The organism is Candidatus Magnetaquiglobus sp. (genome assembly GCF_058402785.1).
Genome location: NZ_JBZVFG010000026.1, coordinates 1 through 53,379, shown reverse-complemented (window position 1 = coordinate 53,379; position 53,379 = coordinate 1). Strand labels below are relative to the sequence as shown.

The following is a 53,379-nucleotide window of genomic DNA, read 5'->3' as shown; positions in this document are numbered from 1 at the left end:
CGATTTTCTCCCCATGGGCCAAATTGCGACTTCTGGCCGAACCCCTCATCGGCTGGGTTCACCACGAAGAACATATCGCCGAATTCGTGACCCGACGCCTGGGACGGGAGTTCCTCGACTACGCCATCGATCCCTTCATCTCCGGAGTCTACGCCGGCGACCCAGGCAGCTTGTCGGTGGCGGCGGCGGCACCCAAGGTGCATCAACTGGAACAAAGCTGGGGATCCCTGATCGTCGGCGGCATCATGGTCGGCAGGAAAAACAAGGCAATGGGCATGCCTCGGGGACGACTGGTGACCTTCGATGGAGGTCTGGAACTGCTCCCGGCCACCATCACCGCTCGTCTTCCCGCCGGCACGGTGCGCACCGGAATCGAGGTGGTCACCGTGCGTCCGGTCGAGGGCGGCTGGCAGGTGGAATGGCGCAATGCCCAAGGTGAACGGGGTTTGGAACGGGCCGAACGGGTGGTATTGGCCATGCCGGCCCACGCGGCGGCCAAGGCGCTCTTCACCACCCTTCCCGCCGCCAGTCAATTGTTGGCGGGTATCGCTTATGCGCCGGTCGCCTCGACCGCGTTGGGTTATGCCCGCGACCAGGTGAGCCATCCGTTGGATGGATTCGGGTTCCTTTTGCCCCGTCGCGAACGGGTACGTCTGCTCGGTGCGCTCTTCTCCTCGTCGCTTTTTCCCGGACGCGCGCCGGACAACAAAGTGTTGTTGACCAGCTTCATCGGTGGGGCCATGGATCACCAGGCCCTGACCATGCCCGATCCGGTACTCGAAGCCTGGGTGCGCAAGGATCTGGCCGATACCCTGGGCATTCGCGGCGAACCGGAATGGCTGCGCATGACCCGTTATCAGCAGGCCATTCCGCAATACAACGTCGGCCATCTGAACCGGATCAAGGCGCTGGACAAGATTCTGAAAGCCTATCCGGGGATTCACACCCGCGCCAACTGGCGGGATGGCATCTCGGTATCGGATTGCGTGCTCAACGCCGAGAAGCTGGCCAAACGTATGACCGGTGAACTGCCGGAAGAGCCGGAAGAGGAGGAGGGACAACCCGCATGACCCGTCTGATTGCCCTGGATACCGAAACCACCGGACTTTCCCCCAACAGGGGGGATCGCATCGTCGAGATTGGCTGCGTGGAGCTGATTCATATGCGCAAAGGGGCGACACGGCAGTGGTTCATCAATCCGGAACGACCGATTCCCGCCGAGGCGACCCGCATTCACGGCATCACCGATGAAAAGGTGGCCAATGAACCGATTTTCAGGAAAATTGCCGAGGACTTTTTGGCTTTTATCGGTTCGGATCAGCTGGTGATTTACAATGCCGGATTTGATCTGGGTTTTCTGAATGCCGAACTGGCGCGGATCAAACGACCCCTGCTGGATGGTTCCCGGGTGATCGATGCCCTGATGTTGGCGCGAAAACGTTTTCCTGGGGCCAAGGCTGATTTGGATTCGGTCTGCAAGCGGTTGAAGATTGATAACGCGCATCGCAAGTTGCATGGCGCGTTGCTGGATGCCGAGCTGTTGGCCGAAGTGTATGTTGCCTTGAATGGCGGCGCGCAGTTCGCGATGGATTTGACCGGCGGGGTTGAGGAGGTTGTCGTTAAGGTCGCAACCACGGAGCAGGCGGTGACCGTGGGGGATGTGGTTCGTCCGGTGCGTGCCTGGCCGATCGCCAGGGAGGAAGAGCAGGCCCATGCGGCGTTTCTGGAGTTCATGCAGAAAGAGCATGGTGCTTGTTTGTGGACGAATTGAGAGGGTGATTCAACGGTCGCAAGGGTCCGGGGACCGAAGGTCCCCGACTTGAAAGGCTGTTTGGCAAATGCCAAACAGCCGACACGGGCCATTCGTGGCCCGCCTCCTCATACCTCATCGATGAAATTGGGCACCTGACTCTCCAGACCCACTGCCTTTTCCACATCAAGGACAAAGGCAATGCCGGAGCCGGGTTGATGAAAAGCCCCCACTTTTTTGATGGTCTTTAAAACCGGCTTGACCAGATGCTCTTCGACCAAAAACAAAATCATGTCACGCTGAATGTCGAGGGTCAGACCAAAAATGGTCTTGACACCATGAATGCCCACACCACGCGCGGGAATGATCGTGGCGCCGGTCGCGCCGGATTTGCGTGCTGCGGCCACGATTCCGTCGCTCAAGTCGGAACGGATGGTCACCACGATCAGCTTGAAACGCATGCGACCCTCCGTGCTCATTCCAGACTGCCGTAAGAGGAGGTTCTACGCCGCCGCCGCATGATGAGTCCGGCAATGAAACCAACGATCAACACACCAGCACCCGCCAGAAAAAAAAGCGTGTCGGACTGCTTTTCCAAGATGCGGTTCTCATCGTTGGCCTGTTTCAGCTCCTTTTCCAGTCGTGAGGTCTTGGAGACCAACTCCTGATTCTCCTGCTCGATGCGCAGGGCGTTGCGGGAGACCTCCTGGATGCGCTTGAGTTCGTTCTGGAGCTTCTCCTGGTTCACCAGCTTGGCGCGCAACTCGTCGATCTCGGCACGCAGCTGGTTGCGTTCGATCTCCGGCGGGATCTTGGCAGAGAGGGAACGATGCGCCACCCAGCCGTCACTGCCGTCGGAAAGACGGACATGATCCCATCCGGAACCGTTGCTTTCCAAGAACTCCAGCTTGTCCCCGGCCTTGAGGGTGCGGATCACCGGGGCGTTCAAACCCGCCGAACGGCGCAGATTGATCTGTTCATCCGCGACATAGCGATCCTCGGACAGGGCTGGCAGGGCTTGCATGGCCAGCAACAGACCGAGGCAAAGTGCCGTGATCCATTTGATTTCAAGGCCACCACGCCTTGAGGGCGGAAAAAATTCGTTCATGCGTAAACCCGATCCTGTTGAAAGTAATCCGTTTCGATTTATGATGCCTGTTTGGCGGGGTTCGTCAACCAGGAAAGCCCCAAGCCCCGACCCTTTTTCCATTGATTGCCTCAAGCGATTCCAAGGAGCCGATATGTCGTTGGACAACCATGTCAGCAAGGCACGCGTGCTGGTCGAGGCCTTGCCTTACATGCGCCGATTCGATGGCGCCACCTTTGTGATCAAGTATGGCGGTCACGCCATGGTCGATGAGAGTCTCAAGAAGAGTTTCGCCCAGGATGTGATTCTGCTGCGCCAGATCGGGATCAATCCGGTGGTGGTGCATGGCGGCGGACCGCAGATCAGCCAGACCATGACACGCATGGGGTTGAAACCCCGGATGATCGACGGACAGCGGGTGACCGATGAGGAGACCGTCAACGTGGTCGAAATGGTGTTGGCCGGCAAGGTCAACAAGGATATCGTCAACCTGATCAACCTCAACGGTGGTCGGGCCGCCGGATTGTCCGGCAAGGATGGTCACACGATCCTGGCGCGCAAGCGTCCGCCGAAACGCAAGGCGGCTCCGGATCCGGAACAGCCCGAAGAGCTGATCGACCTGGGTTGGGTCGGCGACGTGGAGGAGGTCGATACCACGCTTTTGGAGATGTTTCGGAATTCCGACGTGATTCCGGTGGTGGCGCCGGTGGGGGTGGGTCGTGCCGGCGAGACCTACAACATCAACGCCGATGCGGTGGCCGGCAAGGTGGCCGCGGCGTTGAAGGCGGAAAAGCTGATTCTTCTGACCGACGTTCCCGGCGTGCGCGATCAGGACGGGGGGTTGATCAGCCGTCTCGGGGCCACGGAGGCGACCCGGATGATTCGCGAGGGTGTGATCAGCGGCGGCATGATTCCGAAGGTGGAGACCTGTCTGGCGGCGCGGCGCGGCGGGGTGACCACCACCCACATCATCGATGGCCGGGTGGAGCATGCCCTGCTTCTGGAGATCTTCACGGATCAGGGAATCGGCACGCTGGTGGCATGACCCTCCCTTTCGGGATGGTTTGGACCGGACCTGCCAATGCGGTGAAAGATATGGCATCGCGACAAGGGTTCGAACGTGTTGGGTTGAAATCAAGGCCGCCATCGGCGGTCCATGGAAAGGGTCAAAAAATGATCGCACCCGTTGTCGTGCAAATCCGGTGCCGCCATGCCTGAACAGAACGAAATGCCTGGCCAACCGCTTGGCAAGGATGCGTTGATCGCCTGGATGGAACAGGGTTGCAAGCCGTCCCGGGAGTGGCGCATTGGCACGGAACACGAAAAGTTCGGCTTTGACAAGCATGATCTCCGGCCCATTCCCTACGAGGGTCCCAACGGCATCGAGACCCTGTTGACCGGAATGGCCAGTCGTTTCGGTTGGGAGATCGAGCTTGAACAGGGCCGACCGATCGCCTTGAAGAAGGATCGGGCGGCCATCACCCTCGAACCGGGCGGACAGGTGGAGCTTTCCGGCGCGCCCATGAAGGACATTCATGCCGCCTGGCAGGAGATCGACGACCATCTGCATCAACTCGGCCAGGTGTGTCGCGAGTTGGGGGTGGCTTTTCTGGGGATCGGCGCGCAGCCCTTGTGGCCCTTCGAGGCGATTCCGTGGATGCCCAAGGGGCGTTATCGGGCCATGCGTGCCTATCTGCCCACCCGTGGTCATCTGAGTCTTGACATGATGGCGCGTACCGCCACGGTTCAGGCCAATCTCGATTTCGGCGACGAGGCCGACATGGTGCGCAAGTTCCGGCTGGCGCTGGCCTTGCAGCCTTTGGTGACCGCGTTGTTCGCCAATTCTCCGTTCATGGATGGCAAGCCGACCGGCTTCTTGTCGCATCGGGCCTGGATCTGGCGCCACACCGATCCGGATCGGTGCGGCTGGCTGCCGTTCGTTTTCGAGGCGGGATTCGGTTTCGAACGTTATGTCGAATATGCGCTCGATACCCCGATGTTGTTCATCCATCGCGACAAAACCTATCGCGATGCGGGGGGCGTGCCGTTTCGGGCCTTTCTGGAGGGCAGGCATCCGGCCTTGCCGGGCGTTCACGCCACCCTTTCCGATTGGGAGACCCATTTGACCACGTTGTTTCCGGATGTGCGGTTGAAGCGCTATCTGGAGACACGAGGCGCAGACGCGGGCAATTCCGCGACGTTGTGTGCCCTGCCGGCCTTCTGGAAGGGGATTCTTTACCACGAGGATGCGATATCGGCCTGTTGGGAGTTGGTGAAGGATTGGGAACATGAGGAGCGGGCGGCGATTCATGCCGAGGTGCCGCGTTTGGCGTTGCGGACGCCGATTCCCGGCCATCGCACCTTGCGGGATTTGGCGTTGGAGGTCTTGCCGCACGCCAAGGCCGGGTTGGCCGCGCACAGTCGGTTGAACGCCAAGGGGTGTGACGAGACGATGTTTTTGAAGCCTCTTTTTGCCACGGCGGCCAGTGGGGTGACACCCGCGGAGCGGATGTTGGAGGCCTACCGGCAGCGTTGGGGTGGGCGGGTGGAGCCGGTGTTCGTGGAGCAGGAGTTCGAGACCTTTTTGGCCGAGTGTGGGTGAGGGGGTTCTCCCCCCATCATGCAAGTTTGGAAACGAAGCTCGTATTTTGCACTGTGGCCTTGCGGGAAACGACGCATCTCAAAATAGACGCGGTTTAAAAGACCGTCTTTGAAAGAAAACCGGGGGGACCATCCCCGGTGATCCGACTCCAGACAGCCAATCCAGTGTCACCCCCAACCCTCTGCTCCCCAACCCCCATGCCCGAACTCCCCGAAATCGAAACCATCCGCGCTGGTCTCACCCCCCACCTGGTGGGCCGAACCATCCAAAACCTATCCATCCATACCTCTAAACTCCGTTGGCCCATCCCCATCGATACCCTGCGACAAAACCTCGTCGGCCAAACCATCCATACCTTGCACCGCCGCGGAAAATACCTGCTCTGGTCCATGCATGCCGGCCACCAATTGATCCATCTGGGCATGTCGGGACAATTGCTCATCCAGAACCCTGCCACCCCTGCCACACGCCACGATCACGTCATTTGGGAGTTTGACGACGGAACCCACCTGCTCCTGCGCGATCCGCGTCGCTTCGGCGCCCTGCTCTGGATCGAGGGCGATTGGCACCATCACCCCCTGCTCGCCAAACTCGGACCCGAACCCCTGGAGCCAACCTTTCATGCCGATCACCTGGCCGCCTGGTGCCGAGGACGCCGCGTGGCGATTAAATCTCTGATCATGCAAGGTGCCGTGGTGGTCGGGGTGGGCAACATCTACGCCAACGAAGCCCTTTTTCTGGCCGGCGTGCATCCGGCTCGACCCGCCGGATCCCTCAAGCCCGACGAATGCATCCGTTTGACCCGTACCATCAAGCAGGTGCTGGAAGCCGCCATTCGTCAAGGCGGAACCACCTTGCGGGATTATCGGCAGAGCGATGGAAAGCCTGGATATTTTTCAATAGAACTGAACGTATATGGTCGAACCGGCCAAACCTGCCCCATCTGCGCTGCGCCGATTCGGTCACAACGCCTGGGGCAGCGATCCGCCTTTTTTTGCCCACACTGCCAACCCGAATCTTTCCAGGCGTGACGAGCCATCCGGTCATACAGCCTGGGCCAGTCTGCTTTCGACCCAAAACCCCGATCCCAACCCGACAAATACCCAGACAAACACCCAAACACAAAAAGGCGTGGGACTTTCATCCCACGCCTGACCAGAGACCCTGAAGTCCCGGACCGCTAAAGCTCAGTGCTTGACCGGCTTGGCCGTGTACTGCTGCTTGCCATACTTCTGCATGAACCGCTCGACGCGACCCGCGGTGTCCACCAGCTTGTGCTTGCCGGTGTAGAAGGGATGACACTCGGAGCAGACGCCCAAAGTCAAATCCGAACCCGTGGAACGGGTCTTGAAAACATGACCGCAACCAATGCAGGTGTAGGTGACGTCTTTGTACTGGGGATGGATATCGTTTTTCATGGCTGTCCCTTCCTTGACCATCAATTGTTCATGCTGGCGAAAAATTCCGCATTATTCTTGGTTGCCTTGATTTTGTCCAGGAGAAATGACATCGAATCCTGCGGACCCATGGGCAACAGGATGCGACGCAACACCCAGAGCTTGCTCAGATCGTCCTTGTCGATCAAAAGCTCCTCCTTGCGGGTGCCGGAACGGGCAATGTCGATGGCCGGGAAGATGCGCCGCTCCACGAGCTTGCGATCCAAACTCACCTCCATGTTGCCCGTGCCCTTGAACTCCTCGAAGATCACCTCGTCCATGCGCGAACCGGTCTCCACGAGCGCGGTGGCGATGATGGTGAGCGATCCGCCCTCCTCGATGTTGCGCGCCGCACCGAAGAACCGCTTGGGACGCTGCAAGGCGTTGGCGTCGATACCACCGGAAAGCACCTTGCCGGAAGAGGGGGCAACCGTGTTGTAGGCACGCGCCAGACGGGTGATGGAGTCGAGCAGAATCACCACGTCCCGTTTGTGCTCGACCAAACGCTTGGCCTTTTCGATCACCATTTCCGCCACCTGAACATGCCGGGTGGCCGGCTCGTCGAAGGTGGACGAAACCACCTCACCCTTGACCGACCGCTTCATGTCGGTCACCTCTTCGGGCCGCTCGTCGATGAGCAGAACCTGAAGGATCACCTCGGGATGGTTTTCGGCGATGGCGTGGGCGATGCTCTGCATGAGCATGGTCTTGCCGGTGCGCGGCTGGGCGACGATCAGACCACGCTGCCCCTTGCCGATCGGACACAACAGATCGATCACCCGCGTGCCGGCATCCTTGATGGACGAATGGTCGGGCAACTCCATCACCAGCCGCTGATCCGGATAGAGCGGGGTGAGGTTGTCGAAGTTGATCTTGTTGCGCGCCTTGATGGGATCCTCGTAGTTGATCTTTTCCACCCGCAACAGAGCGAAATAACGTTCGCTCTCCTTGGGGGAACGGATCTGCCCCTCCACGACATCCCCGGTGCGCAACCCGAAACGACGGATCTGCGACGGCGACACGTAGATGTCATCCGGACCGGGGAGATAGTTGGTGTCCGGAGCACGGAGGAATCCGAAGCCGTCCTGGAGGACTTCAAGCACCCCCTCGGCATAGATCTGTGCGTTGTTGTTGGCGCTCTCGGCCTTGAGGATCGCGTAGATCAACTCCTGCTTGCGCATCCCCATCAGACCTTCCACGTTGAGCGCGGAGGCCATTTCCGACAGGGTGGTGACCGGAAGGGCTTTCAAGTCGCTCAAATGGGTGATGGGATGGCGATCGGTTCTCGAGGGAGGCGTGTCCGGACGAGGAGCGGGTGGTGGTCCGAGGTCGTCATCGCCGGAGAACGGGGGTTGCGCCAGATCCGGAGAGTCGGCGGTGGGATCGGTTTGCGGGTGTATACGTTTTTTTGGCATGCGGTGACAGCGATCTTAAGCAAGGATTGGAAATTTGTAAGATGCGGGGAGATCCCCCTCACCCCCCTGGGCGTGGATTTTCATGAGCAATTTCCACGGTAAAAACAACCATCCGGCGCGTTTGACAAAACTTGCAAGATGGGGAATTCCCCTCTCTCCGACCGAGAATTCCCTGGCGGGAGTTGTTCGGTCAAGCAGAGACTTGACAAGACGGACCGCGCGCAAACGGCATGGATTGAGCTGTGGATCCTAAGATTCAGACACGATCCTTCGTGCGAGGTCAACTAAGTCGGGAAAAGGTTTGATCGGGCTTCGAGTGGTCTTTGGAAAGTTTCGGGGCGATCCACGATCTGGGCACGATTGGCGCACGATTTGGGCACGATTTGGGCACGATTGGCGCACGCTTGAGACGCGTCTGGGCGTCGGGACTATTGGTTTTTGGCGTGGCGCGCGGGATTTAGATATCTGTAGTCAGGATGAAATGCCAAAATTCTAGCCATGGAATTTGCAAAAGTCAAACACAAAATCACGAACCGTCGAATACCGTATGATTTTGTAACCGATAAGCGTTCCATTGACCCGGCCAGGCGGGATCTTGCGCAGGAAATTGACCGGTCAGTCGTTTCCAAAGGTCCCGAATTTGTGACAAAAGAGTCTCCGCATCGCATCGGTTGTCGAGGATCCAGTCGGCATGTTGCTGTTTGATCGTCTCGGGGAGCTGCTGGGCGATGATGTTTTGACGTGTGGTGGTGGTGAGATTGGTGCGTTCGGCAAGTCGTTCGGTCTGACGGTCGCCGCAGATCACCACGGCAATCGAATCGCACAGGGATTCGGATCCGGTTTCGAACAGCAGGGGGATCTCCAGGGCGACGATGCGGCGTTGACCTGGCGCGGTTTGGGCATCCCACCGGTCCAGGCTCGTGGCCATCGACGTGAAGACATGCGGATGGATGAGTCCTTCCAGCGCACGGCGTTGATCCGGGTCGGAAAAGACCCGTTCGGCGAGCAGGGGGCGATTCAGGATCCGATCCGGGGTGAGCAGGTCCGCGCCGAACCGTTCGGCCACCCGATCCAGGAGCGGGGAGCCGGGTGCGAGCGCCTGTCTGGCCAGTTGGTCGGCATCCAGGGTGAGGGCTCCCCGTTCGCCCAACAGGCGGGTGACGGTCGATTTGCCGCAGCCGATGGAGCCGGTGATGCCGAGCAGATAGAGCATGGTTCCTCGAGTCGCATCCCCATCGCGGATCTTGGGTTACATGGAGTCGGTTTGACCAAGGCCAAACAGGCTCTCACGCATCGGGCTTGCTTCCGCCCAGACTCACCGGCACCAGGGTGTGAATTTTCAACAGCCGGTCCGCGGTACGCACGCCCCAGTATCCGAGGATGAGCGCGCCCGCCAGACTTATCCAGAGGGTCAACCGCTCGGGCATGGCCAGGATTGGAAAGAATCCGCGCGTCCAGGCCACGCCGGCCCAGAGCAGCAGCAGCCAGGAGGCGACCCGATCCCCCATCACCGCACCCGCCGAGAAAAATCCCGCCACGCGCACGGTCACGCCGATGATCAGCGTGGTCAGGCAGCCCACCCCCAACAGATGGACCGCCACATCCGGCGATCCCTCCCCGGTCACCAGCCAGGCCGCCGCCAGCAGGGCATGCAGAAAGCCGAGCGTCAGGGTGACGTTGATCGATGCCCATCCCATGCGCCACGCGGCCACAAAGAATTGGGTACCGTGCAGGAGAAAAAACAGGGTGACCAGCCAGGCCGCGCCGGCCAAGGGCCAGATTTCCAGAGGTGTCAGACCCGCGAGCGCCGAGAAGAGCCAGGCCAGGGCCAGGGTGATGGCGAACAGGCGCGCGGGTTGGTTCTGGAGCAGACGACCGCCGAGCACGTTCTGGATCAACTGCTGTCCTGCCACCAAGGCCATGGTGACCGGTCCGCACCAGAGCAGGAACAGCGCCTCGCCCGGATCATCCAGGGAAAGCCAGGGTGCCGCGGCCATCAGGGTCATGCCGGCGGCCAGGGGATAGCCCCGTTGGACCCGGAGACCGGGGTTGCCTTGTCGGGTCACCTGAAACAGAAAATAGCCCGCCCCGCCATACGCTACGCTGATCAATACCGCTCCGGTCATCGCGAGCCACTCCAGGCTGAACAGCGAGAAGAACAGACCGGTCCAGAGCAGAAGGGTGAGTTTCAACAGGCTGGAGGAGGGAGGTGGCTTGCCGCCGGTGACATGCGGTCCGGATTGCAGGGCAAACCCCAGAAGAAATGAACCCAGGAACCCCTCGATCTGCACCCGGGCGTGCCAGAGTCGGATCAGGAAAAAGTCCCCCTGGACCGGGAGTTGATCGTGTTGCCACATCCACAGGAAAAACCCGAACAGGAATCCCACGCCGGCGAACAACAGACCACCCAACCAGAAACGATGCAGCACCGGTTGGCGGGTGAAGGTCATGGGTGCGAAGGATTGATCCGCGGGCGCGAGGATCTGAATCAGACGTTTCATGGGATCTTTTGACCATGTGGATGGTGATTGAATTGGATCGGGCGCCATGCCACTGGATTTTCGAGTGGGGCGCGGAAACGGTCAAGCCTTGATGGCGATTATTTGCAGGTGAAAAATTTTTTTACAAACGGTCAAATTTCTTTACAATCAGTCAATCATTTGTTTTTGTTATATTTATTCGTGATATTGCCCATTTTTTCAAAATTTGATGTAATAATTTCTGTCGCTTGTGTGGGGTATTCAAAAAATTATTTCTTAAATTTCAATCCAATGACCCCATAGCCGTCCTGGCATGCAATCTGCTAGAATGTTAACGAGTATTCATTCCATGTTTTCCATCGCATCTTCACAGGAGGGGGTCATGAAGAACTGCTGGGAAAAAAATCAGTGTGGACGAGAACCCGGAGGGAGCAAGGAGGCCAAGCTTGGCACCTGTCCGGTGGCCACCTTCGAAATGGCGGATGGATTCCTGGGCGGCAAGAACGGGGGTCGGGCCTGTATTTTCATTGTCGGTTCGCTGGCTCCGGCAGAGCGGCTCAACACCTGCGCCTCCCTGGTCAAGCAGTCCAAGCGCGACTGCCATCAATGCGCCTTTTTTGTCGATTTGAAGAAAAAATACAAGAAGGCCTTCAATCTTGAGGTGTTCAACCGTTACATCGAAAACTCCGCCACCATGACGTTGGCGTGATCGTTCAACCTCTTCCACGCTTTTGGCGTCGGTCGCGCCAGACGGCGACGCTCCACAGCGTCGCACCCAAAAGGATCAACAGCAGCGCGAACCCCTGATTCGACGTCAATCCCGCGGCCAATCTCTCTCCCTTCAAATCCCCGCGCCAGAACGAAACCATGAAGTAGACCCCGAACAGGGCCACGGTTCCCAGACCGGTGAGGGCTCCCGGCATTTCTTTGATGCGCGGCTGGATGGTCAGCAGCCAGCGGCTGGAGGCCAACGCCGCCAATCCCATGTAGAGCTGTGTCGGGTGGACCGGGATTCCGGCGGGCGGACCGATGCCGAAGGTTTCGCCGAAGGTCACGCCCCACGGCAGGGTGGTGGGGGTGCCATGGCAGCAGCCGGCGGAAAAGCAGCCAAAGGTGCGTTGCAGGCCGTAGCCGAGCACGAAATAGGGGATGAGAAAATCCATGACCCGCCAGAAGGGTAATGTTTTCCAATGGCAGTAGCCGGCCAGCAGGAGAAAAAAGGCCGTGGTGACTGCCACGGTGCTCAGGCTTTCGAGTCTGGCGGGATCCAGATGGGCGCGCAGGCTGGCCAGGGAGTACTCCCCGGAGAGGAGCAGGAGGATCAATCCGCCGCCGAACCAGATGGAAAAGACCACCAGAAAGCTGATGTCGCCGAGATGGGACTGTTCCAGAAGAGTTTCGTCCCGATGTTTGCGCGCCAGAAAATAGATGAAAAAGAGCGCGGCCATCATCACGAAGCCGTAGGTATGGACGGTGATCTCTCCGAAGTGGGCCAGGATGGGATGCATGCGGGTTTTCTGGGATCAGGTTGATGTATCGGGACGGGATTCGGCGATGCGGTGGATGATGACCGCGCTCAGACCCCAATCCATGGCCAGGGTGATGTCGATGCCGAGTGAGATGAAATAGGGGTTGTAGTAGTGCCAGTAGCCGAGCTGCACGCAGGTGTATTCCCCGAGGGTGCCGAGCAGGGCGCCGATCACGAAGATCGACAGATCCGTTTCCGCGCGCCAGTATCCGGCCATGGCGATCAGGAATCCGGCGTAGAGCAGATGGACCAGCGGCATTTTATCCATCAGGGTGAGGGTGAGAAAGGCATAAACCGATATCAGGATCGCGAGGATCCGGACATAGGGAACGCGGAAAGGGTTTCCGGCGGGCAGCATGGCCAGAAGCAGCCGGGTCAGGCGTCGATAGAGGGCGAACAGGTTGGCCCAGATGAGCGGGATCCAGATCGGCAGGCCGAGGATCAAGCCTGGCGCGTGGTAGGTCCACTCTCCCAGGTGGACGCTGACCGCCTCGGCGGGGGTGCCGAGCAGAGCCGCGGCCAGCATGGCGCGATGGTCGTTCGGATGGGGATGGTATTGGAGCTGGGCGATCAGAACCAGTGTCAGCACGATCGTGGTCAACGCGGGTTGATGCCAGCTCCAGACCACCGTCGCGAACAGCGTGGCTCCGGTGAGCGCGGCAAACAGGGCCTGGGGTGTCCAGTGGGTCATCCGGGGTTGCATGTCGATACCGTGCTATCCATGAAATCGGTCGCGATGGATTGGATTATCTGCTATGGTAATGGTTTTTGGTTGGAAAGGCCACCGAACGTTACCTGGGAGGAGCATCATGACGCATGTGATCGATGGCAAGCGCATCGCCGCCGATATTCGGGAGACCCTGCGCCAGGAGGTGACCTTGTTGCGAGAGCGGCACGGCATCGTTCCGGGGTTGGCCGTGGTGATCGTGGGGGATGATCCGGCCTCCAAGGTTTACGTACGCATGAAGCGTCAGGCCTGCGAGACTGCCGGCATCGCTTCGTTCCATCACGAACTGCCTGGCGACACCTCTCAGGAGGTTTTGCTTGCATTGATTGCGCGGCTCAATGCCGATCCGGCGGTGCATGGGATTCTCACCCAGCTTCCTCTTCCGGGTCACATCTCCGAGCGGGCCATTCTGGAGGCCATCTCTCCGTTCAAGGATGTGGACGGGTTCCATCCTCACAACGTTGGCATGTTGGCCATTGGCGAGCCGTTGTTTCCGCCCTGCACCCCATTCGGGGTGATGGAGTTGTTGCGGGTCGAGGGGATCGATCCCAAGTCCAGGCATGTGGTGGTGGTGGGGCGTTCCAACATTGTTGGCAAGCCGATGGCGTTGTTGATGCTTGCTGCCCATGCCACGGTCACCATCTGTCATTCGCGCAGTGCCGATCTGCCGGCGTTGGTGGGTTCGGCGGACATTCTGGTGGCCGCGGTGGGCAAGCCGCGCATGATTCCCGGTGATTGGATTCGCGAGGGGGCGGTGGTGATCGATGTAGGCACCAATCGTCTGCCGGATGGTTCGTTGTGTGGGGATGTGGATTTTGAGTCCGCGCGGCTCAAGGCGTCGCACATCACCCCGTCGCCGGGTGGCGTGGGGCCGATGACCATTGCGATGTTGTTGAAGAATACCGTCAAGAGTGCCAGGCGGACGCATGGATTGGATTGAGGTGGGGTAGGGGGGAGAAACCGTTACGGGGGACCGGGGGGTGTGTCCGAGATGTTCCCGTAATCTCAGCAAGGGAAATCTTGCTCGACCGGCCAGGTTAACGTAAAGCACCGCCCAAACGTTCAGCCCCTGCCCCCATCCATCCTGACCACCCGCCCGCCGAACAACCCGGCCCTTCCTTCCCGACTGGTGAACACCACCAACCCCACCCCATGCTCCAGACAAAACACGCGCAGATCCTCGGCCAACCCCACCTCTCCCGAATCGGACAGAGGATTTCCTGGCTCGTCGATCAACAACAGTCGCGGACGCAAGGCATACAGAATCGCCACGCCAACCCGATATTTTTCAGCCGCGGAAAACAGATGCCATCCCCGATCCCAACACGCCCCATCCAGCCCGGCACGCCGCAACGCGGCTTCGACACGCGCGTTTAGATCATCCCCACGCACCCCGCGCGCCGCCGGGGCCAATCCGACCTCCTCGCGCGGGGTGGCACACAAGAACCGCAACTCCGGCACCCGGAACAACACCCCAACTCCCCCGTCCTCAGGCCGGATCACCGCACCGGACGCGGGCTCGATCAGACCGGCCATGACCCGCAACAACCGACTCTTGCCAAACGACTCCGGCGCGAGAATCGCCAACCGCTCCCCGGCCCGCACCACCAGATCCATCGGCACGGATCCATGGGAGACGCACACCGCGCGCAAGGTCAACAGGGGATCCGTGCCGCTCACGCCTCCCCCATGCGCCCGGCGAGACGATAGACCGACTCCAGCAACGCGGAGGCCCGATAGGGCTTGGTGAGAAAGGCATCCATGCCCGCGGTCAATCCGCGCGCCATCTCTTCCTGCAACGCGCCGGCACTCACCCCGAGAATCGGTATCCTGGCGACCGCTTCACCCAACACCCCGTCACGGATCAACCGCGTGGCCACGATGCCATCCATGTCCGGCATCTGCACATCCATCAGAACGATGTCGTAAGGGTCGGAGCGGAGCTTTTCCAAAGCCACGCGACCATCCTCGGCATGTTCGACCCGGTGGCCGTCGCGGCTTAAGATATGGGCGGCCAGAATGCGGTTGTCCACGCCATCGTCCACCACCAGAATCCGCAACGGACGACTGGCGCCTCCCGCATCGGTCAGGGAGTCCATCGAGGTGATGTCGAAAAGCTGTTCAGTGGTCGCACAGGGTTGGAAGCGGGCCACGAAGTGAAAGGCACTCCCCTCGCCCTCGCCACGACTCTCCAGCCACAGACGACCATGCATCATGCCGACCAGCTGCCGGGAGATGGTCAATCCCAGCCCCACGCCACCGAAACGGCGGGTGGTGGAGAGATCGGCCTGGCTGAAACGGTCGAAGATCAGCTCTTGTTTGTCCAGGGGGACGCCGACGCCGGTGTCGATGACCGTGAAATGGAGCGCGATCGGCCAGGACGCCTCGAACGGTTCGTCCGCGAGGTGCAAGAGCACGCGAATCCCGCCGCGCTCGGTGAACTTGATGGCATTGCCGACCAGATTGACCAGAATCTGCCGCAGCCGCAACGCATCCCCGCGCATCCGGACCGGCACGCGCGGATCGATGTCGTGATGCAGGGCCAACCCCTTGCTCAACGCCGGCGCGCTTAAGATTTCACACACCATGAGCACCACCTCGCGGGGATTGAATGAGGTCACCTCCAGCCGCAACGCGCCGGCCTCGGCCTTGGAGAAGTCGAGGATGTCGTTCAGGAGCGCCAGAAGCGAATGGCTGGAGCGCTGGATGATCTCCACGTATTGACGCTGTTCCGGGGTGAGTTCGGTGGCGGCCAACAGATCGGTCATGCCGATCACGCCGTTCATCGGGCTGCGGATTTCGTGGCTTATCACGGCCAGGAAGGAGCTTTTGGCCTGATTGGCCGCTTCGGCGGCCTTGCGGGCGCGATCGAGATCCGCCTGACGGCTCAGGGCGGCATGGGATTCGCGGATGTCGCGACGCATGCCATCCATGGCCGCGGCCAGACGGCCCATCTCATCGGATCCTGGCAAGGCGATGACGGTTTCGAGATCACCCTGACCCAGGGCCTTGGCGTGGTGATCGAGACGCCGGATCGGATCCGTGACGATTTTTTTCAACAGCAGCGACAGAGAGAAGCCCAGCACGATGAAGATGGCCAGAAACCAACCGATCAAGGCGCGGATGCGCGAGGAGGCGGCCAGATCGGCGTTGCGGGTGAGAAGGCCGATCTCCACCTTGCCGATCGGTTCGGTATCTGCGGGCTCCACGAGCACATCGACCCGAAACAGCCGTACCGTGCCGCTGGCGGCCAAAGAGAGGGAATCGACGGTGTTGAGATCCGGGGCCTGGGCGATCACCCGACCATTGGCGTCGAGAATGCGCACGAAACCGATGTCGTACTGGGTGCGGGTGAGTCGTTTGACGTAACTGGCGAGCACGATGTCGTCCAGGGTGAGCAGCGGCTCGATGGAGAAGATGGCCGCCGCCTCGGCCAGGGCGGCCCCCTGACGCTGGATGCGCTCCGACAGGGCCCGTTGCTCGGCGACCACCGCGTTCCAGCTCATCAGGACCGTCGGAATGGCCAGCAACAACAGAGTCGAGCCGATCAGCTTGACATCCAGACGCATGCGTTGCCAGATCCGTAAGAAGAACATGCCTCGTTGTTTCAACCCGAATGAGTGGTCCCAACGCATCATCTCGTCGGATGCCCCGCGAGGAGGATCCGGGATTGGGGCGGTGAAGGGTTGTGCCGGTTTGCAACTATGACATGGCCAACCGCAACAAAACAAGCGCATCGATGGTCCGCCCCCTTGCAAATTGGAGATAAAGAGGTAATTATCATAATTTACCACTTTCCGGACGTGGGAACGATTCCGGATGCGCGAAATGGTAAGGACCCGATCGCAATAAAAGGGCGGGCCACGTCGCTCTTCGACGCTGGCATGGGGGGTCGCCCTGCCCGTGGAACCTGCTCGGTTCGACAAGGCCGAATCCGCGGCGTCATGGAACCAACCGCCCGCAAGATTGATCCTAGGGACAACCGGTAACGAACAAGGAGAATGGAATCATGAGCAAAAAAGTTGCATTGGTGACGGGTGGCGCGGGCGGTATCGGCACGGCGATCTGTCGTGCGTTGAGCAAGGATGGGTATCAGGTGGTCACCACCTGCGCGCCGGTCTTCGAGTGCCCCAACCTCGACGGGTGGAAACAAACCATGCGCGACGAAGGACTCGACATCCCGGTCTATGAGGCCGACGTGGCCGATTTCGAGTCGTGCAAACAGGCGGTCGAAAAGATCGAGGCCGAGGTCGGGCCGGTGGATGTGCTGGTCAACTGCGCCGGCATCACCCGCGACAGCGTGCTCAAAAAAATGACCCCGGATCAGTGGAATCAGGTGATCGGCGTCAATCTGGACAGTGCCTTCAACCTCACCCGTCAGGTCTTTCCGGGCATGCTCGATCGTGGTTTTGGCCGCATCGTCAACATCGCCTCGGTCAATGGCCGCAAGGGTCAGTTCGGTCAGGCCAACTACTCGGCGGCCAAGGCCGGCATGCATGGTTTCACCATGGCCGTGGCCCAGGAAGGGATCCGCAAGAACGTCACCTGCAACACCGTCAGCCCTGGCTACGTGGCCACGGAAATGGTGAAGAAAATCCGCGAGGATGTGCTGCAATCGATCATCGCCCAGATCCCCGCCGGTCGTCTGGCCGAGCCGTCGGAGATCGCCCGCGTCGTGTCTTTCCTGGCCGCGGAAGAGTCCGGCTTCATCACCGGCGCCAACATCGACATCAACGGCGGCCAGTTCATTCACTGATCGCCCACCACCCGCGGGCGTGACCACCAGATCGATGATCGCCCAGGCCGGGGAACCGCATGCAACCCGTGCGGTCTCCCCGGCCCCTCATCAACGGGTCGGAAGAGGAGAGGCTCTATTTTATGGATGAGACCCAGATTCGAATCATCAAAAAATACGCCAACCGACGCCTGTACGATACCGAGCAGTCGGCCTACATCACCCTGGATGGGGTACGCGATCTGGTGATGAACCGCATCCCGTTCCAGGTGGTCGATAACCGCACCGGGGCCGATCTCACCCGTCTGATCCTGTTGCAGATCATCAGCGAACAAGAGGACAAGGGCCATCCGGTTTTCGATTCCGATGCCCTGCAAATGATCATCCGATTCTATGGCGACACCTTGCAAGAGGCGCTGGGCGAATGGATGAAACAGAGCCTGGATGCCTTCATGGCTCAAAAAAATATCTTCCAAAACGCGCCCGATCCATTGAGCCTGATCAACGAAATGGGGCGGCGCAATCTGGAGATGTGGCACTCCCTGCATGGAAGCCTCTTCTCCTTGACTCTCGGCTCCACGCCCAAGAAAAAAGAGTAATGCCGTTGCCTGGCTGGTCAGGAGGGGAAACGAATTTTTTTCTCCTGGCCTGAAAAAAATCTATTGACAGGGTTGGTGGCATTCACTTATGCTGCACCGCAACATTGTTGCATTGCAGCAAACTGCGACGACATGTGCACTCACTCGATAAGGATCAAAAACAATGGACAATAACAAGGTTGCCGAACGCATGACGGAATTGACCAAGCGGATGATGGATTCGATTTCCGATCTGCAGAAGATCAACGATCGCACCGTGCAAGAACTGACCAAGCAACAGCTCGAGGCCGCCGAAGGTTTCATCACCGCCGGTGCCCGGCAGCTCAAGGATCTGAGTTCCGCCAAGACCATTCAGGAAGCGGTCTCCACCCAGGCGGACATCGCCACCAATCTGGGCAAAATGATGGTCGAGAATGCCAAGCGCACCATGGATGTGCTGACCCAGGGGCAGAGCGAACTCAAAGATTTGATCGAAAAGAACATCACCAAACTGGTGGAAGAGGCCAAAGCCGGATTGGAATGATCCGAGGCCCTTTTTTCCGGCATCGGGGCGACCTCCGCATCCGGCGCGAGGTGGGACCAACAGCCCCGCAGTAACGGCGCAGGGACGCGCCGTCCAATTTTTTCGACCAGGATACCTGGCCGCAATAACGATTCAAGTTATTGGTATTCAACAACAACTGTATTCATCAAGTCGATTCAAGCTGTTTTCGTAAAACTCGCAAGGTGGGGGCCTCCCCCCGCCCCGTGGTGATCTCCTTAGGGAGCGCCACGGCAAGGCCGCTGATGAATCCCCTTCAAGGAGTCGAGCATGGACAAAAATCCGTTTACCGGTGACTGGATGGCCGGATGGCAGAACCTGCAACGCAAAATGTGGGAAGATTGGTCGGACGTGACCCAAAGCTCCTGGACCAACGCCTGGCAGAATGAAACCCCGATGAATTTCTTCAAGGACGGGATGATGGGCTGGCAGAAGATGTTCGCCATGCCGCAGGCGACCCCCGAGGTGATGGCCATGCGTCACGCCATGGGCTCGATGGAAGAGTTCATGCGCATGGGTCGCGAAGTGTTCAAGATGTTCCAGAACATGTCCGAGGGAACCAATCTGAGTCAGGAGTGGACCTCCCAGCTCGACAAGACGATTCAGCAGGCCAAGGCGATGTTCAGCCAGGGTCAGGAGTCGTTCCAGGGTGTCATGGGCCAGTGGGGCAAGCTGGACGGCATGAACGCCATGATGAGCAATCCCATGAAAGCGTGGGTTGAATTTCTGAACACCAATCCGATCTTCGCCAACGATACCATGCGTGCCTTGCTGACGGGTGGTCAGGCCTCGGAAGAGGCGATGATGCGTTTTCTGTCGGCGCCGGGCGTGGGGTACAACCGCGAACGGCAGGAGAAGATGCAAGAAGGGATGCGGTTGGTCCTGGAGTTTCGCAAGGCGTTCGAAGAGTTCCAGACTCTCATGAACGAGACCTCCAAGAAGGCGCTGGACAAACTGCACAAGAAGTTGTTGGAGATGGGTGCCGAGGGCAAGCAGCTGCAGACCATGCGTGATCTGTATGTGCTGTGGGTGGATTGCAACGAGGAGGCGAATGCCGCCACGGTCACCACCAAGGAGTTCAACGAGCTTAATTCGCGCATGATGAATGCATTGATGCGGGTGCGTCGCAATGTGGCCGAGACCATGGACAACGCCATGGGGGCGGTGAATTTGCCCACCCGACGCGAACTCGACAGTGCCCATCGTCAGATCGCCTCCCTGCGTCGTCGTCTGTCGGCGCTGGAGGATGCCTTGCAGGAGCTCAAGGGAAAGGATTCGAGCGCGGAGATTCACGCTCTGCGCGATGACATGGAAAAGCTCGGCGTGCGTCGTCTGCGGGATGAGTTGGCGGATTTGAAGCGTCAACTGGAGGAGTCATCGTCCGCCCCGACCCTGTCGGTGGTGGAGAGTGCCGGCACGGAAGCGACCTCGGACAAATCGGCCATCAAGAAAACGGTGCGCATCGGCAACGCCAAGCCGGCCCTGGTCGCCGCGCCCGCCCAGAAAGGAGAGTAAGCCATGTTTCCGTTTGCCATCAATCCGGAAAAGGCGGTGGAAGAGCTGTCGCGTTTCAACAAGAAGCTCACCGCCGGACTCAAGACCTTCACCGAGGTGGGCCAGATCGAATCGGGCATCAGCGCCAAGGAGGCGGTCTATCGCGAGGACAAGGTGACCTTGTATCACTACACCCCGAAGGTGGAGAATCCCCATCGGGTGCCTGTTCTGGTGGTGTATGCGCTGGTCAACCGTCCCTACATGGCCGATCTTCAGGAAGATCGCTCCATGATCAAGGGGTTGTTGGATGAAGGCATGGATGTCTACCTGGTGGACTGGGGCTATCCGGACGCTTCGGATCGCTACCTGACCATGGATGATTACATCAATGTCTATCTCAAGCACTGCGTGGATTACATTCGCGAAAAGCATGACATCTATCGGGTGAACCTGCTCGGCATCTGCCAGGGCGGCACGTTCAGCCTTTGCTTCACGGCCCTGCATCCGGATCGGGTGCGCAATCTGGTGCCCATGGTCACGCCGGTCGATTTCCACACGCCGGACAACCTGTTGAGCCAGTGGGTGCGCAACGTGGATGTGGATCTGCTGGTTGATACCCTGGGCAACATTCCGGGCGATCTGTTGAACATCACCTTCCTGTCCATGAACCCATATCGGTTGACTGGCCAGAAGTATCTGGACATGGTGGATCTGCTCGACGACAAGGTGAAGTTGAAGAATTTCCTGCGCATGGAGAAGTGGATCTTCGATTCACCGGATCAGGCGGGCGAGACCTTCCGTCAGTTCGCCAAGGATTTCTTCCAGAAGAACGGCCTGATCAAGGGAAGCGTCAAGATCGGCGATCGTCGGGTGGATCTGGCCAACATCACCATGCCGGTATTGAACGTTTTCGCCACCAAGGATCATCTGGTGCCGCCGAACGCCTCCAAGGCGCTCAAGCAGTATGTGGGCAGCAGCGATTACAACGAATTCGCCTTCAACGGTGGTCACATTGGTATCTATGTGAGCGGACGCTCCCAGGCCGAGGTTCCGCCGACCATCGCCAATTGGCTCAAAGAGCGGGGTTGATCCCCATTCACCTGGTCTGACGGCGGGCTCCCCGGCAAGGGGATACGCCCGCCACTTATTCACCTGATCTGACGGCGGGCTCCCCGGCAGGGGATACGCCCGCCCCCCATCCGTGGCGCGTTCTCGGACGTTCCACGGTAACGCGAGGCCCCGGTTGTCATGCATGGATGCATGGACCGGGGCCGAGCACCCCTCTTCAAGCTCTCCGCTGTCACATTCGCAAATTGTCGTTGTCCGCTTTTCGCATCCGTAGGGTGTGTTGACATTCAACCGAAGCATGAATTTTTGTTGTCAGACCACCTTTGGATCGCCCAATTGCCTGGTGACCGTTTTTTTTTGAGCGCCAGCAGCATGCTGATGAACACGAACAATCGTACTATCTATCAGCAGCTCTTCCAAATCTGGATCATCGGACACCGCTTGCTCGACGCGATCCCATGTACCATTCTTTACCCAGCGAGAAAATCGTTTATAAACATTATTCCAATCCCCGCCAGTTTCCCCACCATCCACAAGAATTCCCACACCTTGTAATGGCCTCCCCTCATCCCTATCTCATCCCTTAGAAGAGATCATGCCCCCCGCATGACCCGCCCCTTTCGAGGAACGTTAGACCCATGCAACAGGAACGCTTGACCACCAAATCCCAGGAGGCCCTGCAACAGGCCATCGGCCTGACCGCCAGCCGACGTCAACAACGCCTGGAACCGGAACATCTGCTGCTCGCACTCCTGGAACAACGGGATGGCATGATCCGCCCGATCTTCGACAAGATGGGGGTGGCCACGCCACGCCTGGAAGAGGAGCTGTCCCGCCTGGTGGAACGAATTCCCAGGGTGGAAGGAACAGGCGCGGACCAGATCCACTTCTCCCGCCGCATGCAGGCCCTGTGGGCCGATGCCGATGGCCTGGCCCGAGAGATGCGCGATGCCTATGTCTCCACCGAACACTTCCTGATGGCCATGACCCGCGAGAAGGAGGGGGAGCTTGCCGGACTGCTCAAACGACTCGGAGTCACCCTGGAGACGGTGCGCCGCACTCTGGCCGAGATCAACGGCAACCGCCGGGTCACCTCCGCAGATCCGGAGAGCGGATTCCAGGCTCTGGAAAAATATGGCCGCGATCTGACCGAACTGGCGCGCGGTGGGGAGCTGGATCCGGTGATCGGACGGGATGACGAAATCCGCCGGGCGATTCAGGTGCTGTCGCGTCGCACCAAGAACAATCCGGTGTTGATCGGCGAGGCTGGAGTGGGCAAGACCGCGATCGTCGAGGGTCTGGCGTTGCGGGTGGTGCGCGGCGATGTGCCGGAATCCTTGAAGAATGTCCGCTTCGTGGCGCTCGACATGGGCGCGCTGATCGCCGGGGCCAAATATCGCGGCGAGTTCGAGGAACGGCTCAAGGCGGTGTTGAACGAGGTGCGCGATGCCAACGGACGGGTGGTGCTGTTCATCGACGAGATGCATACCCTGGTGGGCGCGGGGCGCACCGACGGGGCGATGGATGCCTCGAATCTGCTCAAGCCGGCCCTGGCACGCGGGGATCTGCACTGCGTGGGAGCCACCACCCTCGATGAGTACCGCAAACATGTGGAGAAGGATCCAGCCCTGGCACGCCGGTTTCAACCGGTGCTGATCGGCGAACCGGGGGTGGAGGATGCGATCTCGATTCTGCGCGGCATCAAGGAGCGCTACGAACTGCATCACGGTGTGCGCATCGCCGATGGGGCCATCGTGGCGGCGGTCACCCTGTCGGATCGCTACATCACGGATCGGTTTCTGCCGGACAAGGCCATTGACCTGATCGACGAGGCGGCAGCACGCATCCGTATGGAGATCACCTCCAAACCCCAGGCGATCGACGAGCTGGATCGGCGCATCCTGCAACTGGAGATCGAACGAACCGCGCTCTCCAAGGAGAGCGATCCGGTGTCGCGTGAACGCCTGGCGCACCTGGAGCGGGATTTGGCCGACGAAAAGGAGCGTTCGGCGGTCTTGACCCTGCGCTGGAGCCAGGAAAAGGCCCACATCGACGCAGGACGAAAATTAAAAGAGAGTTTGGAAAAGGCCCGTCAGGAGTTGACCGAGGCCGAACAGCGCGGGGATCTGAGCCGCGCCGGGGAGCTTAAATACGGCATCATCCCGGATCTGATGCGACGCCTGGACCAGGCCGCCACCGAACCGAGCGCGGATCGTCTGTTGCGCGAGGAGGTGGGCGAAGAGGAGGTGGCCGGGGTGGTGGCGCGTTGGACCGGCATTCCGGTGGCGCGCATGCTCGAGGGAGAACGGGACAAGCTGTTGTCGATGGAAAACCGTCTGGCTGAACGGGTGGTGGGTCAGGAGGAGGCGCTGTCCGCCGTGGCGCGGGCAGTGCGACGCGGACGGGCCGGGTTGGGCGATCCCAATCGTCCCATGGGATCGTTCCTGTTCCTGGGTCCGACCGGCGTGGGCAAGACCGAGTTGACCAAGACCCTGGCCGATTTCCTCTTTGACGACGACCGCGCCATGACCCGGTTGGACATGTCCGAGTACATGGAAAAACATTCGGTGGCCCGTCTGATCGGCGCGCCGCCCGGCTATGTGGGGTTTGACGAAGGGGGACAGTTGACCGAGGCGGTACGGCGGCGTCCTTACGGGGTGGTGCTGTTCGACGAGATCGAAAAGGCCCATCCGGATGTGTTCAACGTGCTGTTGCAGATCCTCGACGATGGCCGTTTGACCGATTCCCAGGGACGGGTGGTCAATTTCAAGAACTCGGTGATTATCCTGACCTCCAACATCGGTTCGCACCACCTGATCGCAGCGGGGGATACGCTCTCGGACGCCACCCGCGTCCAGGTGATGGGCGAATTGCAACGGGCCTTCAAGCCGGAGTTCCTGAACCGGCTCGACGAGATCATTTTCTTTCAACGATTGCGCGCTGAACAAATGGAGAGCATTGTCGAAATTCAGTTCAAACGGATCCAGAGTGCCCTGGCGCGGCAGCGGATCACCCTGGAGATCACCCCGGCGCTGCGTCGGCAATTGGCCGAGGAGGGGTATGATCCTCACTACGGTGCCCGTCCGTTGAAACGACTCATGCAGCGGCGCTTGCAGGATCCCCTGGCCGAGGCCTTGCTGGCGGGTCGCTGTCGGCCTGGCGGACGGGTGGTGGCGGATTGGGATGGCGGGGAGGTGCGCTGGTTGGAATAGATGACGATGCGGTAATTGCCATGATGGGGGGAGAACCCCCCTTATCCCCCGTACCATGGACCTCTCCCTTCGGGAGTTCCATGGTAAATGGTAACATTCACGGAGAATGCAGCAATCCCGATTGTCTCCTGGAGTCGCGCCGGGCACTCTGATATGATGTCCGGTGCCTTTGGGGGAATGGCAAGGATTGACTTCAATCGGGAGAATTTTCAATGGTCGTGCAGGGTAGAGGTGGATTGGCGTTGCTGTTGGGAGTCCTGTTGCTCTCCGCGGCGACGGTTTGGGCTTCGGATACCCCGGCGGAGAGCGAACGGCCTCCCTTGAAGCACATCCCCTCGGTCAACTGCGGCGAGTGCCACCAGGAGATTTTTCAACAGTGGCAGGGCTCCATGCATGCCAAAAGCACCGCCTTGACCGATCCCATCCATGGCGCGGTCTATCGCAACGAAGCCGGCGATCCCTCCCAGGAGGGGGTCACCCACAAGGTCACAAAATCCTTTCCCGCCTGCTTGCAGTGCCACGCTCCCATCGCCGCCCGTGACAAGACCACCAAGCTCGACGCCAAACCCATGTATGCCGAGGGTGTCAACTGCGTCGCCTGCCACACCATGACCTCGTTCAAGGGGGTCGAGGCCGAGGATGGCAAATTGAACTTCGGCGCTTCGGCCTATGAGTACTCCAAGGACAGCCTCCAGGGGCCGGAAGGGGCCTGGCGGGGCAAGGAACCGGTCGTGGTTCCCGGCGGCGACAAGGAGCCCAAGGTCAACAGTTTCCCGCATCGCGCCAATCCGCAGCTTTTCAAGAGTTCCGACATCTGCCTGGGCTGCCATCAGACCATGGTCAATCCCCAGAAGGTGGCGGTTTGCACCATCGGCGATTTGCTGCTCGGCAAGGATGTGCGCGAAACCAAGGTCAAGGGCAAGGTGGTCAAGGAGAGTCGTGATGTCGTGGTGCCCACCTGTCAATCGTGTCACATGCCGGTGATCAATGGTGTCGCCAGCCACGAGATCCTTGGCGGTCACGATCCGGACAAGGTGCGGAAGTCCCTGGCGCTCTCCATGTACACCTCGGACGAGGAGAGCAGGCTCAAGGCGACCATCATCCTCAAGAACACCTTGTTGCACACCATGCCCAACAGTGCGCCGTTCCGCAATCTGGTGCTCAAGGTTCAGGCGTTGAACGACAAGGGTGAGGTGATCTGGAGCAACTTCAAGGAGGATCCGGGCAAGGAGGATCCTCAGGCGATGTTCATGTTGAAACTGCTCAACAACGAAAACCAACCGGTCATGCCGCCCCAGGCCACCAGGCTGGGTCCGGATTCCCGTTTGAAGCCGGGCGAAAAGCGGGTGTTGAATTATCCAATTCCGGTTTCCGGGGTCAAGGTGGTGCGTGCCGAGTTGTATTTCAATCTGATCTCCAAGCCGATGATGGAGAAGATTGGCGATCAGTTGCCCGAGGAGTTGAAAAAGCCGGCCCTGGTTGGCAGAGCGGAAGTGACCTTGTAACCCCTTCACCCTCCGACCCTGGACCTCCCTGGCGGGAGTTCCAGGGTAAGGATTTGATTGTACTGATGGGGGCCAGGGGCCCCTGGCCCCTGCAAAACCAAAACCTCGGAGGCTCTGCCTCCGCACTTAAGCCGGGGACCTTGCGGTCCCCGGACCCCTGCAATGATTACCAACCCGTACTCACCCTCTCATGCCCTCAGCGACGCCATGCCCATCCGCTCCTTCAATCCTCCACGCACTGCCGCTACCGGCATCACCCGTCCGGTCCAGATCTCGAAGGCCCTGGCGCCCTGATGGATCAACATCCCCAAACCATTCTCAACCTTCAAACCCCGCCCGCGCGCCGCATCCAGCAACGGCGTGACCGCCGGGGCATAGACGATATCGTACACCACGGCCTCCTCAGCCAGATCACTCAAATCCGGAACCGACGCGCCATCATCCCCCATCCCCAGACTGGTGGTGTTGATCACCAGACGACAGGCCGGCAGACGGTTCGACCAGGCCAACGGCGTGACCAACTGGTCGGAAAAATGCTCGGAGAACCGTTTCGCGAGCGTTTCGGCCCGGTTCAGGGTGCGATTCATCAAGACGATCCGGTTCGCCCCTTCCTGTAACAATCCGGCCAACACCCCGCGCGCCGCACCCCCGGCCCCGAGCACCAGAATGTCGAGATCATGCAAAGGTTCAGAAAAGATCTCGCGCAGATCGGTGACAAAACCGTAAGCATCGGTGTTGTACCCGGTCATCCGGCCCGAGGGATCGATCCGCACGGTATTCACCGCGCCGATCATGCGGGCAAAAGGATCGAGTTCATCCATCAGGGGAATCAGATTCTCCTTGTGGGGGATGGTGGCGTTGAACCCTTCGATTCCCAACGCCGCCATGCCACGCACCGCTTCGGCGAGTCGCTCCGCGCGTACGTGAAACGGCAGATAACGACAGGTCGGCATGTTCAGCTCGGCATAGGCGAGCTGATGCATGAAGGGGGAGAGGGAGTGGTGGATCGGATCTCCGATCACGCCGTAAATGTGGGTTTTTTCCATGGCGTTCCTGGCAACGATTCGTATTAAACCGCGTCTGTTTTGAGATGCGTAGTTTCCTGCAAGGCCACAGTGCAAAATACGAGCTTCGTTTTCAAAAAATGGAAACGAAGCTCGCGAAGGCTGCGCGCCGCGCATTTTCGCAAAAGAGGCGAAAAATGCTTCTTTGAGAAAAGCGCGCTCAAGTCAAAAGCAAAGTCCCAAGGGCTGTGCCCTTGGATCCCACCAGGGGGATAATCCCTCTGGACCCTTGATCATGGAACAACGCATCCCGTAATCGGTGCGGTTTAGGCGATTCCAAACAGAGGGGCCAGCATCTCCCGATGGGTTCGGATCCACCCATGAATCTCTCGTAAGGTCTGCTCCACCCCGCGTTTCGGCATCCAGCCCGTGGCATGGGTGATTCGGGTGTGATCGGTGATGTAATAGGGGATGTCGTAATCCCGGGTCACCGGATCCGCGCGCAGGGGCACCGCGTTTCCGGTGATGCGTTGGCACCAGTCGGTCAATTCGCTCAAGCTCACCGAGACCTCCCGACCACCACCCACGTTGAGCACCATTCCGGAGTACCGATCCAGATCCGCCATCTGCACCCGCAACAGATCATACAGATCATCGACGTGCAACAGATCCCGCACCTGTTTGCCCGTGCCGCCGAAGCCGATGTATCCCAGGGGCAGATTGAAAAAATGGTGTGCCATCCACAGCACGATCACCCCCTGATCCACCTTGCCCATCTGCCACGGACCGGTCAGGATGCCGCAGCGGTTGATCACGGTTTTCAAGCCGTACATGGCGCGGTACTCCTCGATCAGAAGTTCCGAGGCCAGTTTCGTGGTGCCGTAGATCGAGCGGCTGCCGGTCAGGGGGAAGGTTTCGTCAATGCCGGCTTGTGACCAGCCGATGCCGCTGGCGTTTTTGGTCACCTCCAGGCGTGTGTTTTCCTCCATCATGGGGATCTGGCGCAGGGATGCGATCGGATAGACCCGGCTGGTGGAGAGGAAGATCAAGGCGCTGTCGTGTTTGCGGGCGTATTCCAGGCAGTTGATGGTTCCGGAGAGGTTGGTATGGATCACGTAGGCTGGGGAGCTGTTGTAACCGGCCTGAACGCTTGGTTCCGCCGAGCATTCGAGGATCAGGTCCGCAGGTTCGAGGCTGTCGAGATCTTCCGGGCAGCGGATATCGCCGTGATGGAATTTCACCCCGCCGCGTCGCAGTCGTTCCAGGGAGAGTTCCGAGCCGCGTCGTTTGAGGTTGTCGAGGGCGATCACCTCGGTATCGGGCAGGTCGCGTTTGCAGGCCAAGGCCAGGTTGGAGCCGACGAAGCCGGCGCCGCCGGTCACCAGGATGCGGTGGAAGGTCATGGTGGGGTGAGTTCCTTGTGATGCCTCGCTGATGGGGTCCAGGGGCCAATGGCCCCTGGTGGGATCCAAGGGCAAAGCCCTTGGGACGTGGCTTTTGACTTTGATCTCTTGAACCTCGATCTTTACGACTTTGATCTCTTGAACCTTGATCTTTTGGTTTTGGCAAAACGCCCCCTCTTCGCCTTGCCTCAAACAGGCCGCCGGAGGCGACTCAGCTGCCGCGAGCAATCGCGCCCGCCGCGAGCAATTCGCCCTGAATCGTTGCCCAAGAACGGCAACGATTCAGGGCACATGAGACCGCGCGCTTGCGCCTTTTTTCGCAAAAGAGCGAAAAAAGGCTTATCGTGAAAAGCGCGCGAAAGACAAAGGACGAAAAAACAAAGTCAAAGTCAAAAACAAAACCTCGGAGGCTTTGCCTCCGAACCTCCACCGGGGACCTTCGGCCCCCGGTCCCCCGTGACAATTTTTCGGGGGCCTTTGGCCCCTGGCCCCCTGGCCCCCGGCCCCTTACCTCACCAGATGCTCGAACTTCAATTGCCCATCCGTGGCACGCACATAATGCGCATCCAACCGGGCCGACGGATAAGCATGCAAAAACTTCTGCCGACTCAACGTATGCAACGGCGCCCCCTCGATCTCCGCACACCCCGACTTCTGAATCGAATCCAAAGGCAAGGTGAGAATGTACGCCTCGGTACGCCGTACCTGCTCCGGAGTCTCGCCCGGTAACCCGAAGGTGAAGGTGCCATGCAACGTCATGCCCACCCGCCGGATCTCATGGGCCACCCGCCGCGCATCCTCCAGATTCAATCGCTTGTTGACGATCTTGTCCACCACCTCCTGGTCGCCACTCTCGAACCCAACCTTGACACCGAAACAACCGCTATCCTTCATCTCCTGCCATAAATGGAAACCAGAAGTGTCGGAACGACACATCGCCGACCAGGGAACCTTGAGCTTGCGCATGATGGCACACACCTTCTCGACATGTCGGTCGCCAAGATTGAAGGTGTCATCGTCAAAATAAATAGACTTGAAATGGTATTTTTCCACCAATTCGGTCAGGAAGGCTTCCAGATAGTCACCGCCGTAATGACGCACGAAACGCTTGCCCGCACCGTCCGGATCGTTGCCGGTCATGGTGGCCGGCCAGACACAGAAGATGCACTTGAACGGACATCCGCGACTGCTCAACACCTGGGCGTGCGGAGCGCGCTGCCCCACCGGATTGCTGTCCCAGTACCGGTAGGCGTACAGATGATCGAAATAAGGGAACGGCGCGCTGTTCATCTCCTCTGAGGTGAGCAGATCGAAATCGATCAGCCCCGTCTCACCCTGAACAGCCCGCACCACCCCCTTTTCATACTCGCCCCGAACCGCGGCCTGAATGTTGGGCGAGGCGTTGAGCAACGCCTCGCCCAGGGAGGTGATCGGTCCGGTGACGATGAAACGAGTGTGCGGCAGACGCGCGGCGATCCGGTGGATGAGATCCCGATCGTGCTCCCAACTGGGCGAGGCCGACTCGATGACGATGACCTCGAAACGCTCCCGCTCCAGATAGTCGAAATAACGATCATAGGACTCGCGCAGGGCGATGCTGTCGCGAAACACCACCGGTACCCCCAGGGCCCTGGCGGCATAGGTGGTGGCGTAGCCCATGAAAAAGGGGTAGGGGAGATAAGAGCCGAATTCAAACCGATCCGGCGGAATCGGGAGTTGATAGGTGAACGGCCAACGGGATCCGGCACGTACCCCGGCCCGCCAACCCTGAAGCATGGTCTCCTGATTCGAGGCCGTGGTGGTGATCTCCTGCCACCAGGGGGGGTTGCTGAACAGGATCTTCATCGCAAAACTCACCCCGCGCGCCCGGCATGCCAGGAAAGGATGGTGTCGAACAGACGCGGCGGACCGTTCAGAGCGTCCCACTGCTGCGAGGCGAGCCTGGCGCGCGCGGCCAGGGGATCGAAATGCTGCAAGGCGGTGAGAATGGCCTGCAACACCACATCGGCATCGGCGCGATCGGATGGGTCGTCGTAAACGATTCCAGGGCCACCGAACTGCTGCACCAGATTGGCCAGGGTGGTGCGCGACGGGACCACCAGCGGAATGGCGTTGGCGATCGCCTCGCTGGCCACCGCGGAGTAGGTGGAGACGAAATGATCCCGATAGTAGGGACAGACGATCAGATCGGACTGCTCGAGCATCTGCCCCCACAACTCCGGTCCGGCAGTGCGCTCCTCGAGGATGAGACGATGATCGCCCAGAGCGATGGCACGCAACTGGTTCTGGAGATCCACGCAAAGATCCGGCGCGCCGTTGTGGACCAGGACACGCACATCCGGAACCAGACTCAACAGCCGTCCGATCACCTCGGGGACCAGCCCGAACCCCTTTTCCAGACGTTGATGGCCGAGCAGGGAGACGGTGATGGGACGGGTGCCAACCCGATCGCGACAGGTGGTGAGGGTGCCGTTGGAGAGCGGCAACACATGCATGGGATGGTCGAAAAGCTTTTCATAAATGGCCGAGGCCTGGGAATCGAAGGTAGCCAGCCGCAGCCAGCCGTGATCCGCCGGGGTGAGGAGCTTTTTGGCCACAAAACGAAGCAGCAAGGGACGGGGATCGTTTTGATAGCGCACCGCCAGCTCGATGCTGCCGTTTTCACCCTCTTGCGGAACCAGTCCGGCGAAATGGCCGAATTCGATGATCATCGTGGGACGCTGATCCATGGGAAAGGATTGGATCCAGCTCACCGCGGCATGAAACTGGGCCGGTCCGGCAGAGTTCACGAACACGATGTCATCACGACCCACCCCTTGCAGGCCGGTGAAATCCTCCTGGGTGGCACGGGCCACGAAATCGAAATTGCTCAACCAGCCGCACAACGGATCGGTGTCGTAGACACCGTAAGGGTTGCATCGGAACCAGGGTGTGGCCAGAAGCTCGTCGCGCAGCTCGGGTTCGATGTGGTTGTAGGCCAGAATGGCCGAGGGGATGCCACGTCGTTTGGCTTCGTGGACGATATGGCGGCACGAATTGGCGTGGTGTCCGAGATTGTTGGTCAGTCCGGCGTCGGCATAGAGAAAGTTCATGGAACGATCGTATCCTGGCTGATTGGGTTTTGGATGCTCCATTTTTTGCGTGGAAAAGGAGGTTTGGCGATTTTCGCATGCTTTCTTTAAATGTAAAAGGGGTAACGCTGAAATGCGTTAATCAGATAATTTTTGACCCAAATCATCTCCCACCATGCAGGAAAATTCTTGACATAAGAAAAGGGGGAAGTTAGAAAGAATGATTTATGCCCCTCCGTCAGCTTATAAAGCGCTTCTTGGGGATTTTGCATGTCAGATCGGACCGCAAATTGCAAGGGGCCGGTTGACACGGAAAGCAGACGGAAGTGATAGATCAACTGCTTGAATAAAGTGGAAAAAATTATGCAATTATCCTCCACGAAATGGTTGCGCGGCACGTTGTCGGCCTTGTTGATCCTGATGGCGACCCAGGTTGCCCAGGCGAGCACGGGTGGAAATCAGTCCCCGGACTATTTCCGCAAAATGCTCAAAAGCGAGGATCGTAACTCCCAGGCCTCGCGCATCGACGATCCGATCGCCGAGGGACGTGGCGAGGTTTCGCGCATCCCCTCGACCCCGGTTCGTCTGGCGTCGCTGGTGCCGATCCAAACCGTGGTCGAACCGCAACGTTCCGCCTCCAAGACCCGGGTGGTCATCGAGCGGATCCGGCGTGACGATACCTACGTCGAATTGATGCAGCGTCAAAACATTCCCAGAAAAACCGTCAAGCTTTTCGCGCTCAAGGCCAAACCGCTCTTCGATCTCCAGCAGCGCTTACGCACCGATACCCCGGTCAAGCTGACCTTCAATCAAAACAACCAACTGATCGGCTTTAGCTATCCGATCGAACAGGACCAGACCCTGCGCATCGCCATGGATGAGCAGGAGCGCATCACCGCCACTCTGGAAAAGAGCCGTCAACCGCCGCCGCAACCGGTCGCTTCCGACAACAAGCCCGAGTCCCAGACCGAGGCCAAGACCGACAAAAAGAGCGACAACCGCAACGCGGATGAGGATGCGTCCAACAACGAGATCATCGTCGAGGACGAGACCGCCATGTCCGACGACGACGATGACGACTCCTCCCCGCCGATCGCCGAGGCGCTCTCCCGTGAGTTTTCGGGTCTGACCGTCACCACCAAGGAGATCACCATCCGTCCGGGCGACTCCCTTGGTTCGCTTTTGGCTCGGCGTCATGTTCCCAATCTGACCGCCCTGCAGCTCTCCAAGTCGGCCCGTCCGGTTTTCGATCTGGCCAAGCAGCTCGCGCCGGGCAAGACCATCACCCTCTCCTTCGCGCCGAACGGCAACCTGATCGGCATGATGTATCCGGTCGATCGCGAGCGCACCTTCTGGATCACCAGTCGCGACGGCAAGCACTTCACCGCCAAGTTCGAGAAGAAGATGCTCGATGTGCGGCTCGAGTCCATTGACGGCACGATTCGCAACGAACGCTCCCTGTTCGTTGCCGCCAAGCGTGCCGGACTGTCGCGCAATCTGGCCATCAAGCTGGCCGGTTTGTTCGAGTGGGACATCGACTTCGCCCGTGATCTGCATCCTGGCGATCACTTCACCATCGTTCAGGAAGGTCTCTTCTACAAGGGCAAGCGGGTGCGGGACGGGGATATCGTCGCCGCCGAGTTCACCAATCAGGGTCAATTGTTCCGTGCCGTGCGTTACATCGATCCGAACGGCCATGTCGGTTATTACGACAAGGACGGCAACAACGTGCGCAAGATGTTCATCCGCGCACCCATGGACTACACCCGCGTCTCCTCGGTCTTTTCGAGCAACCGTCTGCATCCGGTCTATGGGTTCAACCGTGCCCACAAGGGTGTGGATTATGCCGCGCCGGTGGGAACTCCGGTGCGTGCCGCCGGTGATGGCACCATCGAATCCGTTGGCTATCAGGGTGGCTATGGCAACATGATCGTGGTGCGTCACAGCCCCAAGTTCAGCACTGCCTATGCCCATCTGAGTTCCTTTGCCAGTGGCATGCGTCAGGGGCAGAGGATTCGTCAGGGCGAGGTGATCGGGCGCGTGGGTGCCACGGGCACGGCCACGGGTCCGCATCTGCATTATGAAGTTCGCATCAACGATCAGCAGGTCAACCCCTTCACCGTGCAACTGCCTTCCAGCGGGCCGGTGGAGAAGCGTTTTCTCTCCGACTTCCGCAATCAGAGCAATCAGTTGATGGCCCTGCTCAAGAAGCGCAAGACCGGTGATGTGACCCATCTGGCTTCGGCGGTCCTGACGCAGCGTTCCCAATCCCGTTAAGGGGTTGCCAACAGAGTGGATGAAAAAAGAGGGGATCGCCCCTCTTTTTTTATGGGGAAGTTCAATTGTTGCGGGGGACGGGGGGCCGAAGGTCTCCGGCGGCGGTTTGGAGGCAGAGCCTCCAGGGTTTTGTTTTTGACTTTAGCGTGCTCTGCAAAAAAACGTTTTTTCGCGTTTTTTGCGAAAAAATGCTGCACGCAGCCAAGACCCCAATTTGCAGGATCGAGGGAGAACCCCTTGCCCCCCCAGGCTTGAACCTCTCCCTACGGAGGTCCAGGCGTGGACAGTCCGCCCCAGGCGGCTTACTTCGTATGAGCGATCGCCTTGAACCAACCTGCCATTCCCGCCACCTGGACGATTCGCACCCTGCTCGGCTGGAGCACCCCCTGGCTCGGTCAGCGTGGCATCGACTCACCGCGTCTGGATGGTGAGTTGTTGCTGGCCAGGGCGCTCGGGTTACGGCGCATCGATCTGTTCATGGACCCGGACCGACCGTTGAACGCTTCCGAGTTGGCGGCCTTCAAGGCGTTGATCGTGCGACGCGCGGCGCGGGAGCCGGTGGCCCATATTCTGGGTCTGCGGGAGTTCTGGGGCATGGAGTTTTTCTCCAGCGCGGCAGCGTTGATTCCGCGTCCGGAGACCGAGTTGCTGGTGGAGACGGTGCTGGCCCATGTTTCGGACCGTTCCACCCCTCTGGAGATTCTGGAGCCCTGCGTGGGGAGTGGTGCGTTGTTGTGCGCGTTGCTCAAGGAGTATCCGAGTGCTGCGGGGGTGGGGAGCGATCTTTCCGCCGAGGCGTTGGTGGTGGCGCGGCGCAATGTGGAGCGGTGTGGTCACGGGGCGCGGGTGACACTTCTGGAGGGGGATCTGGACGGGTCCGTGGCCGAGGGCAGGGTGTTCGATGTGGTGGTGGTCAATCCGCCGTACATTGCCTCTGGTGCGTTGCAGGGGTTGCAACCCGAGGTGAGGGATTGGGAGCCGCGACTGGCGTTGGATGGCGGTGTGGATGGTTTGGAATTGTTGAAACGGCTGCCGGCGTTGTTCAAGCGGCGCATGCGTCCGGGCGGGGTGGCGGTGACCGAGATCGGGTATGATCAGGGGGAGGCGGTGGAGGCGCTGTTTCGGGGTGCCGGGTTTGCGGGGGTTGAGCTGTTGAAGGACTATCAACGGTTGCCCAGGGCGGTGGTGGTGCGGGGCCAGGGGGTAGGGGGGCGGTAACTTGGCATGATGGGGGGAGAACCCCCTCACCCCCCTTTACCATGGCCCTCCCTTCGGGAGTTCCACGGTAAACCATTGCGGGGACCGGGGGCCGAAGGTCCCCGGCAGAGGTTCGGAGGCAGAGCCTCCGAGGTTTTGTCTTGATTTTTTTGCTTTTGGCGCGCTTTTCAAACAAGCGATTTTCACGCTTCTTGTGAACATCGCTGCGCGCAGCCTTGGAAGGTGAGTCGTTTTGCGCTGTTGGCAAAAGACTCACCTTCGCCTTGCCTCAGCTGGACAAATGGCTGCGCAATTTGGCGGCCATCCATGGCCGGCATTGGCAATTTGGCACGATCCAAACAGCCTTTCAGATCGTCCCACCACCCTCTTCCCCTGCCACCAATCGCAACCGCTTGAGTTTACGCCACAACGATACCCGATCAATCCCCAGAATTGACGCTGCCAAGGTCTGATTTCCTCCCGCCTCACCCAATACCCAACGAATGTAATCCCCCTCCAACTCCTCCAACGTCGGGGATCCGCCCGGACGGCGGTGAAAGGCACGAATCACCCCAACCCGTAACATGTCCGGCCAGTGGGAGACATCGATCTCTTCCCCTTCGCACAACGCGACCGCACGTTCGATGAGATTTTCCAACTCACGGATGTTGCCTGGAAAATCATACTCGCGCAGCAACGCCATCGCCTCCGGGGAGATGCGTCGCGCCGGACGCTCCATCCGCTCGGCGCCACGTTTCAGAAAGTGGTTGGCCAACAACTCGATATCACCACGCCGCTCCTTCAACGGGGGGATCGCCAAGGTGATCACATTCAAGCGGAAATAGAGATCCTTGCGAAACCGCTCGCGCACCACCGCTTCCGCCAGATCCCGGTTGGTGGCGGCGATGAATCGGGCATCGATGGAAATCGCCCGCGTACCACCCACCCGCCATACCTCACGCTCCTGAATCGCTCGCAACAGCTTGACCTGCATGGCCGGACTCATTTCGGTCACCTCGTCGAGAAACAGCGTGCCGCCTCCGGCGCTCTCCATCAATCCGGCCTTGGCCTGGATCGCACCGGTAAAAGCCCCCTTTTCGTGACCGAACAGCTCGCTGGCCAGCAGTTCTTCGGTGAATACCCCACAGTTGACCGCCACGAACGGACCTTCCGGACGCCCTCCATGCCGATGCAGCTCACGGGCGATCAACTCCTTGCCCACCCCGCTTTCCCCGGTGATCAACACGTTGCAACCGGTCGGTGCCACTTGCCGTGCGGTTTCGAGCAGCTTGATCATCCCCGGATCACGGGTGATGATCGGTCCTGGCGCGCGCAGCCCATGAATCTGCTCGCGCAACTGACGGTTTTCACGTTTGAGACGGACCTTGGCCAGCGCCTCGCCGACCAGACTGCGCGCCTCTTCCAACCGATAGGGCTTGGCGATGTAGTAGAAGGCTCCGGCGCGCATCGCCTCGATCGCCGACTCCAAGGTGGCGAATCCCGTGACCAGAATCACTTCGATTTCCGGATGGCGGGCCTTGCAGTGGTGCAGCAGCCCCATGCCATCCATCCCCTCCATGCGCAGGTCGGTCAACACCACCTCGAAGGTCTGACGGGCCAACAGCTCCACGGCACGCGCGGCGCTTTCCGCCGTACTCACCCGATACCCCTCCTTGCGCATCACATGCGCCAGATTGCGCGCCGCGATCGTCTCGTCATCCACGATCAGAATGGCCCCGGTTCCGCTCATGCCCCGCCCTCCTGTTTGACTGGCAGCCTCACCACGAAGCGACTGCCCCGCCCTGGTTCACTTTCCACCGCGATGCACCCTTCGTGCTCCTCGACCACTTCGTAGACCACCGCCAGTCCCAATCCTGATCCCTGTCCAACCGGCTTGGTGGTGAAGAAGGGATCGAAAATCCGTCCCAGATCCGCTGCCGCGATACCGGATCCGCTATCCAACACCTCGACATCGCACCACGGGGCACGACAACGACAGGCGGCAAACCAGCTCTCCGGATCGACCCGCGATTCGGACAGGGGATGGACGAGACGAATCCGCACCTCGCCCTGGTCCGGGATTGCGTCCACCGCGTTCTTGATGAGGTTGATGAACGCCTGCTGCAAACGGCGTCGATCCCCCACGACCACGGTTTCGAACGGGATTTCGCTCAACACCCGGATGCGTGTCGGGATGTTTCCCTTGCTGAATCGGATCGCCTCTTCGATGGTATCGGCCAGCGGCACTTCGGCGCGTTGAAAGCCCCGATCGCGGGCCAGATCGAGTAGCGAGCGCACGATATCCCGTGCCCGGCGGGTCTGCTGATCGATCTGCTCCACCAGTTCACGCCGGAATTCGGCATCCGCGGAGTCCAGCTCCTCGGCGAGGATTTGGCTGGAGGTGGAGATATTGGAGAGCGGATTGTTGAGTTCATGCGCGACACCGGAGAGCAGGGTGCCCAGGGAGGCGAGTTTTTCCGAGCGCAGCAGATGTTTCTGACGCACACCCAGTTCGTTGAGCACCCGGTTGAAGGCGCGGGTCAACGAAACGATCTCCTGGTCGTTGGCCGGGATGTGGATGCGGGTGAACCGTCCCTCCGCGACTCCGGCCATGGCCTCCTCGATCTGACGCAAAGGCTGGACGATCCGCCGGGAGAGGACTGCGCCCACCAACAGAATCACGGCGATGGCCACCAGCATGGCCACGAGCAGCAACAAGCGATGTCGTTCCAAAGCGCGATGCACCACCTGACGTTCCGCATCGGCCAGCTCTTCGGCGGTGGTGACCAGCGCCTTGCCCAGTCCGCGCAAACGGGATTCGTTCCATTTCGAATGCTCCGGATCCGACTTCAGGGAGGCATGGGCCAGTCGTTGATAATCCTCCAGCCAGCCGCGCGCCTCGATGAGTTCGGCCCGTGGTCTGGCGACGAGGGTTTCGGCCTCGTTGAGATCCTGACGTGCCCGTTCCACGTAGTGGAGCAGTTGTTCGAGATCTCCATATTGTTGATACAGAAAAAAATTCTTCTCGTAACGTCGCATTTCCAGCACATCGTTCAAGAACTGATAGAACCGTTCGCCGGTGAACAGACGGGTGGACAACAGGCGCAGCTCCACCAGGGTGAAGAGGCTCAGTCCCAGGGCGAGGGCGCTGATCAGGGTGTAACCGAGCAGAACCTTGCGGCGCAGAGAGCTTTGTAGCATCGCGGGTGCTCCAGAGGCGGTGAGACCGGTGACCATGGTGTCAAGTCATCCATGCAACGGACGGCTGTTGCATTTTGCAAGAGGGTATTGCATTTGGTCGCCCTTCCGCCAGCCTTTTTATAAGCATTTGATTATTTACAAATTAATAACAAATCCCATCAAGCTTTTCATCCACGGCGAGCATCCTGTGTTGCATCATGCAACACAAGGATCTCGATCTGTTACGGGGAGGTTGAGTCAACCATTTGAAATACAAGCATTCAATGCTATGGCATGGCATCTGCCATTCTCTTATTCAAGCAACCTTGATTCCACTGTTTCGTTCGTTTGAACCGAGAGGTACGACCATGATCCCCCATCTTTCATTTTTGTTGGAGCGCCATTGGCTGGCTGTGACCTTTGCCGAGGCGGGTGAGCCGGAACAGGCGTGCTGGCTGCTCGAGGCGCCGATCACGCCGCGCGAGAACACGGATCGTCACGATCCGACGATCGTGTTGCGGGATGGGCAGCCCGTGGCGTTGCCGACATGATCACTTCGGCGCCACTGGAGCGACTGTTGACCGCGTCGGCCTTTGCCGAGGCCGGGGAGTTCGAGACAGCCCGCCAGATGAGTCGTGCCACGCGGGAGATCCTGCTGGTGGTGCGCGGAGACGAGCCGCAAGCCGAGCTGTTGGCCACGACCCGGGCGATGATGGAGCGTCTGGATGCCGGGGTGGAGATCTTGTTGGCGCGATCCGGAACCGAGCAGCATGCGGATTGGGATGGGTTTGTCCGCGAGGTGATGGTTTCGGGTCGTTCCGCGCGCATGGTGCATCGTCCCGGCATCTCCTGGCAGACGGTTCTGGCCCATGCTCGCGCGGTCTCCGGGATTGTTTGCATTCTGGTCGAGTCGTTGGAGAAATGGGGCTTGCCCGGCAATGCAGAGCGGCGGCGTTCACCGTTCTGGAGTCGGCGGCTGCCGTGTCCGCTGGTGGTGGCCCGACCGGCGGTGCATTGATTAAACCGAGGATCACGCTTCACATCCGTGTTGCGGCTCTTTGGAGGGTATCCCTGTTCTTGGCGTGTCGCAACGATTGAATAAGGATTGAAATTCATGTTTTCATTGTCAAAAATCTTTCCATTCCTGGGATGGTTTCCCATGCGGCTCGGCGCCTTGCGTGCCGATGTCGTGGCCGGCATCACCGTGGCCCTGGTGTTGATTCCGCAATCGATGGCCTATGCCAACCTGGCTGGCCTGCCCGCCTATTACGGGCTCTATGCCGCCTTTCTGCCTGGCGCCGTGGCTGCGATGTTCGGCTCCTCGCGTCAGCTGGCCACCGGGCCGGTGGCCGTGGTGTCGCTTCTGACCGCTTCGGCCCTTTTGCCTTTCGCGCAACCTGGCAGCAACGAATTCGTCTCTTTAGCCATCCTCATGTCTCTGTTGATTGGCGTGGTGCAACTGGCGCTCGGTCTGTTGCGTCTGGGGGTGGTGGTCAACTTCCTCTCCCATCCGGTGATTCTCGGTTTCACCAATGCCGCCGCGTTGATCATCGGTTTGTCGCAGTTTTCCAAGATTTTTGGTGTCAAGATGGGGCGCAGCGAACATTTCCTGGTCGATATCTGGGGGGTGTTGCAGCAGCTTCATCTGGTCCACTGGCCATCCCTGGCCTTTGGAGTGGTGTCGTTTGCCATCATGTTCATCTTGAAAAAAAAGCGGCCCGGCCTGCCGAGCGTGCTCATCGCCGTGGCTCTTTCGACGCTGGTGAGCTGGGGGATCGGCTTCGAGGCCATGGGCGGCAAGGTGGTTGGCGCGATTCCGCGGGGATTGCCCACTCTGGCCATGCCCGGGCTTGATCTGGAGCGGATCGTGTCTCTGGCCGGCACCGCCCTGGTGATCTCCCTGGTCGGTTTCATGGAGGCCATTTCCATCGCCAAGGCCATGGCCGCCCGTACTCGTGACAGCATCGATCCCAATCAGGAACTCATCGGTCAGGGACTTGGCAATCTGGTTGGCGCGCTCACTCAATCCTATCCTACTTCCGGCTCTTTTTCGCGTTCCGCGGTCAACCTCGATGCCGGGGCCCAAAGCGGTCTTTCGTCTGTTTTCACTTCGTTGATGGTTCTGATCACCCTGTTGTTTCTCACTCCGCTTCTTTATCACCTCCCGGAGGCGGTGCTTGCTGCGGTGATCATGATGGCCGTGGTGGGTTTGATCAACTTTCACGCCATTGGTCATGCCTGGCATGCCAACCGTCACGACGGGATCGCAGCCATTGCCACCTTCATCGCCTCTCTTGGTTTTGCCCCGCATTTGGACAAGGGGATTTTCTTTGGGGGTGGCCTGGCGATCATTCTGTTTCTCTATCGCACCATGAGTCCGCGTGTTGCGCTGCTTGGTCTTTATGAGGATGGGACCTTCCGTGATTTGGCATTTTACCCCCATCTTCCGACTGATCCGGAGATCATCGTGATTCGGTTCGATGGTCAACTTTATTTTGCCAATGTTTCCTATTTCGAGGAGATGGTTTTGAGTGCCGTATCCACCAAGCCCGATGCCCGTTATTTGTTGCTGGTTGGCGATGGGATCAATCAGCTCGATGCTTCCGGCGAGGAGGTGATCCATCATCTGGTGGAGCGGTTGCGGAAGAATGGCATTGTCATGGTATTTTCGGGTCTCAAGCGGCAGATTCTCCAGGTGATGCACGCCACCGGGCTTTTTGAAATGATTGGTGGCGATGCGAATATTTTTGCCACCGAGCAGAGTGCGTTGGGAAGCATTTACGATCGGTTGGGGCGGATGCGTGATCGGCCTCTTTTACCGGTGGAGAGTCCTGCGTGAACCGTTGACGAAGCGGGCGGGAGATTACATGATGATTGTGTGATTGTGGAAACGTGTTGCGGAGGACCGGGGGCCGAAGGTCCCCGGCGGAGGTGCGGAACAGGCTGCCGGAGGCGACTTGCTGCCGCGTGCAATTCGCCCCGGGTCGTTGTCAGAAGGCGGTAACGACCCAAGGTGCATAAGACTGTGCGCTTTTCAAGACAAGCATTTTTACGCAGAAGACACGAAAGAATTTTTGTCTTTTAATTCGTACTAATAGACTAAACAAAAAGCAAAGATAAAAAAGATTCAAGAAGAAAGGCAAAAAAAAGTCCCAGGGGCTTTGCCCTTGGATCCCACCAGTGGCCATGGGCCCCTGGACCCCGCTCACTGGAAGAACCGTTCGTTCCGTCATCGATGAAACCCCTGCTGACCCTGTTGCTGCTCCCCGTGCTCGGCGCCGGATTGATCCTCCTGCTGCCCTCCGCACGCACCCGCTTCGTGGCGATCCTCTCGGCCACCGCCACCCTTGCCATGACCCTCTGGCTGGCAACCGGCTTCATCACCACCCAGGGCCAATGGCAACTGCTGGAAAAAACCCTCTGGCGTCCCCAATCCGGCAGTCAGTTCGCCCTCGGCGTGGATGGCATCGCCATGCCCATGCTGATCTTGGCGGCTCTGCTCTCCCTGGTCGCGATTCTGGCATCGGGCGGAATCAAGGAGCGGATCAAACCCTACCACATCCTGATCCTGCTTTTGGAGGCGGCCATGCTCGGGGTCTTCATGGCCCAGGACTGGTCGATCTTCTACATTTTCTGGGAACTGACCCTCCTGCCGCTCTTCTTTCTCATCAACGCCTTTGGCGGCAAACAACGCAACCGCGCGGCCCTCAACTTCGTGCTCTATACCATGGGCGGCTCGGTCTTCATGCTGATCGCCCTGCTGTTGGCCTTCGACGCCTCCCAGGTCCATACCTTCTTGATGAAGGAGATGGCCGATGGATTGCGCGGGATCTCGAAAGAGCTGCAAATCCTGATATTCGCCGGATTCCTGATCGGCTTCGGGGTGAAGATGCCGATTTTCCCCCTGCATGGCTGGCTCCCACTCGCCCATGTCGAGGCCCCGAGTCCGGTGAGCATCCTGCTGTCCGGCGCACTGCTCAAAATGGGCTCCTATGGCCTGATTCGCGCTGCCATGATGGTGCCGGACGCGGTGGTGACCCTGCGGGAACTGCTGGCCACCCTCGCCTTCATCAACCTCATCCACGGCGGGGTTCTGGCCTGGAAACAGACCGATCTGAAAGGCATGGTCGCCTATTCGTCGGTGAGCCACATGGGGGTGGTGCTGCTCGGCATCGCCGCCCTGAACCACGACGGCATCACCGGCGCCATGTTGCAAATGGTCTCCCACGGCCTGACCGCCGGCGCGATGTTTCTGATCATCGGCCTGCTCTACGAACGCACCCACACCCGCGACATCCGCGAATACGGCTCGTTGACCAGAGTCGCGCCCCGCCTCTCCTTTTTCGTGGCCCTGGCCTTCATGGCTTCGGTGGGGGTGCCGGGCACCTCGGGTTTCATCGCCGAACTGCATGTCATGCTCGCCGGCCTGGAACGGTGGGGTTGGCCGGCGGCTCTGCTGTCGGTGGGCATGCTGGTGAGCGCCGCCTACGCGGTGCGTACCGTCGGATGTCTTTGCACCGGGCCGGAACAGCCCAAACTCCCGGCCATCCACCCCCTGGGACGCATGGAGCTGGCCGCCGCCGGAATCCTGGCCATCGGCATCGTGACGTTGGGTTTTCTGCCCGCGCCGTTGATCGATCTGATGGCCGGCTCCCTTACCCGATTCGGCGACCTGTTCGCCGCGCGCCTGTAGGGAGGGGTCATGGCTCACGCATCCTCGCACGCCGATACCCCCCTGACCGGTCACGACCGGATCCAGGCTGCCATCCACCATCTGGAACACCTGGTTCCGGGTCAGGCTTCGATTCGCGATTTCGTCCATCACAACACCCTGCACGGTTTTCAACACCTGGATTTCGCCAGTGCGTTGTCCGAAGCTCGGAAATATACCGGAATTTATGGTTATCTTTCGGCGGAACGGTTCCGGGAGCTGTTTGCCGAGGGGCGCATCGACCATGAGGATCTGCGCGCAGTGCTGGAGGCCGATCCGGCCTTGTGCGCTGCCGAGCCGGTCGGGCCGACCCGACGGGGTGAGATTCTGCTTTTGAAGCTGCAATTCGGCATCGGGGCCATCACGTCGCGGCAGCTGACCTGGGAGATCGCGGAGAAGGGGGCGCTGGAGCGGTTGCAACCCGACCTCTCCCAGGAGAGTCGGGATCGGATCGGGCTGGAAGAGGGGCGCGAAGGGGTGGGGGCGTTGTGGCGCGCCTGTCTGGAGAGTTTTGGTTTGAGCCATCGGGCCGGGTATGGGGAACAGCGCCTGGATCTGGCCAGCGAGGAGGACGCGCCGTTTCCGGACGAGACCACCCGTTTGGCCGAACTGGAGGAGCAGAGGGAGATCATCGCCGCGATTCGCGCCGAATCGGCGCGCCAGTGGGAGGGGCTGGTCGGACGGGTGGGACGGGATTTGACGCTGCGCGGTCTGTTGCGACAGGTGACCGGCGAGGATCTGCTGGAATCGATTCGCCCCTATCTGTTGCGCTATCTGAGCGGTTTTCTCGATCTGGGGGTGGCGAGCTGGACCCTGCCGGAGCGGGAGGAGGGGTTTTATCGGGTCTGGAAACGGCATGCCGTGCAAGAGAAGGGGCAGGGATTGGAAGAGCTGCCGGACTGGGAGGAGCAGCTGGCGGAGCTTCCGGATGACGCGCTGGAGACGATCGGGTTTTGTTTGAAACGGTTGGAGCTGCCCGAGGCCCGTTGGGGAGGGTATCTGGAGCGGTTGGCTCTGGAGTTGCCCGGCTGGTCCGGGATGGTGATGTGGCGCTCCCTGCGTCCGGGATATGGCGGCAGTACGGCCCTTGTGCGCATGGCCGACTATCTGGCCGTGCGGCTGGTGACCGAGCGGCTGTTTGCCTTGCGGCTGTGTCGTGCGATTTGGCTGCTCGAACCGACCCTGGGGATGCTGGGGTGGCATTTTCAGCGCTATCGTGGTGAGTTTTTCGCGCGGCACGCTCTCTTTTCCGGAAGTTTGCCGGAGTTTCTGGCCTCGCGCGCCAGTCGGCTGATCCATCGACCGGCCAGCGATCCGGCTCTTCCCGCCGAATGGCGCAAGCTTGCCTGGCAGATCTGGACCGAAACCGACGGACTCAACAACACGCGCAGCCACTCCGCGGCCAGCGCGCACGCCTGGCCGCTGTTCGTGCTTTGCCAGCATCTTGGCCTGACCGCCGAGGAGGTGCGCGACTTGGGCGTGGAGGGGGCACAAGCCCTGGTGGCGGTGCTTGAGTCGTTGGACGAGGAGCAGGAGGGATTTCTGTGGCTCAAGGCTTACGAGCGGCACTATCGGGAGCGGATTTTCGCCGCTTTGCATGCCAATCGGGGGCGGGGCCGCTGGGCGGTTCGGGAGCAGCGTCCCGAGGCCCAGGTGATCTTCTGCATGGACGATCGCGAGGAGGGGATCCGGCGCCACCTGGAGGAGATCGCTCCCGGCATCGAGACCTTGGGCGCGGCGGGTTTTTTTGGGGTGCCGGTCAACTGGCGCGGCCTCGACGACACCGCCTTGACCCCGCTCTGTCCGGTGGTGGTGGTCCCGTCTCACATCGTGGACGAACAGGCGCGTCCTGGCCATGATCCGGCCTTGCGACGCCATCGGCGCTGGCTGGGCCTGCGCGGCTGGTGGCAGCGGTTGACCATGCGCGCCAGCCACCGGGGGATCCTCGTCCCCACGCTGATTCCGCCCCTGCTGGCACCGCTGGCGTGGGTGGCGCTGTTCGCACGGAGCTGGTTTCCCGTGCCGTTCGCCCGTCTGACCGGGTCCGTGGCCGAAAAACTGGATGCGTCCGTTCCGACCGAAATGACCCTCACCGCGCCCGACAGCGAAACCCCCGCGTCTCCGGAGAGTCCGCGCGTCGGCTTCACCCTGGACGAGCAGGCCGGGCGGGTGGCGGGATTTCTGCGCACCATCGGTTTGACCGACGGTTTCGCGCCGATCGTGGCGATTCTGGGTCACGGCGGCAGCAGTCAGAACAACCCCCATCTGGCCGCCTACGATTGTGGCGCGTGCAGCGGGCGACATGGCGGGCCGAATGCCCGGCTGTTCGCGGCCATGGCCAATCATCCCGATGTGCGTTTTCGTCTGCGCGGCATGGGGATCGACATCCCGGAGGATTGCTGGTTTGTCGGCGGTGAACACAACACCGGCGACGAGGCGCTTTTCTGGTTCGATCGCGACCGTCTGCCAGCGGGCGGGCAGGGGGCTTTGGTTCGTCTGGAGGCCCCGTTGCAGGCCGCCCGGTTCGCCTCGGCTCATGAGCGGGCCCGGCGGCTCGCCTCGGCTCCGCACGATGGATCGCGGGAGCGGGCCCATGCCCACATGCAACGGCGCGGGGTGGATTTCAGCCAGGCCAGACCGGAGCTGGGTCATGCCACCAACGCCGTGGCCCTGATCGGACGGCGATCGGTGGCGCGCGGCGTTTTTTTCGACCGGCGCATGTATCTGATCTCCTACGATCCCACCCGCGATGGGGATGGTCGCATCGTCGAATCGATCCTGCTGGCCGCCGGACCGGTCGGCGCGGGCATCAGTCTGGAGTATTATTTTTCCACGGTGGACAACGACCGGTTCGGGTGTGGCACCAAGGTGGTCCACAACATCACCGGTCTGTTCGGGGTGATGGAAGGGTGTGCCTCGGACCTGCGCACCGGTCTGCCGCGTCAGATGATCGAGATCCACGAGGCGATGCGGTTGTTGGTGATCGTGGAGCAGCGTCCCGAGATTCTCACCGAAATCTATCTGCGTCAGGAGCCGATTCGCGAGCTGGTCGGCAACGGTTGGATCGAGCTGGCCTGCATCGACCCGGAGAGCGGGGAGATCCAGCATTTCACGCCGGGGAGCGGCTGGCGGGTCTGGGAGAACACCTTGCCACCCCCACCGTTCGCGGCCAATTCGACCGATTGGTATCAGGGTCACTCCGAACCTCTGCCGCCCGCGCTCATCGCCCTGCCCGAGGAGTCGGCCCATGTCTGATGGTTGGATCCTGATTCCGTTGCTCCCCCTGTTGGCCGCGCTCTGGATCGGCATCGGCATGCTGACCGGTTCCCGGGTCGGCGAGGCGGGTGAACGGGGTACGGCCCGCATCGCGTTGTTGGCGGCGGGTGGTTCGTTCCTGTTATTGTTGGCGCTTGACCTCCTTGCCCTGCTGCATGCTCCGCCGGGGCATCGGATCTACTTCCCGTGGCTGGTGAGCGGGGAGTTTAGGGTGACCGTCAGTCTGCTTCTGGACCGTCCGGCCCTCTTCATGGCCACCCTTTCGGCTGCCGGATGTCTGGTGACGCTCCGTTTTTCGGTGGATTATCTGCATCGCGAGGCCGGGTTTCACCGTTTTTTCGCCATTCTGAGCCTTTTTACCGGCGGCATGCTCACCATCGCCCTGGGGGGCAATCTGGTATTGACCTTTGTTGGTTGGGAGCTGGCGGGTCTGGCATCCTATCTGTTGATCTCCTACATGCGCGACCGTGCCGTGGCCGCCGAGAACGCCACCCGTGCCTTTGTCACCAACCGGTTCGGGGATGCGGGTCTGCTGCTGGCCATTGCCCTGGCCTCGAGTTGGGGGGCGGGGCTTGAGTGGCCGGTGTTGTTCATGGCCTCCCATGAACGTCTGCAACCGCCGGTACCGATCGTTGCCTTTGGATTGGTGATCGCGGCCCTGGCCAAATCCGCGCAGCTTCCTTTTTCCGCCTGGATCGCCCGTGCTCTCGAGGGCCCCACACCGTCGAGCGCGGTTTTTTATGGTGCCCTGATGGCCCATGCCGGCATTTTTCTGGTGATCCGAGCCGAGCCGTTGTTCTGGCATGCGCCGGTGTTGATGGTGCTCATGTTGATGCTGGGGTTGCTTACCGCCTTTTTCGCCATGGCCATCGGACGGGTGCAGAGTGATGTAAAAAGTGCTTTGATCTATTCCACCCTGGCGCAGTTGGGTTTGATGTTCGCCGAGTGTGGTGCCGGTTTTTTCGATCTCGCCTTGTGGCATCTGGTTGCCCATGCCTCCTGGCGTCTTTATCAATTCCTCTTGTCTCCCTCCTATCTTCATTTGGGCGAAGGTGCGGTGCCACAGGTGCATGAGGCGTTGCGCAACAGTCATGACCTTTACAACTTTGCCTTGCATCGTGGTTGGCTCGATGCCCTCACCGATGCGTTGATCACCCGTCCGACCTTGGCGTTGGCCCGTGATGCGCGGTTGTTCGACGAGTTGGTCATCAACCGCATTGCCGGGCGTCCGTTGCGGGATACGTTGTTGGCCGCGCGTGCGGAGTGGAACGATTTTTCCAGTGTGGTGGATGGATCGGGCATTGGTGTGGCGGGTGGGCGTGGCATGTTCGGGCGGGTGTTGGAGCGTGTGGCGCGGGTTTTGTCGTGGGTTGAGGAGCAGTTCGTTCTCAAAAGCAGTGGTGATGGTTTGGTGAAGACGTTGGCCTTCCTGGGGAACTATCTGACCCGTGCCGAGCAGTCGTTGGGGGAGCCGAGGTATTTGATCTTGATGATTGTGTTGACGTTTCTGATTATTTTGTAGGGGGCGGGGTGAGGCGGGGTGAATCACCAACTGTTACGGAGGACGGGGGGCCGAAGGCCCCCGGCAGAGGTTCGGAGGCAGGGACTCCGAGGTCTTTCTTTTGAAAATGCAGAAGAAAATTAAAGATAAAAGATTAAATATAAAAATTAGAAAAGCTTAAAGTCGCGGGGCGCTGCCCCGCCCCCGCCGGGGACGATAATCGCCCCCGGACCCCCCGTAACGATGGAACGGCTCTCACCACGTAAACCATGACCATCCACGCCATCGATACCCACCTGCTCGGCTGGCTGCAACTTCTGCCCGCACTCGGCGCACTCTGGCTGCTCTTCGTTCACCGCACCTGGCTGGCCTGGCCCATCGCCCTGACCACCGGCATCGGCGAACTTCTGCTGAGCCTGCGCCTCTATCAAAACTTCGACCCCACCACCAACTGGCAGTGGCATGCCCGTCTGCCACTCTCCGATTGGCTGGTCCAAGCATCGGCGGCAGACGGGATCACCGTGCTGTTCGTGCTGCTCACCACCTTTTTGTGCCTGCTGGTGCTGCTTTACGGCGGCCTGGTGCGTCGCTTCCACCACCTGCCACGCTTCTTTGCCGTCGTGCTCGCCTGCGAGGCCACCCTGGTCGGCCAGTTCGCCGCCCTCGACCTGCTCTGGTATACCCTCATGGCCGCACTTCAAACCGGCCTTGTCGGTTATCTGCTCACCAACTGGTCACTCACGGCGGATGAACGACTCGCCAACCAACGCTATTACCAGTTCATGGGCACCAGCCTGCTGCTCATCCTGGCCGCTACCCTCATGCTCGGCTGGCACCACGCGGAACTCACCCATGGCCACTGGTCGTTTGAATTGACCACGCTGGCTCAGGATCCACGCTCCCCTTACCTGCAAAGCGTCATCTTCTACCTGCTGTTTTATGGACTGGCCATCCGCGTGCCCCTTTTCCCTCTGCACGGCTGGCTGCCCCAGGTCATGGAGCACGGCACCGTGGCCGCGGCCATGGTGCTGTTGCTGGGACTCAAAACCGGCATCCATGGGATGCTGCGTTTTGTTTTCCCACTTTTTCCGGATGCCGTCTGGCGCTGGCACGAATTCGTGATCGCCATCGCCGCGTTCGGAATCCTCTATAGCGCACTCCTGGCCCTGGTGCAGAGAAACTTAAGGAAATTGCTCGCCTATGCCGTGGTCAGCCATACCGGCATCCTGGTGATCGGCCTGTTCAGCCTCCATCCGCAAGCCTTTCAGGGCAGCATCATGCTCACCGGCTCCTTCGGACTGGCCATCACCACCCTGATGCTCATGGCCGGAATCGTCCATCAACGCACCCGCTCCCTGGCTTTCGAACGGCTCGGCGGTCTGCTCTCCCCTCTGCCGTGGGTTGGCATCGCCTTCCTGGTGGCCGCCTTCTCGGTGGTGGGCATGCCCGGTACCCCAGGGTTCGATGCGGTTCACCTGCTCCTGGAAGCGGCCATCGAACGGTTCGGCGCCCTGGTCACCGTGTTGGCCGCCCTCGGCAACGTCGTGGCCGCCGCCTGCCTGCTCTGGGCCTTCCAACGCGCCTTCCTGGCCACCCCATCCGCCCAGGCGCCTCCGCTCGCCTCCCTGCCGCGCGCGACGCCGATCGAAAAGGGATTGGCCACCTTGCTCATCGCCGTGCAACTGGCCTCGGGCTTCAACGCCGATCCGTGGCTCGCCCTGGTGAAAAACAGCGCCCAAACTCTGGCCGCCCCCTTTGTCCACCTCGGAGAACGGCCATGAATACCCTTCCGCTTCTCTCGACCCTGATCGGATTGCCGCTCCTCGGCGCCCTGCTCGCCTGGCTCGCCCCGCAACCCCGCCAGGCACGCGCCCTCGCCCTCGCGGTGGGGGTGGCCGAACTGCTGCTCTCTCTGGCGGTGGTCGCCAGGATCGATCCGAACGTGGCCGGATTTCAACTGCTCGAACGCCACGCCTGGATCCCCTCCATCCACGCCGAATACCTGGTGGGGGTCGATGGCCTCTCCGCACTGCTCCCGACCGCCTGCGCACTCCTGTTCCTGGCCACTCTGATCGCCAACTGGAACCTCACCGGTCGGGCCATGCCCAACCTCTTCCTCGCCCTGCTGCTGCTGCTCGAAGGGGTCACCATCGGCCTGTTCTGCGCCCTCGACGGTCTGTTGTTCTTCCTCTTCTGGGAGCTGACCCTGATCCCCATCCACTTCCTGATCGCCCTGTGGGGCATGGGGCCGAATCGTCGTCACGCGGCAGTCAAATACACCCTCTTCATGCTGGCCGGAGGCGCCGCGCTCCTGTTCGGCCTGCTCTTGATCGCCCTGGCCCAACCCGGACCGGCTTTGAGCTTCGACCTCACCCAGTGGCTGCGACATCCCCTGCCCAAATCCACCCAATGGCCGGTCTTTTTCCTGCTTCTGCTCGGCTTCGGCGTCAAGGTGCCCCTGGTGCCGCTGCATGTCTGGCTGCCGATCGTCGCCATGGAAGGCCCGGTTTCCATCTCCGCCATCATGACCGGTCTCAAACTCGGGGCCTACGGCCTGCTGCGCTTTCTCATGCCCCTGACTCCCGATGTGGCCCGTGAGCTGCATTGGCTTCTCGCCGGACTGGCGGTGGTGTCGATCGTCTACGGTGCCCTCTCGGCCCTGGCCCAATCCAACCTGCGCCGCCTGCTCGCCTTCTCCTCCATCAGCCACGTCGGCCTGGTGGTGCTGGGTCTGGCCACCCTCACCGTCCAAGGGGTGCAAGGGGCGGTCAGCCAGCTGTTCAACTTCGCCCTCACCTCGGGAGGACTGTTTCTTTTGGCCGGGTTTCTTCATACACGCCTCGGCTCCACCGATCTGATCCATCTGGGCGGCCTGGCGCGACCCCTGCCGGTTGCGAGCGGACTGTTTCTGTTGTTGGGATTGGCCAGCATGGGCATGCCGCTCACCTCCGGCTTTCCCGGCGAACTGCTGCTGCTGATCGCCAGCCTGAAAGCCCATGCCGGCTCCGGCCTGGCGGCCCTCGGCGGGGTGATCCTGGGTGCGGGCTATTTTCTCGGCTTTTACCGCAAAGCCTTTCTTGGTCCGCCCGGCATGAACGTGCCGGAGAGCCTGCCGGAACTTCTGGCGCGGGAAAAGTGGGTGCTTTACGCCTTCGCGGCGCTGATTCTGATCCTGGGAATGGTTCCGGAGTGGAGCCTGGAGTTTTCGCGCGCCTCGGCGACCGCCTGGGCGGAGCGGATCGCGCAAATGGGATCGGGGAGGTGATGGGTAACCCTTTTCGTACCGTGGAAATGACGGGATGAATGGGTCGCCATCCAGGGTGTGGGCGCCATCGAAGAGCGAAGCGTAGAGTTTGCGATCCTTTCCGGGGTCGCGCCGATCCAGTCGCGTGGCAGCGTGCCATTCGCATGGATCGTCCCTCGCCGGGACGGAATCCAGGCCATCAGTGATGGGCGAAAATATCCGCCTCCTCCCAGCCGGCCAGATCGAGTGCCACCCGTTGGGGGAGAAAACGCATGCAGGCTTCGGCGAGTTCCAGGCGTCCCTCGCGTTTGAGCAGGAACTCCAGGCGCTCCTTGATCGCCACCAGATGGATCACATCCGCCGAGGCATAGGCGATCTGTTTGTCGGTGAGCTGTTCGGCGGCCCAGTCCGAGGATTGTTGCTCCTTGTCGAGTTCGATGCCGAGCAGTTCGGCGGTCACATCCTTCAAGCCGTGTCGATCGGTGAAGGTACGGGTCAGGCGCGAGGCGATCTTGGTGCAGAAGACCGGGTTGAGGTCCACGCCCAGCCAATGTTTGATGGCCGCGATGTCGAAGCGGGCGAAGTGGGCGATCTTGAGCACCTTGTCCGACTCCAGGACCTCCTTGAGGCGTGGCGCCTGAAAGCCGCGGGTTTGCACCAGGGTGATCACCCCATCCTCGTTGCACATCTGCACCAGGCAGAGGCGATCGCGTTTGGTTTTGAGTCCCATGGTTTCGGTATCGATGGCCAGATGGCGGCTCTCCAGATAGATGCGTTGCCGGTCCGGATCCAGATCGTCGAGCAACACAAGTGTCTGTCCGGAGGGTTGGTTGGTCATGTTTTTATGCCCCGCGCGCAAATATGGGTGGAGTTGGTATCGTCATGCATCGATAGTATATGATAGAATAGCGCAAGAGGTTCGGCAAAATCCATGGGTTCCGAGTGAAATTTGCAATTCAAGCAATATGGGGATGGATCGATGGCGGGACGGGACATTTACACGCAAGAACAGCTGGATAAGATTCGCGACATCCTGAAGGATGCCTTGGGGGACAAGGCGCCTCAGGCTTTGGACAACCTTGCCACCCGTTTCGTTCCGGCCCAGGATTTTCCCGAAGAGACCGGCAAGGGGGGTGCGGGGCGCAAGGGTGGGGGAGCCTCTTCCTCCAGCGGCTCTTCGTATGAGCATCACGAGGAGAAAAAGAGCAACGTCGATGTGGAGGGGGTGATTCAGGAGGGCAAGCTCAAGAAGATGATCGAGGTCTTGGGCAAGCTTCAGGATGACCCGGCCCAGGTACGCACCATGATCGCCGAGATTTTGCGTCATCCCGAGGTCAAGGCTTTTCACATGGTGGATGCCATGTCCCGTGTCACCGGGGACATCGAGTTGGTGAACGCCTTGGCTCATGGCATTGTCTCCCACAAGGGGGTCAATCCGCTCATCGACGGTTTGCGGCATGCCACGATCAGTCCGGAGGCGATGAAATCGTTGGCCATGGGCATTGCCGAGCAGGGGACCATCAACCATGTGATTCGTGCCATTGCCACGGCCCCGCCGGATCAGCCGGATGCGGAGATCATCTGGGCCATGGAGGTGATGGGTCGTGGCACCATGGAGCAGATGTTGGAGGCGATCAAGTTGATGGCCAACGAGTCGCCGGGCACGACGATTTTGGCCACGGGCATTGTCAACCGCAAGGAGGTTGCCATTGAGCCGTTGGTGCGTTCCCTGACCGCGACCAAGGGCAATGCCAAGGCCACGGCGATTTTGGCCGTGGCCTTGACCAAGATTGCCGACACGGCCGCCCTGGTGACTCTTTTGGAAAAATACGTCACCGACGACACGGATGCGGGGGAGATTCTCACGGCCAAGTTGGTGCAGCGCAGTCTGGAGGAGAAGGACAAGACCAAGCCGAAAATGATGGCCCGGGCGGCGCGCATGATGCGTGCGGACTCCATGGCGGGCAAGATTCTGGCCTGGGGGTTGGTGCAGGAGGGGGATCCGATTCAGATGGAGGGGGCCTTCATGCGCATCAACCATGTTTCCGGCAAGCAGATGTTGGCGTGTGGCATTGCCAAGAAGTTGGGTTCCATGAAGGCGTTGCGGTTGTTGGGTGGGGATTATTTCAAGCTGTCCAAGATGCAGGCGGTTGCCGATGCCGCGACGCGCGAGGCCAGGCAGCGGTATGAGTGGGTGATTTATACGTTGTTGGGTGAGTTGCCCCCGTCGCAGAAGCCGGCGATGTCGGCGCGGGAGGCGTTGGCCAAGGGGTTGTGAGGGGGCGGTGGGATCTGGCTCCAAACTGGCGGGGTTCACAGGTGGCGGTGGGATCTGG

General features: G+C 60.2%; 42 protein-coding genes and 1 pseudogene. 25 read left to right on the top strand and 18 right to left on the bottom strand.

Features of this window, described 5'->3' with window-relative positions; all coding sequences use genetic code 11:
- Together hemG and dnaQ are read left to right on the top strand one after the other, a co-directional pair.
- A partial coding sequence (gene hemG / locus ACV4UY_RS10260; RefSeq protein WP_491607500.1) for a protoporphyrinogen oxidase occupies positions 1-1,070 on the top strand: 1,070 nt, incomplete at its 5' end.
- A complete protein-coding gene (gene dnaQ, locus ACV4UY_RS10255; RefSeq protein ID WP_491607499.1) occupies positions 1,067-1,771 on the top strand; it encodes a DNA polymerase III subunit epsilon in 705 nt (234 codons plus the stop codon). The genes hemG and dnaQ, both read left to right, overlap by 4 nt.
- A gap of 107 nt (positions 1,772-1,878) precedes the next feature.
- Here the strand turns inward: dnaQ and ACV4UY_RS10250 are convergent, their stop codons facing one another.
- Positions 1,879-2,211, bottom strand: a complete 333-nt coding sequence (locus ACV4UY_RS10250; protein ID WP_491607498.1) for a P-II family nitrogen regulator — start codon at positions 2,209-2,211, stop codon at positions 1,879-1,881.
- Positions 2,212-2,225: 14 nt separating this feature from the next.
- Complete coding sequence (locus ACV4UY_RS10245; protein WP_491607497.1) at positions 2,226-2,858, bottom strand: TIGR04211 family SH3 domain-containing protein; 633 nt, start codon at positions 2,856-2,858, stop codon at positions 2,226-2,228.
- Between the two features lie 133 nt (positions 2,859-2,991).
- On the opposite strand from ACV4UY_RS10245, the gene argB reads away from it, so the two are divergent.
- From argB to mutM, 3 genes are all read left to right on the top strand, one after another.
- A complete protein-coding gene (gene argB / locus ACV4UY_RS10240) occupies positions 2,992-3,882 on the top strand; it encodes an acetylglutamate kinase (protein ID WP_491607496.1) in 891 nt (296 codons plus the stop codon).
- A gap of 165 nt (positions 3,883-4,047) precedes the next feature.
- Positions 4,048-5,439, top strand: a complete 1,392-nt coding sequence (locus ACV4UY_RS10235) for a glutamate--cysteine ligase (protein WP_491607495.1) — start codon at positions 4,048-4,050, stop codon at positions 5,437-5,439.
- Between the two features lie 197 nt (positions 5,440-5,636).
- Positions 5,637-6,470 carry a bifunctional DNA-formamidopyrimidine glycosylase/DNA-(apurinic or apyrimidinic site) lyase gene (gene mutM, locus ACV4UY_RS10230; RefSeq protein WP_491607494.1) on the top strand — a complete coding sequence of 278 codons (834 nt, stop codon included), beginning with the start codon at positions 5,637-5,639 and terminating at the stop codon, positions 6,468-6,470.
- Positions 6,471-6,626: 156 nt separating this feature from the next.
- Here mutM and rpmE read toward each other — a convergent pair whose 3' ends face one another.
- The 4 genes from rpmE to ACV4UY_RS10210 form a co-directional block, all read right to left on the bottom strand.
- Positions 6,627-6,857 (bottom strand): 50S ribosomal protein L31, encoded by a 231-nt coding sequence (gene rpmE / locus ACV4UY_RS10225; protein ID WP_420906259.1) that lies wholly within the window; start codon positions 6,855-6,857, stop codon positions 6,627-6,629.
- Between the two features lie 20 nt (positions 6,858-6,877).
- Positions 6,878-8,290 carry a transcription termination factor Rho gene (gene rho, locus ACV4UY_RS10220; protein ID WP_420906258.1) on the bottom strand — a complete coding sequence of 471 codons (1,413 nt, stop codon included), beginning with the start codon at positions 8,288-8,290 and terminating at the stop codon, positions 6,878-6,880.
- Between the two features lie 526 nt (positions 8,291-8,816).
- Positions 8,817-9,503 (bottom strand): dephospho-CoA kinase, encoded by a 687-nt coding sequence (coaE, locus tag ACV4UY_RS10215; RefSeq protein ID WP_491607493.1) that lies wholly within the window; start codon positions 9,501-9,503, stop codon positions 8,817-8,819.
- 73 nt (positions 9,504-9,576) lie between these two features.
- Positions 9,577-10,791 carry an NnrS family protein gene (locus ACV4UY_RS10210; protein WP_491607492.1) on the bottom strand — a complete coding sequence of 405 codons (1,215 nt, stop codon included), beginning with the start codon at positions 10,789-10,791 and terminating at the stop codon, positions 9,577-9,579.
- Positions 10,792-11,152: 361 nt separating this feature from the next.
- On the opposite strand from ACV4UY_RS10210, the gene ACV4UY_RS10205 reads away from it, so the two are divergent.
- Positions 11,153-11,479: a two-CW domain-containing protein gene (locus tag ACV4UY_RS10205; RefSeq protein ID WP_491607491.1), complete on the top strand. Its 327-nt coding sequence runs from the start codon at positions 11,153-11,155 to the stop codon at positions 11,477-11,479.
- A gap of 4 nt (positions 11,480-11,483) precedes the next feature.
- Here the strand turns inward: ACV4UY_RS10205 and ACV4UY_RS10200 are convergent, their stop codons facing one another.
- Together ACV4UY_RS10200 and ACV4UY_RS10195 are read right to left on the bottom strand one after the other, a co-directional pair.
- Entirely contained in the window at positions 11,484-12,278 is a 795-nt protein-coding gene (locus ACV4UY_RS10200; protein WP_491607490.1) for a prolipoprotein diacylglyceryl transferase, read from the bottom strand.
- A gap of 15 nt (positions 12,279-12,293) precedes the next feature.
- The gene (locus tag ACV4UY_RS10195; protein WP_491607489.1) at positions 12,294-13,001 is read right to left on the bottom strand and encodes a hypothetical protein; all 708 of its coding nucleotides are present in this window, start codon (positions 12,999-13,001) and stop codon (positions 12,294-12,296) included.
- A 106-nt stretch (positions 13,002-13,107) separates the two neighbouring features.
- On the opposite strand from ACV4UY_RS10195, the gene folD reads away from it, so the two are divergent.
- Positions 13,108-13,965, top strand: a complete 858-nt coding sequence (gene folD, locus ACV4UY_RS10190) for a bifunctional methylenetetrahydrofolate dehydrogenase/methenyltetrahydrofolate cyclohydrolase FolD (protein ID WP_491607488.1) — start codon at positions 13,108-13,110, stop codon at positions 13,963-13,965.
- Between the two features lie 122 nt (positions 13,966-14,087).
- Here the strand turns inward: folD and ACV4UY_RS10185 are convergent, their stop codons facing one another.
- Both ACV4UY_RS10185 and ACV4UY_RS10180 read right to left on the bottom strand, forming a co-directional pair.
- A complete protein-coding gene (locus tag ACV4UY_RS10185; protein ID WP_491607487.1) occupies positions 14,088-14,705 on the bottom strand; it encodes an ATP-binding cassette domain-containing protein in 618 nt (205 codons plus the stop codon).
- Entirely contained in the window at positions 14,702-16,621 is a 1,920-nt protein-coding gene (locus ACV4UY_RS10180; RefSeq protein WP_491607486.1) for an ATP-binding protein, read from the bottom strand. The genes ACV4UY_RS10185 and ACV4UY_RS10180 overlap by 4 nt, the downstream gene beginning before the upstream one ends.
- Before the next feature lie 413 nt (positions 16,622-17,034).
- On the opposite strand from ACV4UY_RS10180, the gene phbB reads away from it, so the two are divergent.
- The 5 genes from phbB (at position 17,035) to ACV4UY_RS10155 (ending at position 21,483) form a co-directional block, all read left to right on the top strand.
- Positions 17,035-17,781 (top strand): acetoacetyl-CoA reductase, encoded by a 747-nt coding sequence (gene phbB, locus ACV4UY_RS10175; protein WP_491607485.1) that lies wholly within the window; start codon positions 17,035-17,037, stop codon positions 17,779-17,781.
- Positions 17,782-17,903: 122 nt separating this feature from the next.
- The gene (gene phaR, locus ACV4UY_RS10170; protein ID WP_491607484.1) at positions 17,904-18,359 is read left to right on the top strand and encodes a polyhydroxyalkanoate synthesis repressor PhaR; all 456 of its coding nucleotides are present in this window, start codon (positions 17,904-17,906) and stop codon (positions 18,357-18,359) included.
- Positions 18,360-18,522: 163 nt separating this feature from the next.
- A complete protein-coding gene (locus ACV4UY_RS10165; protein WP_420906239.1) occupies positions 18,523-18,882 on the top strand; it encodes a phasin family protein in 360 nt (119 codons plus the stop codon).
- A gap of 288 nt (positions 18,883-19,170) precedes the next feature.
- The gene (gene phaE / locus ACV4UY_RS10160; RefSeq protein ID WP_491607483.1) at positions 19,171-20,415 is read left to right on the top strand and encodes a class III poly(R)-hydroxyalkanoic acid synthase subunit PhaE; all 1,245 of its coding nucleotides are present in this window, start codon (positions 19,171-19,173) and stop codon (positions 20,413-20,415) included.
- A 3-nt stretch (positions 20,416-20,418) separates the two neighbouring features.
- Entirely contained in the window at positions 20,419-21,483 is a 1,065-nt protein-coding gene (locus tag ACV4UY_RS10155) for a class III poly(R)-hydroxyalkanoic acid synthase subunit PhaC (protein ID WP_491607482.1), read from the top strand.
- A 268-nt stretch (positions 21,484-21,751) separates the two neighbouring features.
- On the opposite strand, the pseudogene ACV4UY_RS10150 reads toward ACV4UY_RS10155, so the two are convergent.
- A pseudogene (locus ACV4UY_RS10150) lies at positions 21,752-21,984 on the bottom strand (IS5/IS1182 family transposase); the annotation flags it as partial.
- 116 nt (positions 21,985-22,100) lie between these two features.
- Between ACV4UY_RS10150 and clpB the strand changes: the two are divergent.
- Together clpB and ACV4UY_RS10140 are read left to right on the top strand one after the other, a co-directional pair.
- Positions 22,101-24,674: an ATP-dependent chaperone ClpB gene (gene clpB, locus ACV4UY_RS10145; RefSeq protein ID WP_491607481.1), complete on the top strand. Its 2,574-nt coding sequence runs from the start codon at positions 22,101-22,103 to the stop codon at positions 24,672-24,674.
- Positions 24,675-24,892: 218 nt separating this feature from the next.
- A complete protein-coding gene (locus ACV4UY_RS10140) occupies positions 24,893-26,179 on the top strand; it encodes a multiheme c-type cytochrome (protein WP_491607480.1) in 1,287 nt (428 codons plus the stop codon).
- A 188-nt stretch (positions 26,180-26,367) separates the two neighbouring features.
- On the opposite strand, the gene aroE is transcribed toward ACV4UY_RS10140, so the two are convergent.
- The 4 genes from aroE to ACV4UY_RS10120 all read right to left on the bottom strand — a co-directional run bounded on the left by aroE (position 26,368) and on the right by ACV4UY_RS10120 (position 31,678).
- The gene (aroE, locus tag ACV4UY_RS10135; RefSeq protein WP_491607479.1) at positions 26,368-27,225 is read right to left on the bottom strand and encodes a shikimate dehydrogenase; all 858 of its coding nucleotides are present in this window, start codon (positions 27,223-27,225) and stop codon (positions 26,368-26,370) included.
- Positions 27,226-27,509: 284 nt separating this feature from the next.
- On the bottom strand, positions 27,510-28,586 hold the full coding sequence (locus ACV4UY_RS10130; RefSeq protein WP_491607478.1) for an NAD-dependent epimerase/dehydratase family protein: 1,077 nt from the start codon (positions 28,584-28,586) through the stop codon (positions 27,510-27,512).
- Positions 28,587-29,093: 507 nt separating this feature from the next.
- On the bottom strand, positions 29,094-30,431 hold the full coding sequence (locus ACV4UY_RS10125) for a B12-binding domain-containing radical SAM protein (protein ID WP_491607477.1): 1,338 nt from the start codon (positions 30,429-30,431) through the stop codon (positions 29,094-29,096).
- A gap of 8 nt (positions 30,432-30,439) precedes the next feature.
- Entirely contained in the window at positions 30,440-31,678 is a 1,239-nt protein-coding gene (locus tag ACV4UY_RS10120) for a glycosyltransferase family protein (RefSeq protein ID WP_491607476.1), read from the bottom strand.
- Positions 31,679-32,020: 342 nt separating this feature from the next.
- On the opposite strand from ACV4UY_RS10120, the gene ACV4UY_RS10115 reads away from it, so the two are divergent.
- Together ACV4UY_RS10115 and prmC are read left to right on the top strand one after the other, a co-directional pair.
- Positions 32,021-33,934, top strand: coding sequence for a M23 family metallopeptidase (locus tag ACV4UY_RS10115; RefSeq protein WP_491607475.1), 1,914 nt, complete (start codon positions 32,021-32,023; stop codon positions 33,932-33,934).
- A 324-nt stretch (positions 33,935-34,258) separates the two neighbouring features.
- Positions 34,259-35,152: a peptide chain release factor N(5)-glutamine methyltransferase gene (gene prmC, locus ACV4UY_RS10110; protein WP_491607474.1), complete on the top strand. Its 894-nt coding sequence runs from the start codon at positions 34,259-34,261 to the stop codon at positions 35,150-35,152.
- A gap of 346 nt (positions 35,153-35,498) precedes the next feature.
- Here the strand turns inward: prmC and ACV4UY_RS10105 are convergent, their stop codons facing one another.
- Together ACV4UY_RS10105 and ACV4UY_RS10100 are read right to left on the bottom strand one after the other, a co-directional pair.
- On the bottom strand, positions 35,499-36,881 hold the full coding sequence (locus tag ACV4UY_RS10105; protein WP_491607473.1) for a sigma-54-dependent transcriptional regulator: 1,383 nt from the start codon (positions 36,879-36,881) through the stop codon (positions 35,499-35,501).
- Positions 36,878-38,332: a sensor histidine kinase gene (locus ACV4UY_RS10100; protein ID WP_491607472.1), complete on the bottom strand. Its 1,455-nt coding sequence runs from the start codon at positions 38,330-38,332 to the stop codon at positions 36,878-36,880. The genes ACV4UY_RS10105 and ACV4UY_RS10100 overlap by 4 nt, the downstream gene beginning before the upstream one ends.
- A gap of 347 nt (positions 38,333-38,679) precedes the next feature.
- On the opposite strand from ACV4UY_RS10100, the gene ACV4UY_RS10095 reads away from it, so the two are divergent.
- The 8 genes from ACV4UY_RS10095 to ACV4UY_RS10060 all read left to right on the top strand — a co-directional run bounded on the left by ACV4UY_RS10095 (position 38,680) and on the right by ACV4UY_RS10060 (position 51,064).
- Positions 38,680-38,862 (top strand): hypothetical protein, encoded by a 183-nt coding sequence (locus tag ACV4UY_RS10095; protein ID WP_491607471.1) that lies wholly within the window; start codon positions 38,680-38,682, stop codon positions 38,860-38,862.
- Entirely contained in the window at positions 38,859-39,329 is a 471-nt protein-coding gene (locus ACV4UY_RS10090; protein WP_420906304.1) for a hypothetical protein, read from the top strand. The genes ACV4UY_RS10095 and ACV4UY_RS10090 overlap by 4 nt, the downstream gene beginning before the upstream one ends.
- Positions 39,330-39,425: 96 nt before the next feature.
- A complete protein-coding gene (locus ACV4UY_RS10085) occupies positions 39,426-41,150 on the top strand; it encodes a SulP family inorganic anion transporter (protein WP_491607470.1) in 1,725 nt (574 codons plus the stop codon).
- 396 nt (positions 41,151-41,546) lie between these two features.
- Positions 41,547-43,004: a complex I subunit 4 family protein gene (locus ACV4UY_RS10080; RefSeq protein ID WP_491607469.1), complete on the top strand. Its 1,458-nt coding sequence runs from the start codon at positions 41,547-41,549 to the stop codon at positions 43,002-43,004.
- Positions 43,005-43,013: 9 nt separating this feature from the next.
- Positions 43,014-46,277 carry a DUF2309 domain-containing protein gene (locus tag ACV4UY_RS10075; RefSeq protein ID WP_491607468.1) on the top strand — a complete coding sequence of 1,088 codons (3,264 nt, stop codon included), beginning with the start codon at positions 43,014-43,016 and terminating at the stop codon, positions 46,275-46,277.
- On the top strand, positions 46,270-47,820 hold the full coding sequence (locus ACV4UY_RS10070; RefSeq protein ID WP_491607467.1) for a proton-conducting transporter transmembrane domain-containing protein: 1,551 nt from the start codon (positions 46,270-46,272) through the stop codon (positions 47,818-47,820). The genes ACV4UY_RS10075 and ACV4UY_RS10070 overlap by 8 nt, the downstream gene beginning before the upstream one ends.
- Positions 47,821-48,068: 248 nt before the next feature.
- Positions 48,069-49,580 carry a complex I subunit 4 family protein gene (locus ACV4UY_RS10065; RefSeq protein WP_491607466.1) on the top strand — a complete coding sequence of 504 codons (1,512 nt, stop codon included), beginning with the start codon at positions 48,069-48,071 and terminating at the stop codon, positions 49,578-49,580.
- Complete coding sequence (locus ACV4UY_RS10060; RefSeq protein ID WP_491607465.1) at positions 49,577-51,064, top strand: complex I subunit 4 family protein; 1,488 nt, start codon at positions 49,577-49,579, stop codon at positions 51,062-51,064. Before ACV4UY_RS10065 ends, ACV4UY_RS10060 begins: the two co-directional genes overlap by 4 nt.
- Positions 51,065-51,242: 178 nt before the next feature.
- Here ACV4UY_RS10060 and ACV4UY_RS10055 read toward each other — a convergent pair whose 3' ends face one another.
- The gene (locus ACV4UY_RS10055; protein ID WP_491607464.1) at positions 51,243-51,881 is read right to left on the bottom strand and encodes a ribonuclease D; all 639 of its coding nucleotides are present in this window, start codon (positions 51,879-51,881) and stop codon (positions 51,243-51,245) included.
- A gap of 141 nt (positions 51,882-52,022) precedes the next feature.
- On the opposite strand from ACV4UY_RS10055, the gene ACV4UY_RS10050 reads away from it, so the two are divergent.
- Positions 52,023-53,321: a hypothetical protein gene (locus ACV4UY_RS10050; RefSeq protein WP_491607463.1), complete on the top strand. Its 1,299-nt coding sequence runs from the start codon at positions 52,023-52,025 to the stop codon at positions 53,319-53,321.
- Positions 53,322-53,379: the final 58 nt, after the last annotated feature.

Bases quoted from the DNA above. Each gene is read 5' to 3' on its own strand.
- dnaQ (WP_491607499.1), top strand. From the start codon at position 1,067: ATGACCCGTCTGATTGCCCTGGATACCGAAACCACCGGACTTTCCCCC.
- ACV4UY_RS10250 (WP_491607498.1), bottom strand. From the start codon at position 2,211: ATGCGTTTCAAGCTGATCGTGGTGACCATCCGTTCCGACTTGAGCGAC.
- ACV4UY_RS10245 (WP_491607497.1), bottom strand. From the start codon at position 2,858: ATGAACGAATTTTTTCCGCCCTCAAGGCGTGGTGGCCTTGAAATCAAA.
- argB (WP_491607496.1), top strand. From the start codon at position 2,992: ATGTCGTTGGACAACCATGTCAGCAAGGCACGCGTGCTGGTCGAGGCC.
- ACV4UY_RS10235 (WP_491607495.1), top strand. From the start codon at position 4,048: ATGCCTGAACAGAACGAAATGCCTGGCCAACCGCTTGGCAAGGATGCG.
- mutM (WP_491607494.1), top strand. From the start codon at position 5,637: ATGCCCGAACTCCCCGAAATCGAAACCATCCGCGCTGGTCTCACCCCC.
- rpmE (WP_420906259.1), bottom strand. From the start codon at position 6,857: ATGAAAAACGATATCCATCCCCAGTACAAAGACGTCACCTACACCTGC.
- rho (WP_420906258.1), bottom strand. From the start codon at position 8,290: ATGCCAAAAAAACGTATACACCCGCAAACCGATCCCACCGCCGACTCT.
- coaE (WP_491607493.1), bottom strand. From the start codon at position 9,503: ATGCTCTATCTGCTCGGCATCACCGGCTCCATCGGCTGCGGCAAATCG.
- ACV4UY_RS10210 (WP_491607492.1), bottom strand. From the start codon at position 10,791: ATGAAACGTCTGATTCAGATCCTCGCGCCCGCGGATCAATCCTTCGCA.
- ACV4UY_RS10205 (WP_491607491.1), top strand. From the start codon at position 11,153: ATGAAGAACTGCTGGGAAAAAAATCAGTGTGGACGAGAACCCGGAGGG.
- ACV4UY_RS10200 (WP_491607490.1), bottom strand. From the start codon at position 12,278: ATGCATCCCATCCTGGCCCACTTCGGAGAGATCACCGTCCATACCTAC.
- ACV4UY_RS10195 (WP_491607489.1), bottom strand. From the start codon at position 13,001: ATGCAACCCCGGATGACCCACTGGACACCCCAGGCCCTGTTTGCCGCG.
- folD (WP_491607488.1), top strand. From the start codon at position 13,108: ATGACGCATGTGATCGATGGCAAGCGCATCGCCGCCGATATTCGGGAG.
- ACV4UY_RS10180 (WP_491607486.1), bottom strand. From the start codon at position 16,621: ATGTTCTTCTTACGGATCTGGCAACGCATGCGTCTGGATGTCAAGCTG.
- phbB (WP_491607485.1), top strand. From the start codon at position 17,035: ATGAGCAAAAAAGTTGCATTGGTGACGGGTGGCGCGGGCGGTATCGGC.
- phaR (WP_491607484.1), top strand. From the start codon at position 17,904: ATGGATGAGACCCAGATTCGAATCATCAAAAAATACGCCAACCGACGC.
- ACV4UY_RS10165 (WP_420906239.1), top strand. From the start codon at position 18,523: ATGGACAATAACAAGGTTGCCGAACGCATGACGGAATTGACCAAGCGG.
- phaE (WP_491607483.1), top strand. From the start codon at position 19,171: ATGGACAAAAATCCGTTTACCGGTGACTGGATGGCCGGATGGCAGAAC.
- ACV4UY_RS10155 (WP_491607482.1), top strand. From the start codon at position 20,419: ATGTTTCCGTTTGCCATCAATCCGGAAAAGGCGGTGGAAGAGCTGTCG.
- clpB (WP_491607481.1), top strand. From the start codon at position 22,101: ATGCAACAGGAACGCTTGACCACCAAATCCCAGGAGGCCCTGCAACAG.
- aroE (WP_491607479.1), bottom strand. From the start codon at position 27,225: ATGGAAAAAACCCACATTTACGGCGTGATCGGAGATCCGATCCACCAC.
- ACV4UY_RS10130 (WP_491607478.1), bottom strand. From the start codon at position 28,586: ATGACCTTCCACCGCATCCTGGTGACCGGCGGCGCCGGCTTCGTCGGC.
- ACV4UY_RS10125 (WP_491607477.1), bottom strand. From the start codon at position 30,431: ATGAAGATCCTGTTCAGCAACCCCCCCTGGTGGCAGGAGATCACCACC.
- ACV4UY_RS10120 (WP_491607476.1), bottom strand. From the start codon at position 31,678: ATGAACTTTCTCTATGCCGACGCCGGACTGACCAACAATCTCGGACAC.
- ACV4UY_RS10115 (WP_491607475.1), top strand. From the start codon at position 32,021: ATGCAATTATCCTCCACGAAATGGTTGCGCGGCACGTTGTCGGCCTTG.
- ACV4UY_RS10105 (WP_491607473.1), bottom strand. From the start codon at position 36,881: ATGAGCGGAACCGGGGCCATTCTGATCGTGGATGACGAGACGATCGCG.
- ACV4UY_RS10100 (WP_491607472.1), bottom strand. From the start codon at position 38,332: ATGCTACAAAGCTCTCTGCGCCGCAAGGTTCTGCTCGGTTACACCCTG.
- ACV4UY_RS10095 (WP_491607471.1), top strand. From the start codon at position 38,680: ATGATCCCCCATCTTTCATTTTTGTTGGAGCGCCATTGGCTGGCTGTG.
- ACV4UY_RS10090 (WP_420906304.1), top strand. From the start codon at position 38,859: ATGATCACTTCGGCGCCACTGGAGCGACTGTTGACCGCGTCGGCCTTT.
- ACV4UY_RS10085 (WP_491607470.1), top strand. From the start codon at position 39,426: ATGTTTTCATTGTCAAAAATCTTTCCATTCCTGGGATGGTTTCCCATG.
- ACV4UY_RS10080 (WP_491607469.1), top strand. From the start codon at position 41,547: ATGAAACCCCTGCTGACCCTGTTGCTGCTCCCCGTGCTCGGCGCCGGA.
- ACV4UY_RS10075 (WP_491607468.1), top strand. From the start codon at position 43,014: ATGGCTCACGCATCCTCGCACGCCGATACCCCCCTGACCGGTCACGAC.
- ACV4UY_RS10070 (WP_491607467.1), top strand. From the start codon at position 46,270: ATGTCTGATGGTTGGATCCTGATTCCGTTGCTCCCCCTGTTGGCCGCG.
- ACV4UY_RS10065 (WP_491607466.1), top strand. From the start codon at position 48,069: ATGACCATCCACGCCATCGATACCCACCTGCTCGGCTGGCTGCAACTT.
- ACV4UY_RS10060 (WP_491607465.1), top strand. From the start codon at position 49,577: ATGAATACCCTTCCGCTTCTCTCGACCCTGATCGGATTGCCGCTCCTC.
- ACV4UY_RS10055 (WP_491607464.1), bottom strand. From the start codon at position 51,881: ATGACCAACCAACCCTCCGGACAGACACTTGTGTTGCTCGACGATCTG.
- ACV4UY_RS10050 (WP_491607463.1), top strand. From the start codon at position 52,023: ATGGCGGGACGGGACATTTACACGCAAGAACAGCTGGATAAGATTCGC.